Consider the following 56,502-nt stretch of genomic DNA (forward strand, 5'->3'; position numbering starts at 1 on the left):
AATGGCTTCGAGTATCTTCTGCTGGAAGGTCCGTCGTTCGTCCTCGCCATAGGGCACGGCCGTTCCATGGCCCCAGACGGGCCCCGGCCAGTTGGCATCGCCCTCCTTGCGGGCGATGACATGGACATGCAATTGGCGGACGATGTTGCCGATCGCGGCGACATTGATCTTGGTCGCTCCGGTCGCGGACTTGAGCGCGGCAGCCGCCGTGTTCTGCTCGAAGGTGAGGACGGCCTGGTCGAGCGGGGTCAGATCGAAGACCTCCGAGACGCCGGGGCGCTTCGGCACCAGCACCAGCCAAGGCCATCGGCTGTCATTGATCAGCCGCAGTTCGCAAAGGCCCAGATGGACCAGCAAATCGCTGTCGCGCGCAAGCCGCTCGTCGAGTAGGAATTTGTCCAAGGCGTCCCTCCTGGCATTTTTCTCCCTCATAGCAGTTTTTTACCGGCTTGGCTTGCATTTGATCGCGTAATTGCCGATATGTGGCTCGGGAGGTTGGTGGTGGACGAGCCACTCGCCAACCGGGTCAGGTCCGGAAGGAAGCAGCCCTAACGAGCGCGGCACGGGTCATCGTGCCAGCCTCCCACCTTCCGTTTTATTTGGCCGGCCACGACGCTGGCCAGTGCGTGCCCGGGCATCGGGTCTTCGAGAGACGCTGGCAGGGCGATGAGCGATTTCGAGCCGAAAGCATCGAATTCCGAGGGTAGCGCCACCGGCTACCGGGTTCTGGCCCGCAAATATCGCCCCAAGGATTTCACCGACCTGATGGTCGGCCAGGAGCCGATGGTGAGAACACTCACCAACGCCTTCGAGACCGGACGCATCGCCCAGGCCTATATGCTGACCGGGGTTCGCGGCGTGGGCAAGACCACCACTGCTCGCATTCTGGCGCGCGGCCTGAACTACAAGACCGCCGAGATCGACAAGCCGACGATCGACCTGAAGATCCCCGGCGAGCACTGCCAGGCAATCATGGAAGGCCGCCATGTCGACGTGATCGAGATGGACGCCGCCTCGCATACCGGCATCGACGACATTCGCGAGATCATCGAGCAGGTGCGTTATCGCCCGGTATCGGCGCGCTACAAGGTCTACATCATCGACGAAGTGCACATGCTGTCGACCCCAGCCTTCAACGGCCTGTTGAAGACGCTCGAGGAGCCGCCCGAGCATGTGAAATTCATCTTCGCCACCACCGAAATCCGCAAGGTTCCGATCACGGTCCTGTCGCGTTGCCAGCGCTTCGACCTGCGCCGCATCAGCGCTGCGGACCTCGTCGGGCTGTTCTCGACCATTTCCGCGAAGGAAGGCATCACCGCCGAGGAAGAGGCGCTGGCGATGATCGCCCGTGCCGCCGAAGGCTCGGCGCGCGACGGTTTGTCCTTGCTCGACCAGGCCATCGCCCACGGCGGCGGCATCGTGCGGGCGGACGCCGTCCGCGGCATGCTCGGTCTCGCCGACCGTGCGCGGATCGTCGACCTGTTCGACCACATCGTGCGCGGCGATGCCGCCGCTGCCCTTTCCGAATTCGGCAGCCAGTATGAGGCCGGCGCCAATCCGACCGTGGTCCTGACCGATCTCGCCGACTTCACGCATCTGGTGACGCGGCTCAAGTATATCCCTTCCGCCGCGCAGGATCCGTCGCTCAGCGAAGTGGAGCGGGTGCGCGGTGCGGAGCTGGCCGACAGCGTGTCGGTCACGACGCTGTCGCGGATGTGGCAGATGCTGCTCAAGGGCATTCCGGAAGCCGAGAATTCCTCGCGGCCCGCCGGCGCGGCCGAGATGGTCATCATTCGCCTTGCCCATGCCGCCCACCTGCCCTCGCCGGAGGATGCCGCGCGCCGGCTGCTGGCGCTATCCGAAGGTGGCGACGGGGCCCAGCCCGGGGCCGCGCCGCGCGGTGGCAATGGCGGCGGTGCATCCGCCGCCTATCGCACGGCGGTCGTGGCCCAACAGTCCGTCGACGTCTCCGCCCGGATCACGCCGGCGCAACCGGTTGCGCACCTGCACAGCGTTCCGCAGCCGGACAATGCGCCAATGACGCTCGCCCGCACGGAAACGAAGCCGGCCGAGCCCCGGCCCCAACCCAAGGTGCACATCAACTCGCTCGAAGATGTGGCCGAACTTTGCACCCGCCACCGCGACCCGAAGCTGAGGGCGCTGTTGCGCAATTTTGTCCGGCTGGTGGGTATCGAGCCCGGTCGACTGGAAATCAACCTGCCGGCGGAAGCGCCGAAGACACTGGTCAGCGATCTGCAGAAGCGGCTGGAGGAATGGACCGAAATCCGCTGGATGGTGATCCTCAGCCGCGAAGAGGGACAGCCGACCCTTGTCGAAGCGGACGCTTCGACCCGTGAGGCCCGCTTCGTCGATGCCCGCCAGGATCCCGATGTGGCGGCAATCCTCTCCCGCTTTCCCGGGGCCAAGATTACCGATGTGAGGATCCGCGCACCGGTGGTCGAAGAGGAAATGCCGAGCCTGCCGGCGGCGGCGGAATCGGCCGAGGGCGACATTCTGCCCGGCGACGACATCGAGTTCTGACGCAATCCAGTTCGATTTACACAGCCAAGGAGACAGCACATGCGCGACATCATGGGCATGATGGGCAAGGTCAAGGAAATGCAGGCCAAGATGGAGAAGATGCAGGCGGAGATCGCCTCGCTCGAAGTCGAAGGCAAGTCGGGCGGCGGACTGGTGACCGTCACCATGACCGGCAAGGGCGATCTCAAGGGCGTGAAGATCGATCCTTCGCTGTTCAAGGAAGACGAGGTCGAGATCCTCGAGGACCTGATCGTCGCCGCCCACAAGGACGCCAAGGACAAGGCCGAGGCCGTGATGGCGGAAAAGACCAAGGAAATGACCGCCGGCCTGCCGATCCCGCCCGGCATGAAGCTGCCGTTCTGATCCTCAGTTCAAGCCTGCCTTTGACAACGGCCGCTTTTCCGGCGGCCGCTTTCGTCAGTCGTTGAGGAAAGCCCTGAGTTCGGCATGCAGCGGCACGGCGAGGTAGCGGTCACGCTCGGCGCCTTTAAGTTTCTTGCCGTAGCTCGCCATGAGCTCCGGCATGGTGATGCGCTCGCCGGCGAAGGGTTGGTAGTCGACCGTCTGACCGGCCTCGAGAATGCCGCCGGAGAGCACCCGCGCATAGGCGCCGGCGCGGCCGGCCTTCATGTAGCGCTTGGGGAATTTCGGGTCGTTCATCTTTGCGGCGAAGGTCGCGCAGGGGATGCGGGTGGAGGTCACCTCCAGTACCACATCGCCGGCGCTGAAGCGGTCGCCGACCGCGATGTCTCGATTGTCGATCCCCTCGATCACCAGGTTTTCACCGAAAGTTCCGGGCTCCAGAGGATGGCCGAGTTCACCGGCCCACCAGTCGAGCGTCTCTGCGCCCTCGATATAGACCGCCTGTTCCTCGCCGCCATGCAGTTCGCCGTTGCAGATCGCATCGCCGACAATGCCATGGGCGTCGACCATGACCGGGCCGTTCACGGCCATCTTGTTGATGCCGGTCTTGTATTTCTTGCCGGGCAGGATTTCGGCACTGCCACGGCAGACGGCGAGGATTTTCATGCGGCGGCACTCCCTTCGGCGATTCCGTTTAGCGAGGATATGGAGTAGAAGCGGCCAATGGCAAAGCGAGTCACCGGTCCGGAAATCGAAAAACTCATCCAGTTGCTGGCGAAGGTGCCGGGACTCGGACCCCGCTCGGCCCGCCGCGCCGCGCTGCACCTGATCAAGAAGAAGGACCAGTTGATGGGTCCCCTGGCGCACGCCATGGGCGACGCCTTCGACAAGGTGAAGGTGTGCTCGCATTGCGGCAATGTCGACACCGTCGATCCCTGCACCGTGTGCACCGACGACAGGCGCGACCAGTCGATGATCATCGTCGTGGAGGATGTGTCCGACCTCTGGGCGCTGGAGCGAGCCGGCGCGATGAACGCCGCCTATCACGTGCTCGGCGGCACGCTCTCGCCGCTCGACGGCGTTGGGCCGGACGATCTCAACATCAAGGGGCTGATCGACCGCGTCGCCAAGGGCGGCATCCGCGAGGTCATCATCGCCGTCAACGCCACCGTCGAGGGGCAGACCACCGCACACTATATCACCGACCACCTGGCCGGGCTGGACGTGAAGATCACGCGGCTGGCGCATGGCGTGCCGGTCGGCGGCGAGCTGGATTATCTCGACGAAGGCACACTTTCGGCCGCTTTGCGCGCCAGGACAGTCATCTGATTCTCTGCACGACGACGGGAGACCTGTCATGACCGGCCCTAGCCCACTCCGCCCTGTCGGGCAGCCCACCTCCAAGGCGAGCGTTCGACGCAGCCTTGCGCTGGCGCTGTCTGTCTGCCTGCTTTGGAGCGTCCCTGCCGCCATCGCCGCCCCGTCCAAGGCGGCCGTCGAACAGCAGTTCCAGGCCTGGCTCGCCAACGACCTCTGGCCAGAGGCGAAGACGGCCGGAATTTCCCGTCAGGCCTTCGACAAGGCGGTCGCCGGCCTGACACTCAACTGGGACCTGCCGGACCTCGTGCCCCCGGGGACCGCACCACCCAAAGATCGGAAGCAGAGTCAGGCGGAGTTCTCCTCGCCCGGCGCCTATTTCTCGGAAAAGCGCTTGCAGGGACTGGCCGCCACCGGCCGCAGCCTTGCCGATCGCCACGCCTCGACGCTGCGCAAGGTCGAGGCGGCCTATGGCGTTCCGGGCTCGATCATCGTCGCCATCTGGGGCCGGGAATCCGGCTTCGGCGGCGCAAAGCTTCCCTATTCCGCCGTCGAGGTTCTGGCCACCAAGGCCTTCATGTCGACCCGCAAGGACCTGTTCCGCCGCGAACTGATCTCGGCGCTGCACATGATCGAGGGCGGCGATATCGGCGCCGGCCAGATGAAGGGCTCCTGGGCCGGCGCGCTCGGCCAACCGCAATTCATGCCGACCAGCTATCTCAAATATGCCGTCGACTTCGACGGCGACGGGCATCGCGACATCTGGAACTCGGTGCCCGACAGCCTGGCATCGATCGCCAACTACCTGAAGAAGAGCGGCTGGCAGACGGGACGCGGCTGGGGCTTCGAGGTCAAGATACCAGATGGCGTATCTTGCGCCCAGGAAGGCCCGGACCGGGCCAAGCCGCTGTCAGAATGGTCGGCACAGGGGATCACCCGGATCTCCGGCAAGGCCTTCCCGGGAAGTGAGCTCTCCGCCTCGACGATGATGCTGGTGCCGGCCGGAACGCACGGCCCGGAGTTCCTGGTCAGCCCGAACTTCTACGTGCTCAAGGAGTACAACAACTCCGACCTCTATGCCCTTTTCATCGGCAATCTCGCGGACCGCATCGCCTATGGCAGCGGCGCATTCAAGGCTCCGTTCGGTGACGTCGGCAAGATGCTGCGCTCGGATGTGCTTGCCATGCAGAAGGCGCTCGTCGCCAAGGGCTATGATGTCGGCAATGTCGACGGCCTGCCGGGCTTCAAGACGCGGCGCTCGCTCGGCGACTGGCAGGACAAGAACGGCATGCGGCCCACCTGCTATCCCGATGCCTCGCTGAAGGGCAAGCTGCGCTGAGGCCGCAAGAGCCGCTCAATGCGGTTCGATATGCGGCTTGTGGAAGACGTCGTCGGTGGGCGGGATCGCCTGGCGCTCGATCATGCGGTGAACACGGGGCTTCTCCTTGCCGCGGTGGAGCGCCAGCAGTCGGTCGGTCGTCTCGGCATCAGCCATGGTGCGGCGCTGGTTGTGGCGCACATACTCCACCCAGGTCGGCGTATGATAGGTCTCCGTCCAGATGTCCGGATTCTCCAGATCGCGCATCAGCGCCCAGTTTCGCGCGCCGTCCCGGATACGGATGCGCCGCCGCTCGACCATGACCGCCAGGAATTCCGGCAGGTCCTCGTCGGCGATTTCATAGTCGATATTGATGACGATCGGACCACTGCGCGGCCGGATATCCAATCTCAGAGGCGGCTCGGCGAAACGATTGAGCGGGTCGAGATCCAACGAGGCAAAGGGCGGCATCGGAAGGAAGAGGCCGATGCCGACGCCGAGGATCATCAACAGGGCGGAGGAGAAAAAGGCGGCGGTGACGCCATGGCTCTCCGCCACCAGACCCCAGATCCAGCTGCCGCCCGCCATGCCGCCGAAGGTGGCGGTCTGATAGAGAGACAAGGCCCGGCCGACGACCCAGCGCGGCGTGGACAATTGCACGACCGTGTTGAACAGCGACAGCGCCAGAACCCAGCAGGTGCCGGCAACGACGAGCGAGAGACCGGTCACGACCGCATAGGGGCTGATGCCGATCATGGTCGAGCTCAGGGCGAAGCCGGCAAAGGCGCAACGCACGATGTCTTCGCTGGTCAGCAGTTCGCGAAGCCGCGAATTGGCAAGCGCGCCGGCGATCGCGCCAGCGCCGAACGCACCGAGCATGACACCGTAGGTCAGCGCCCCGCCACCGATCAGGTCGCGCGTCACAATGGGAAGCAGCGCCATCACGGCGCTCGCCGTCAGGCCAAAGACGAAGCCGCGAAACAGCACCTTGGTGATATTCGGCGACATGGCGACGTAACGCAGACCGGCCGCGATCGCCCGGCCGAGCGCCTCGCGCGGCAAGGTGCGCTTCGGCAGATCCGGTTTCCAGCGATAAAGGGCGAAGACGAGAGCGAAATAGCTGAGCGAATTGGCGGCAAAAGCCGCTGCCGCGCCGGCCGCAGCAACGATCATCCCGCCGATGGCCGGGCCGACGCTGCGGGTGATATTGAAACCGACGCTGTTGAGCGAAACCGCGCCGGGCAGATCTTCGCGCGGCACCAGATCGCCGACGGAAGCCTGCCAGGACGGATTGTTGAGCGCCGCACCACTGCCGATCAGGAAGGTGAAGAGCAGGAGCAGCCAGGGGGTGATCAGGCCGAGATAGGCAAACAGCGCCAGCAGTGCGGAGACGCAGAACATGAAGATCTGGGCCGTCAGCATGACGCGGCGCCGATCGTAATTGTCGGCGATTGCGCCCGAAAGCAACGAGAACAGCATCAGCGGCAACGTGGTCGATGCCTGCACCAGCGCCACCATGTTCTCCGACTGGGAAATCGAGGCCATCATCCAGGCGGCGCCGACGCCCTGGATCAGTCCACCGAGGTTGGAGGCGATGCTGGCGCCCCAGATCCTTCGGTAGACCGGATGCTTCAGCGGGGACAGGAAGGATCTGCGCTCGGGCACTTGGACTTACCTTTTCGAAGGTCTCGATCGCGGCGGAACCGGCACTCCGGTGACAAGGGGGATCTTGCCGATGGTCTACCATCCCGCAGCCTGGAGGCATAGATAGGCTGTGCCTCGCGAAAAGCTTGCAATCGGGCCGAAACCGGCGTATACGAACCGTAAATTCTTGATCGACAGATGAAGGGTGGGGCCGCGAGGACCCGCTCTTTTTTGTTGGCGATCGGACCTATCCAGGAGTATGACGATTGACTGACAGCATGCCGACGCCGGAAGCCGGCGAAGCACGTATCATCATCGAGACGGGTCTCGACCGGCGCATTGCCGAGATCATCGAGCCGGTTCTGGTTGCCTTGGGATACAAGCTGGTTCGGGCGCGGCTGATGAACCAGAACGGCCTGACGCTGCAGGTCATGGCCGAGAAGAACGACGGAACGATGACCGTGACCGATTGCGAGGAGGTCTCCATGGCCATCTCTCCGGTTCTCGATGTCGAAGACCCCGTCGAAAAGGCCTATCACCTCGAGGTGTCGTCGCCGGGCATCGATCGCCCGATGGTGCGCAAGTCGGATTTCACGCGCTGGCAGGGTCATATCGTCAAGTGCGAGACCTCCATCCTGGTCGACAACCGCAAGCGGTTTCGCGGCAAGATCACCGATGTCGATGCCGACGGCTTCACGCTCGAGCGCGACCAGGTGGCCTATGGCGAGGAGCCGCGGGTGAAGATCCCGTTCAATACGCTCAGCGAAGCGAAGCTGATCCTGACGGACGATCTCATTCGCGATGCGCTTCGCGCCGACAAGCAGGCCAAGGCGCAAGCGGCCAACCAGAACGACGAAGACAGCGACGCATAAAGTTTGACTAACCGCCTCGAGGGCAGCGGCCCCGGCAGGAAGACGGAGACTTAAGACAATGGCAGTCAGTGCTAACCGGCTCGAGCTCTTGCAGATCGCAGATGCGGTCGCCCGTGAGAAAGTCATCGACCGCGAAATCGTCCTTGCCGCGATGGCCGACGCCATCCAGAAGGCCGCCCGCTCGCGCTATGGCTCGGAAACCAACATCCGCGCCGACATCAATTCGAAGACCGGCGAAATCCGCCTGCAGCGTCTTCTCGAAGTCGTCGACACCGTCGAGGATTATTCGACCCAGATCGCTCTGGAACTTGCCCGCGACCGCAACATCGAAGCCAAGATCGGCGACTTCATCGCCGATCCGCTGCCGCCGATGGATTTCGGCCGCATCGCCGCCCAGTCGGCCAAGCAGGTCATCGTGCAGAAGGTGCGCGAAGCCGAGCGTGACCGCCAGTTCGACGAGTTCAAGGACCGCGTCGGCGAGATCGTCAACGGCACCGTCAAGCGCGTCGAATACGGCAATGTCATCGTCGACCTCGGCCGCGGCGAAGGCATCATCCGTCGCGACGAGATGATCCCGCGCGAAGCCTTCCGTTACGGCGACCGCGTTCGCGCCTATGTCTACGACGTGCGCCGCGAACAGCGCGGCCCGCAGATCTTCCTGTCGCGCACCCATCCGCAGTTCATGGTCAAGCTGTTCACCATGGAAGTGCCGGAAATCTACGACGGCATCATCCAGATCAAGTCGGTTGCCCGTGACCCGGGTTCGCGCGCCAAGATCGCCGTCATCTCGAACGACAGCTCGATCGATCCGGTCGGCGCCTGCGTCGGTATGCGCGGTTCCCGCGTCCAGGCCGTCGTCGGCGAGCTTCAGGGCGAAAAGATCGACATCATCCCGTGGTCCAACGATCCGGCTGCCTTCATCGTCAACGCGCTGCAGCCGGCGGAGGTCGCCAAGGTCGTTCTCGACGAAGATGCCGAGCGCATCGAAGTCGTCGTTCCGGACGAGCAGTTGTCGCTCGCCATCGGCCGCCGGGGCCAGAACGTGCGCCTCGCATCGCAGCTGACCGGCTGGGACATCGACATCATGACGGAAGCCGAGGAATCAGAGCGCCGCCAGAAGGAATTCAACGAGCGCACCAACCTGTTCATGGATGCGCTGGACGTCGACGAAATGGTCGGACAGGTGCTCGCCTCCGAGGGCTTCGCCCAGGTCGAGGAAGTCGCCTATGTCGACCTCGAGGAAATCGCCTCGATCGACGGCTTCGACGAGGACACCGCCCAGGAAATCCAGACCCGCGCCCGCGAGTACCTGGAGAAGATCGAGGCGGAAATGGACGCCAAGCGCAAGGAACTCGGCGTGTCCGACGAGTTGCGCTCGATCGACGGCATGACGTCGCAGATGATGGTCGCTCTCGGCGAAGACGGTATCAAGACGGTCGAGGACTTTGCCGGTTGCGCGGCCGACGACCTGGTCGGCTGGAGCGAACGCAAGGACGGCGAGACGAAGAAGTTCGAGGGCCTGTTCTCGAAGTTCGACATTTCGCGGGCCGAGGCCGAGAACATGATCGTCCAGGCACGCTTGGCTGCTGGCTGGATCACCGAGGAAGACCTCGCGACCGAGGCCGTGGCTGAAGAAGAAGCCGAAGGCGAGCAGGAAGCGTGATGATAGACGGGGCGCCGGACACCGCCGACGACGAGGAAGACCTCGATGTGGGCGAAGTGAACGGGCGCATGTGCATCGCCACGCGGGAAGGCGGCTCGCCTGAGACGCTGATCCGGTTCGTGGCGGCACCCGACGGTACCATTGTCCCCGACCTGAAGCGCGCGCTTCCCGGTCGGGGCTGCTGGGTTTCGCCCAGCCGGGCGGCCGTCGACAAGGCCGTGGCGAAGAAACTTTTCGCCCGTGCCTTGAAGCGGGACGTGAAGGTGGACGCCAATCTCGGCGAGACGGTCGACCGGCTGCTGGCCCAGCAACTGGCCGGCATGATGAACCTGGCGCGCAAGGCCGGTCAGTTCGTATCCGGTTCGGCAAAGGTCGAGGCTGCGGTGCGCAGTGGCGAGGCGCTTGCCGTCTTCCATTCGACCGATGCAGCGGCCGATGGCGTGCGAAAGATAGACCAGGCGCGAAAGGCCTGGCACCTCGGCATGGGGACTGACGCGGAAATACCGTCCTACCATCTGCTCTCAGGGGCGGAAATGGACGAACTGATGGGCCAGAATGCGTTTATCCATGCTTGCGCGCTTGCAGGGCAGGCGGGTGAAGGTGTAGTGAAGCGCGCAAACGTGCTTGAACAGTACCGCACTGGCGGACTGTCCCAGAAAAAGGATGTCTCTGACATGCCGAAGCAATGACGTGGCTACCGGTATCAGCCGGACGCTTTATCGGAATGACGAATTGAACGACGAGGTCTGATGCGCCGCATCCGTCCTTGTCCAAGGAACGGAACGGAATGACCGACAACAACGACGACAAGACACTCAGCGCGCCCAAGAAGACCCTCACACTGAAACCGTCAGGCGTGACCCAGGGGACCGTGCGCCAGGATATGGGTCGCGGTCGAACCAAGGCCGTCGTGGTGGAGACGCGCAAGCGCCGCCCGATCCGCCCCGAAGACGAAAAGATCGTAACGCCGGCCGCACCGGTCGCGCGCGCTGCAGAACCCGTGGCAGCACCGGTCGTTCCTTCACGTCCCGCAGCGCCTGCTCAGCAGACCCGCACGCATCAGCCCACCCCACAGCCGCAGCGCCCCACGCCGCAGCCGCCCGTCCGCCAGGAACGCCCGCGCGGCGCCGTCCTGCACGACCTGTCGGCCGGCGAGATGGAAGCGCGCCGTCGCGCCTTGGTCGAAGCCCAGGCTCGCGAAGTCGAGGAAGCCAAGCAGCGCGTCATCGATGAAGCCCGCCGCGTGGCGGAGGCCGAGGAACGCGCGCGCCTGGCTGCCGAAGAGGCTGCCCGCCGTGCTGCCGAACCCCAGCCGGAAGAACCGGCACCTGTCGCCGAAACCCAGGCCGTAGCGCCGGTAGCGGAAACGCGTCCGGGTGCAAAGCCGGCCGCTGCTCCGTCCGCTCCCGCGGCACCGGGCTTTGTGCGTGGCCGCAAGGCCGGCGACGAGGAAGAGGAAGAACGCACCGTCAGCCGCGGCGCGCCGGTTCGTGGCAAGGTCGTTGCTCCGACCCCCGCCAAGGTCCCGCCGCGTCCGAAGGCCGAGGAAGAGCGTCGTCGCGGAAAGCTGACCGTCACCACGGCCAATGTCGACGATGACGGCAACGCCCGCGGTCGCTCAATGGCAGCCCAGCGCCGCCGCCAGGAGAAGTTCCGCCGGTCGCAGATGCAGGAAACGCGTGAAAAGGTCATGCGCGAAGTCATCCTGCCCGAGACCATCACCATTCAGGAACTGTCGCAGCGCATGTCCGAACGCGCCGTCGACGTCATCAAGTACCTGATGAAGGAAGGCCAGATGATGAAGCCGGGCGACGTCATCGACGCCGACCTTGCCGAGCTCATCGCCACCGAATTCGGCCATACGGTCAAGCGTGTTTCGGAATCCGACGTTGAAGAAGGCATCTTCAATGTTGCCGACGACGCAGGTGAACTGGTGTCCCGTCCGCCGGTCGTGACCATCATGGGCCACGTCGACCACGGCAAGACCTCGCTGCTCGACGCCATCCGCAAGACCTCGGTCGTATCGGGCGAAGCCGGCGGCATCACGCAGCATATCGGCGCCTATCAGGTCGAGCAGAACGGCCAGAAGATCACCTTCATCGACACGCCCGGTCACGCCGCCTTTACCGCCATGCGTGCCCGCGGTGCTCAGGCAACCGACATCGCCATTCTGGTGGTTGCCGCCGATGACAGCGTCATGCCGCAGACGATCGAATCGATCAACCACGCCAAGGCGGCCAACGTGCCGATCATCGTGGCGATCAACAAGATCGACAAGCATGAGGCAAATCCGGACAAGGTTCGCCAGCAGCTTCTGCAGCATGAAGTCTTCGTGGAATCCATGGGCGGCGAAGTGCTCGACGTCGAGGTCTCGGCGAAGAACAAGATCAACCTCGACAAGCTTCTCGAAGCCGTCCTGCTGCAGGCCGAAATTCTCGACCTCAAGGCCGATCCGAAGCGCACCGCCGAAGGCACCGTCATCGAAGCCCAGCTCGACCGTGGCCGCGGTGCGGTTGCCACCGTCCTGGTGCAGAAGGGTACGCTGAAGCCCGGTCAGATCATCGTCGCCGGCGACCAGTGGGGCCGCGTGCGCGCACTCGTCAACGACAAGGGCGAACACGTCAAGGAAGCCGGTCCGGCCATGCCGGTCGAAATCCTCGGTCTGTCGGGTACGCCCGCTGCCGGTGACCGCTTCGCCGTGGTCGAGAACGAGGCCCGCGCCCGCGAGATTTCCGAGTATCGCCAGCGTCTGGCCCGCGACAAGGCCGCTGCCCGTCAGTCCGGCCAGCGCGGTTCGCTGGAACAGATGATGACCCAGCTGCAGAATACCGGCTTCAAGGAATTCCCGCTGGTGATCAAGGGCGACGTGCAGGGCTCGGTCGAAGCGATCATCGCGGCTCTCGACAAGCTCGGTACCGACGAGGTTCGGGCCCGCATCGTCCATTCGGGTGCAGGCGCGATCACGGAATCGGATGTCTCGCTTGCCGAGGCATCCAATGCCGCCATCATCGGCTTCAACGTCCGCGCCAACGCCCAGGCCCGCACGGCCTCGGAGCGTGCCGGCATCGAGATCCGCTACTACAACATCATCTACGATCTGGTGGATGACGTGAAGGCTGCGATGTCGGGCCTGCTGTCGCCGGAACGGCGCGAAACCTTCCTCGGCAACGCCGAGATCCTCGAGGTGTTCAACATCACGAAGGTCGGCAAGGTCGCGGGTTGCCGTGTCATCGAAGGCAAGGTCGAACGTGGAGCAGGTGTCCGTCTGGTGCGCGACAACGTCGTCATCCACGAAGGCAAGCTCAAGACACTCAAGCGCTTCAAGGACGAAGTGGCCGAAGTGCCGATGGGCCAGGAATGTGGCATGGCCTTCGAGAACTACGAAGACATCCGCGCCGGCGACACGATCGAGTGCTTCCGCGTGGAACATATCACGCGCACGCTTTAAGGCGACCATCCGCACGGAATAACAGGACGGGCGCCGGACGATCCGGCGCTCGCTTCGTTTAAGGCGAAAAGATATGACCAAACCAACGACTTCCGCGCCCAACCAGCGCATGCTGCGTGTCGGCGAACAGGTGCGCGCGGCGATCTCGCAGGTGTTGCAGCGTGGCGAAGTGCGCGATCCGCTGATCGAAAAGACGGTGATCTCGATCTCCGAAGTCCGCATGTCGCCGGACCTTCGGGTCGCAAACGCCTATGTGACACCGCTCGGCGTTGCCGACCACCAGGCGGTGATCGACGCGCTGAACCACCACGCCAAATATATCCGCGGACGTCTCGGGCCCCAGCTCCGGCAGCTGAAATACATGCCCGAGGTGCGGTTCCGCGACGATACCAGCTTCGACAATTACCAGAAGATCGACGCGCTCTTGCGCTCGCCCGAGGTCCAGCGCGACCTGGGGCACACCGACAGCGACGACGAACAAGAATAGAGGCGCATGTCCAAACCCCGCAAACCCAAGGGCCGGCCGGTTTCCGGCTGGCTGATCCTCGACAAGCCGGTCGATTTCGGCTCGACCGAGGCCGTCTCCAAGATCAAGTGGCTGTTCGACGCGCAGAAGGCCGGTCATGCCGGCACGCTCGATCCGCTCGCCTCCGGCATGCTGCCGATCGCGCTCGGCGACGCCACCAAGACCGTGCCTTACGTCATGGATGGGCGCAAGATCTACGAATTCACCGTAACCTGGGGTGAAGAGCGGACGACCGACGACCTCGAGGGCGAGGCGACGGAAACTTCGGTCAATCGTCCGAGCGAAGAAGCGATCCGCGCCCTGCTGCCAAACTACACCGGTGTGATTTCCCAGATCCCGCCGCAGTTCTCCGCGATCAAGATCGCCGGCGAGCGGGCCTACGACCTGGCGCGCGAAGGCGAAACCGTCGACATCCCCTCGCGTGAGGTGGAGATCTTCCGCCTGACACTGATCGGCTGTCCGGATGTAAACAGCGCACGCTTCGAAGTCGAATGCGGCAAGGGCACGTATGTGCGCTCGCTCGCCCGCGATTTTGGCCGCGACCTGGGCTGCTACGGCCACATTTCGTCGCTCCGGCGGACCTTCGTCGCTCCCTTTGCCGAAGATATGATGGTTCCGCTTGCAGAGCTGACGGCGCTGGAGGCGATCGAAGACAAGCAGGAGCGGCTGGCCGCGCTCGATGCGTTCCTGATCGATACCGGTGAAGCCCTGTCCAGCCTGCCGCACATCGCCATTACCGAAGACCAGGCGCATCGCCTGCGGATGGGCAATCCGATCCTGCTCAGGGGCCGCAATGCGCCGGTCGCAGAGGCTGACGCCTTTGCCACCTGCTTCGGCAAGCTGGTGGCGATCGGTGAGATCGGCGAAGGTGAGTTCCGCCCGCGGCGGGTTTTCACCTGAACCGCGCCCGGACAATCAACACTTTCATTTCGCCACGGGATGCGTTATAGGCACGCCAGCACGGCGGCTTTCCGCCTGCTTTCACGGCCTTTGCTGGACGACATCCCGGCATATGGCGACTTTTTCTCCTGATATTCAGAAAGGATTTCCGATGTCGATCACTGCAGAGCGCAAGGCTGCCCTCATCAAGGAATACGCAACCGTCGAAGGCGACACCGGTTCTCCGGAAGTCCAGGTTGCGATCCTGACCGAGCGGATCAACAACCTGACCGGACACTTCAAGGACCACAAGAAGGATAACCATTCCCGCCGTGGCCTCCTGACGATGGTGTCGAGCCGCCGCTCGCTTCTTGACTACCTCAAGAAGAAGGACGAAGGCCGCTACACGAAGCTCATCACGAGCCTGGGCATTCGCCGCTAAAAAATCTTCCGGCGGACCGTCCTTGCGATGGTCCGCCGGTTCCTTTCGGGGCACCGTCCCGGCGGATCGCAATGGGCAGACTTGCCTGGGGATCCCACGAAAAGGGCAGGCCGGATGGGCCGGTGCTGCCAAAACCAACCGATGACCTGTCATGGGGCAGGATTGCCGGATGCTTTCGCCGAAGACCTTCGGCATCTGTCAGAGAAGATGTCCCAGACCGCTAGGATATCTTTCAGGAGAGCCTCCCGCTGTCTTGCCCGTGATGCGTCAGCATTCCCATGGATGCGAACGGCTCAATTCGAGCCAGGCCTTGAAGGCCCGCAACCGCGGAAGAAGGACAAGACACATGTTTGATATCCATAGCGTGGAAATTGAGTGGGCAGGCCGCCCGCTCAAGCTCGAAACCGGCAAGATCGCCCGTCAGGCCGACGGCGCCGTCATGGCCACCTACGGCGAGACCGTCGTTCTCGCCACCGTCGTTTCGGCCAAGTCGCCGAAGCCGGGCCAGGACTTCTTCCCGCTCACCGTCAACTACCAGGAAAAGACCTATGCCGCCGGCAAGATCCCGGGTGGCTATTTCAAGCGCGAAGGTCGCCCGTCGGAAAAGGAAACGCTGGTTTCCCGCCTGATCGACCGCCCGATCCGCCCGCTCTTCCCGGACGGCTACAAGAACGACACCCAGGTCGTCGTCACCGTCATCCAGCACGACCTTGAAAATGATCCGGACGTCCTGTCCATGGTCGCCGCATCGGCAGCACTGACGCTTTCCGGCGTCCCCTTCATGGGCCCGGTCGGCGGCGCACGCGTCGGCTTCATCAACGGCGAATATGTCCTGAACCCGCATCTCGATGAGATGGACGAGTCGGTTCTCGACCTGGTCGTGGCGGGCACGCAGGACGCCGTCCTGATGGTCGAGTCGGAAGCCAAGGAACTCAACGAAGAGATCATGCTCGGCGCCGTCATGTTCGGCCACAAGGGCTTCCAGCCGGTCATCGACGCGATCATCAAGCTCGCCGAGGTTGCCGCCAAGGAACCGCGCGATTTCGATCCGGAAGACTATTCCGCGCTCGAAGCCGAAATGCTGGCAATGGCCGAAACCGAACTGCGCGACGCCTACAAGATCACCGAGAAGGCCGCCCGTTACGCTGCCGTCGACGCCGTGAAGGCCAAGGTCAAGGCGCATTTCCTGCCGGAGGGCGGCGAAGCCAAGTACACGGCTGAAGTCATCGGCTCGGTGTTCAAGACCCTGCAGGCGAAGATCGTTCGTTGGAACATCCTCGACACCAAGAGCCGCATCGACGGCCGCGACCTGGAAACCGTTCGTCCGATCGTATCGGAAGTCGGCATCCTGCCGCGCACGCATGGCTCGGCCCTGTTCACCCGCGGCGAAACCCAGGCGATCGTGGTTGCCACGCTCGGCACCGGCGAAGACGAGCAGTATGTCGACTCGCTGACCGGCATGTACAAGGAACGCTTCCTGCTGCACTACAACTTCCCGCCCTACTCGGTCGGCGAAACGGGCCGCATGGGCTCCCCGGGCCGCCGCGAAATCGGTCACGGCAAGCTCGCCTGGCGCGCTATCCGCCCGATGCTGCCGTCCGCTGAGCAGTTCCCCTACACGCTGCGTGTCGTCTCCGAGATCACCGAGTCGAACGGATCGTCCTCGATGGCAACCGTTTGCGGCACCTCGCTGGCGCTGATGGATGCAGGTGTTCCGCTGGCCAAGCCGGTCGCCGGTATCGCCATGGGCCTGATCCTCGAAGGAGACCGTTTTGCCGTTCTCTCCGACATTCTCGGTGACGAAGACCATCTCGGCGACATGGACTTCAAGGTTGCCGGCACCTCGGATGGCATCACCTCGCTGCAGATGGACATCAAGATCGCCGGCATCACCGAAGAGATCATGAAGGTGGCTCTGGCCCAGGCGCAGGGCGGCCGCAAGCATATCCTCGGCGAAATGGCGAACGCCATCACCGAAGGCCGCAGCCAACTCGGCGAATTCGCTCCGCGCATCGAAGTGATGAACATCCCGGTCGACAAGATCCGTGAAGTCATCGGTTCGGGCGGCAAGGTCATCCGCGAAATCGTCGAAAAGACCGGCGCCAAGATCAACATCGAAGACGATGGCACGATCAAGATCGCCTCGTCCTCCGGCAAGGAGATCGAAGCGGCCCGCAAGTGGATCCACTCGATCGTGGCCGAGCCGGAAGTCGGCGTGATCTACGAAGGTACCGTTGTGAAGACCGCCGATTTCGGCGCCTTCGTCAACTTCTTCGGTTCGCGTGACGGCCTCGTGCACATTTCGCAGCTGGCATCCGACCGCGTTGCCAAGACTTCCGACGTCGTCAAGGAAGGCGACAAGGTCTGGGTCAAGCTGATGGGCTTCGACGAGCGCGGCAAGGTCCGCCTGTCGATGAAGGCCGTCGACCAGACGACCGGCAAGGAAATCGTCGCCGAGAAGAAGAAGGACGAGGGCGAAGCCGCCGAATAAGCGGCCCCTCACCTTTGAACCAAGGCGCGGAAACCCTTCCGCGCCTTTTTTATTCGCCCGGAGAATCTGCCATGAGCCGCGAAACGCTGAAAACCCTCTTCCATCCCTTTGCCAGCGGCACGGTTGCCGCACCCGGCGATGGTGAACGCTTCCTTTTCCTCGGAGCGGAGGCCGGCTTTGCCACGCCTGCGGAATTTCCGGCGAAGATCGTGCCGGTACAGGGCCATCGCGGCGAGTTCCTGAGGCTGCAGGCCGCACAGCTCGAGCCGATTTCCCGGGTCGAGGGCGAGAATTTCGACGGGGCGCTGGTGCTGCTCGGCAAGCATCGGGGCGAAAACGACAATCGCATTGCGGAAGCCCTCAAGCGGGTGAAGGCGGGTGGATTGATCGTGGTTGCCGGCGGCAAGGAAGATGGGGTGCAGCCGATGCGCAAGCGTCTTGGCGGCCTCGGTATCGAGGCTGAGCACATGCCGAAATACCACGGCGTCGCTCTGTGGTTCAACGCACCGGGCGATGCCAGCGCAGCTGTCGCCAAGCTTGGCGCACGCGATACGCTGGTGGACGGACGCTTCCATACACGCGCCGGCATGTTTTCCCATGATCGTATCGACGACGGCTCCGAGCTGCTGGCAAGCCGCTTGCCTGAGAACTTCGACGGTAATGCCGCGGACTTCGGCGCCGGCTGGGGTTATCTGTCGATCATGCTGGCCGAACGCGCACCGCGCACCGCGCGCATCGATCTGTTCGAGGCCGATTTTGAGGCCCTGGAATGCGCAAAGGCAAATCTTGCGGCCAACTGCCCCAAGCTCTCGGCGCGCTTCTTCTGGCAGGACCTCACCCGCGAACCCGCCAAGGAGAAATACGATCTCGTCATCATGAACCCGCCTTTCCACCAGGGACATGCTGCGGAACCGGGCCTCGGCCAGACGATGATCAAGGCGGCAGCCCAAGCCCTGCGCGGCGGCGGGCAATTGCTGCTGGTTGCCAATCGCGGCCTGCCCTATGAGGGCATCCTCGCCGAAGATTTTCGTGAACACGGCGAGACGTGTCGAAATGCCCGTTTCAAGGTTCTCTGGGCCAAGAAGTAGGCTCTGCGCGGCCTTTATCGGACACTAGCTATTACCGAACGGCATCCGGCTCTTCCGGATGCCTCGTCTCTCGACAAACTGGCGAATGGGACTTAACCTGCGGCGTCATTGGCTTATCATTGGACGCCAGATATTCAATGGCTAATAAATCGATCGCTGACGAACTTACGGCCGTTGCAGGCGTCGCGTCTGCGATTCAGGCGCATGCGCAGTCCTACGGTATCGATATCGGGCCAATCTGCAGCGCCCTGAAGATCGATCCGGATATGTTCCAGAGCCTGACGGCACGCATCAGCCTCGACCGGATATGCCGGCTGCTGGAGGCCTGCGCATTGCTGGCCGATGACGAGGCATTCGGATTGAAATGTGTCGACCGCTTCGTCGCAGGGTCCACCGGGCCGTTCGGCTACGGGTTGATGACGGCGCCGACCGTGCGCGACTTCGTGCGGTTTCTCGCCCTGCACATGCAATATGCGACCTATGCCAGCAATCTGCGCCTGACCATCGACGACCGCGGCGCGTCCTTCTCCTGGTCGTTTGCTCCGGCCATCGTGAAGCGCGACCAATATGTCGACATGGGAATAGCCCTTGCGATGCGGCGGCTGCGCGATATTGCGGGGAGCCGCACCGATCTTGTCGAGGTCGACCTGGAACGGCCTCGGCCGAAATCGCCGCAGGTGTTTCGCGACTATCTCACCAGGAAGCTCCGTTTCGGCTGCCGGGAGAACGCCTTGCGCATTCCCGCGAGCCTGCTTGACATGCACAATCCCAAGGCCGACGCCAGGCTGTTCTCGCTCATGGACATTCAGTGCCGATCCATGTGGCCGAACGCAGATCATCAGGAGGGAAGCTTCATTGATCAGGTGCGCAAGTTCCTGATCTTGCGCATGGCGGAGTCCAATCCATCCTTGAGCGAGATCTCCCCGCATTTCGGCATATCGGAGCGCACCTTCCAGCGCCGGCTCGCCGAAGAGCACACCAGCCTGGCGGAGATCCGTGACGATCTCCGGCGGGAATTGAGTCTCAATCTGCTCACCGAGAGCGAACTGCCGATTGCGGAGATCTGTTATCGGCTGGGCTATTCGGCGCCGAGTGCGTTCACGCGGTCGGTCGCGCGATGGTTCGGTCGTACGCCCAGCGAATTGCGCGGACGCAAGAGTGCCTGATCGCAGCCTCCGGGCTGGTCGCGAAGAGCGCTTTGGCTATTGACAATTGCCACGCGACAGGCAGAATTGCTGACGTTAAGCTGACATCACAGGGCAAACGGTGGCGAAGACCATCGCGTGCGATGGTAAGTATTTGGCGTCCGACGCGAATTGCGCTCGTTGAATTTTACCCTATATAACCGAGAGTAGGCATGTCGCAGTGAGACTTCCGCGACATAGCACCCTTTCAATCTTGGCGATCTCAGAACATCATGGCGAATAGCGATACATCCGCCGGACAGCCGTCCGGTTCGAGAACCGCATTGACCGATGCGGAAGTGAAGTGCCTGACGATGCTCGCGGAAGGCAAGCGTCCGCTGGACATCTGCAATCTGCTGGTGCTGCCCGAGACCGAGGTCGAGGGGATGTTGTCATCCGCCGAACGGAAGCTCGGCGCGCGCAATCGGCTGCATGCGGTCAGCATGGCCATCCTGATGGGCTCGATTGAACTGGAGCACAATCCAAGACCGGAGTAAGCCGGGTTTTCCCGGCTGGCGGACCACTCCGTGTTCATGCCTGGCGCGATATGAGGTCGCGCCAGGCATTTTCGTTTCCCACCGAGCGACTATTCCGCGTCGGTGTTTCGCAGCGTCTCGAGCACAGGCATCGAGGTGATGTTGTAGCCGGCATCGACGTAGTGAATTTCGCCGGTCACGCCACGCGACAGGTCCGACAGCAAATAAAGCGCCGAGTTCCCGACGTCCTCGATCGTCACCGTGCGACGCAGCGGCGCGTTCTTCTGCTGCCACGAGAGCATGGCGCGTGCATCGGAGATTCCGGCCCCGGCGAGCGTACGGATCGGGCCGGCCGAGATGGCATTGACGCGGATGCCGCGCGGACCGTAGTCGCCCGCCAGGTAGCGCACAGAGGCCTCGAGAGCCGCCTTGGCAACGCCCATGACATTGTAGTTCGGCATCACACGCACCGAGCCGCCATAGGTCAGTGTCAGCATGGCGCCGCCTTCCGACATCAGATCGGCCGCGCGTTTGGCGATCTCGGTGAAGGAGAAGCACGAGATCACCATGGTGCGGGTGAAATTGTCCCGGCTGGTATCGGCATACAACCCCTTGAGCTCGTTCTTGTCGGAGAAGCCGATGGCATGAACGATGAAATCGATCTTGCCCCATTTCTCCTTGAGCGCGCCGATCACGGCGTCGACGGACGCGATATCCTCCACATCGCAAGGCAGCAGGAAGTCCGAACCCAGTTCGGCTGCCAGCGGCTTCACCCGCTTGCCGAGCGCCTCGCCCTGATAGGTGAAGGCCAGTTCCGCGCCGGCGCGGCTCAGAGCCTGGGCGATGCCCCAGGCGATCGAGTGGCTGTTCGCGACGCCCATGATGAGGCCGCGTTTTCCCTGCATGGAAGCAATCATTCCGTTATCCATTCTGACGCTGGAAGACCAGGGTTGCGTTGGTGCCGCCGAAGCCGAAGGAGTTGGACAGAACGGTGTCGATCTTGGCATTGTCGATGCGCTGGCGAACGATCGGCACGCCGTCGAATTCCGGGTCGAGCTCGGTGATGTGAGCGCTCTCGCCGATGAAACGCTCCTGCATCATCAGCAGGCCATAGATCGATTCCTGCACGCCGGCAGCACCCAGCGAATGGCCGGTGAGCGACTTGGTCGACTGGATGTGCGGGATCTTGGCGCCGAACACTTCGCGGATCGCGCCGATTTCCTTGCTGTCGCCGACCGGCGTCGAAGTCCCGTGGGTGTTGATGTAGTCGACCTCACCCTTCACGGTGGAGAGCGCCTGGCGCATGCAGCGGATCGCCCCCTCGCCCGACGGCGCGACCATGTCGTAGCCGTCCGAAGTCGCGCCATAGCCGACGATTTCGGCGTATATCTTGGCACCGCGCGCCTTGGCGTGTTCCAGTTCCTCGAGCACCAGCACGCCGGCACCGCCCGCGATGACGAAACCGTCGCGCGATGCATCATAGGCCCGCGATGCCGTCGAAGGGGTATCGTTGAACTTGGAGGACATGGCGCCCATGGCGTCGAACAGATCGGACATGGTCCAATCGAGATCCTCGTGGCCGCCGGCGAACATCATGTCCTGCTTGCCCCACTGGATCATCTCATAGGCGTTGCCGATGCAATGAGCCGAGGTCGAGCAAGCCGACGAGATCGAGTAGTTGACACCGTGGAGCTTGAACCAGGTGGCGAGTGTCGCGGACGCCGTCGAGGACATGGCCTTCGGCACGGCAAAAGGACCGATCCGCTTGGGGCTGTTGTTCTGGCGTACGATGTCGGCGGCCTCGACGATGGTGCGGGTGGAGGGGCCGCCCGAACCCATGATGATGCCGACGCGTTCGTTCTGCGCGTAGTCGGCTTCTTCCAGACCGGCATCGGCGATCGCCTGCTTCATGGCGACATGGTTCCAGGCACCGCCCTGGGAGAGGAAACGCATGGCGCGGCGGTCGACGTGCTCGGTCGGATCCAGCGCGGGCTTGCCCCAGACCTGGCACTTGAAGCCGTGCTCGGCGAAATCGGGAGAAAAGCTGATACCCGACTTTGCCTCGCGCAGGGATGTGGTCACCTCCGCGGCGTCGGCACCGATGGAGGACACGATCCCAAGTCCCGTTACAACTACCCGTCTCATCTCTCAGACCTTCTCAATCTCGCAATTGGACAGAGCCCTTTCAGGCCGTCTTTTCCTTCGACAGGCCGACGCGAAGGTCGGTCGCCTGGTAGATGGTCTCGCCATCCGCCTTCAGCCAACCATCGGCGGTGCCCAGCACGAGCCGACCGCGCATGACGCGCTTGAAATCGATCCCGTATTCGAGCAGCTTGGTGGTGGGCCGCACCATGCCCTTGAACTTGACCTCACCGGTGGACAGCGCCATGCCGCGGCCGGGCTCGCCCAGCCAGCCGAGGAAGAAGCCGGTCAACTGCCACATGCCGTCGAGGCCCAGACAGCCCGGCATGATGGGATTGCCCTGGAAATGGCAGGGAAAATACCAGTCGTCCGGACGGACGTCATATTCGGCGCGGATATAGCCCTTGTCGAATTCGCCACCCGTTTCGGAAATGTCGGTGATCCGGTGGACCATCAGCATCGGCGGCAGCGGAAGCTGGGCGTTGCCGGGGCCAAAAAGTTCGCCGCGACCGCAGGCGAGGATTTCCTCGTAATTATAGCTGGATTGTCTTGGTGCCATTTTCTTCTTCTTCCCCCCTCAGGCTTCGCGTTCACGGACCCTTAGAGCAAGATAGGGACAAATTGAAGTCTCACAATAGCCGACATGAAGTCGCGGATGGCTTACCCGATCCGCCGCCATTGGATGACTTTAGCCGTCGCATACAGGAACCACCCTTTCAGGACCAGATCAAAAACAACCAGATCGCGGCTTTTTCGGCACTTTGTAAACCCCTTGCCCGGTAGAAACTATTGAAAGGGCGGCGCGTAAAAGTTATATCCTCGGATGAAGTCCGTCGAAGGACCAACAGGCAATGCGGAGCGTCTTGATGACGACGGAAGACCGTAGACATACGGAATTGAAATTGCGCGAGTGCGGCCTGCGGCCCACACGGCAACGCATTGCACTCGCGAGCCTGCTGTTCGCCAAGGGCGACCGTCACCTGACCGTCGAAGAACTGCATGAGGAAGCGCTTGCCGCCCGCGTGCCGGTTTCGCTCGCCACGGTCTACAACACGCTTCACCAGTTCACCGAGGCGGGCCTCATCCGTGTGCTCACGGTGGAAAGCACCCGAACCTATTTCGACACCAACGTGTCCGACCATCACCATTTCTTCGTCGAGGGCGAGAACGAGGTTCTCGATATCCCGCTCAACAACATCTCGATCGAGAATTTGCCGGAGCCGCCGGAAGGCATGGAAATCGCCCATGTCGACGTGTTGATCCGCCTGCGGCCGAAGAATCGCTGAACGCCCGGCGCTCACGCCTTTCCCTTTCCTGCTCTACAATACGTCCTCCGGTGACCGGCCGGGCCGTGAGTTGTAGCGCGGAATGCTCCAACCGAAGCGCAGTGCGCCACCTCGGATAGCAAACGCAGTGGCCGCACCCAGAACCGAGGCGGCGAGAAGCGGCAGACCGAAGGCCGTGGCTGCGGTGAAGACACAGGCTCCCGCCAGGGCCGCGGTAACATAGATTTCCGGACGCAGCAGCACCGAGGGCTCCCCGGCGATGATATCCCGGAGAATGCCGCCGAAGGTGGCGGTCAGCGTGCCGGTGACGATTGCCACCGTGGGCGATCCTGTCGCGGCAAGCCCCTTGGCAGCCCCCATCACGCAATAGGCCGAAAGCCCGATGGCATCGAGCCAGATCAAAAGCCGGTAACGCGATTCGAACAGATGGGCGGTGAAGAAGACCAGGACGCCGACGAAGGCGCAGACGAGGACATAACCCGGATCGCGCACCCAGAAGACCGGAACGGTGCCAAGCACGAGGTCGCGCAGCGTTCCCCCGCCAATCCCAGTCACGGCCGCCAAAAACAGAAATCCGATCACGTCCAGATCCTTGCGCGAGGCGGAAAGCGCCCCGGTCGCGGCGAACACGGCGACACCGGCATAGTCGAGAAATCCAAGCAGCGTCATTTCAGCCCTTTCCGGCGAAAGCGTTTGGAAACCGTAACGGCGTCAGGGCCGCACAAGCACCGCGACATAGGGTAGAAGAATGAGACTTCATCTTCCCGGGACGTTTGCCGTGAAATACCTGCTTCTTGCCTTTCTGCAAATCGCGTTTTTGCTGACCGCGAATTCCGCATCATACGGCCAGCAGCAACTCATCAGTGATCCCGAGATCTATGAAAAGCAACATTTCCAGAAGCGTTGTGCCGAGGCGAAGTTCGGTCCGGCCTTCATCACACGGCTGGACATCAACAATGACGGGATCAAGGATGTCGTGGTCAATGATGGCGAACTCGTCTGCGACGGCGTGCGCGGCCCGGACTGTACCGATGACGGCTGCCCCTATAACTTCTATCTGCAGGTGAAGGAGGGCGGTTACTTCATGATCGCCACAGCCAAGATGTATGGCTATGACTTCATCAAGCGCTTCGGCAACATGGTCTTCGTGATGCAGATGCATCCGCGCTTCTGCGAGCGCACCGACGAGGCACCGTGTGCAATCACGGTGCGCGTGAAGGGCACCAAGTTCCTGACCATTTCGAAGAAATGATGCCAAGGGGTGCTCAAGGGCCCGGATACAACACTCTGATCCGGCCGGTGAGGTAATAGGCGGCAAGGCCGATGGCCTCGCGCATGGCGGTCGCGGTCTGCTGCGCATTGAGCGTGGGCTGGGTGAAATCCACGCCAAGCCTGACCGTGCCGCTGGTGCGGTAATCCGTCGGCCAGGGCGTGACCGGCACGCCCGCCGCGCGAAACAGGCCGATGGCGCGCGGCATGTGGAAGGCCGAGGTAATCAGCAGGCAGTTGTCCAACCGTCTATCCGAAAGCAGCGAACGGCTATTGGTGACATTTTCCGCGGTGGTGCGCGATGCCGTCTCGCGCACAAGCCGGTCCGAAGCGATGCCGAAGGTCGAGAAGAAGCGCGCGGAGGCGACGGCATCGCCCTCATACTCACCGCTCAGGGACCCATCACCGCCCGATACGAGAATGACCGCCTCGGGGAAGCGGCGGGCAAGGCGCAGGGCCTCGACAAAGCGGTCGGCCGCCTGGTTCATCTCGATCCCGCCGCGGGTCGTCGTCACCTCTGTCTCAAAGGCACCGCCGAGCACGATCATGCAACTGAGCGCTTGCGGATCACCTTCAGGCTTTGGAAAGCGTGCCTCCAGCCCCTGCAGAACGAAGGAACCGGTCGTCGTATAGAGCGTCAGGAACAGGACGAGAAGCGCCAAGGCTGACAGCGCCAGGCCGCCACGGCGAAGACCACTCAGGATCGCGACGACGGCGAGCAGGATTGCCAGGAAAGCCAGCGACAGCGGTTGGGCGAAGACCCAGAACAGCTTGGAAACGATGAACATTCTTTCCACCCTTGGTGTCCGGGGCACCACATGCCGCAGCGCGCGGCATTTCGCCCAGGGCCTGGCCCCAAGAGGCATTCCTGCGGCGACAGCCTCGCTCAAGGCAGGTCACTTAAGCCTCCAACACTCGAAAATAAAGACTTTTACGCGATTGAATTTTGGGGGGCCCATGCGCTTCGCAATCGATACACTCGACGAGGCGGGCAATAGCCGGATCTTTATCGGCGTGCCTCTTGGAAGATCAGGCGACAAGCTTCGCGTTCAACTCCGCAACGGCGAAGCGGAGCTGGACATCGACCGCATCACCGACTGGTTCCAGATCGACCAGGCGACGAGAGAGGATCGGGGCGAACTGTTCTATTGAGCCGCCGACGGAGCGGCGTTCGGCCGGCCGGCCGCACGTCGACGAAGCCAGACCACGGCGAAGGCAATGAGCCCGCCGGCCAACAACAATCCAATCGACAAGAGCGGCCGATAGGCGAACCAGCCGATGGCGATGACCAGCGGCCCGACCAGCACGGTCAGCACGAAGGCGACCATCCCCGTGCCGAAGCGCACCAGCGAGCCGGCGACCGGAACGACGTCGGCGATGACGCCGAGGATCGAGAAGAACAGGCTGAATCCGACCATAAGGCCGATCATTCCACCGACGCGGATCAGCCACATGATCATCGTGTTTTCGGCCTGGGCGGTATCGAACATTTCCGCAGCACTCGCCTTTCCGGCTGCACTCAGGAAGATTTCCCGACCATTCGAGGCGGTGAACGGTTCTAGCCAGCCCTCGCTCTGCGCCGCCACGAAACTCGCCTCGGGAAGGTCCGACCGGCTGTATCGAATGCGCAGATCGCCGACCCGCGACTGGGCAGGGTTCATGCCGACATAGAATCCGGCACGGTCGAGATGCACTTGTCCGGACAGAACCTGTTCGGCGCGCGCAACGTCCGCTTCCGTCAGCCTAAGGTCGGTCTGCGTGCCGAGGGCCGCGACACTCTCGCCGGACACGGCAAAGGCGCCGACCCTGGCGCTATCGACGGCAAAGGACTGGTCCTCGACCGCCAGCTCCGGATTCTCGTGTCCCTCCGGCTGGCGGAAGTCGCCCGAATTCTCGCGTCCGGACTTCCATTCCTTTGTGTAGGTATAGGTCGTGACGGTTTCCTGGCTGCCACCCAGCTTGGTTTCGGAGCGCGATTCGCTCTTCTCCACCCACTGGTACATCTCTACCTCGCGGAGGACCGCCACGGCGCCGTGGGCGGAAATGCCGAATTCGGGATCGGCCGGGACACCGTCCGGCGTCACCTTGCCCGAGACATGGATGAGCTTTCCCTCGTTCGACGGCGCTATCTCATCGGCACTGACCGAGACAACGATGCCGGCGCCTTCGGTCAGCGCCCGATAGGCCTTGATCGACCGGCCTTCGTTCCAGAACAGGGCCCAGATGGCCACCACAACCAGGATGATGCCGATGACCGCACCGATCAATGCGTTCTTCAATCGCGCCAACCACGATGTCCGTGTCGTTTCCGTGAAGCTCATGTCACCCTCGCCCTGCGGCAACACGATATCGCGTGCCCGATGCCTGTAGGCGATTTCCTAGGCGAATCTCCGGACTGCAGCAAGCGACGCGCGGGCCTGATGCCTGACTTGTTTTGGCAAAGGGGTCGACGGCAGAAACAAACCGCGCATCTCGCGACACCTAAGGCAAGGCCGTCCAAACGGATAGGTTTTATTCAGGGAAGATTTGGTGGAGCTAAGCGGGATCGAACCGCTGACCTCTTGCATGCCATGCAAGCGCTCTCCCAGCTGAGCTATAGCCCCATACCATGGGTCCGGCAGTGCCGGTTCCGGGACCCTGTCGAACAAACTGTCCGGCGGGGTGGCGGCTTATTACTTCCGGTGTTCGGAGATGGCAAGCCGAAAATTGCAGGCTCGGAAATTTTTTCGTTTTCCGAGCCTGGCAGCGGTCGATCAGACTTCGTCGTCGTCGCCGGTGACGCCGATGATGCCGGTCATGTCGTCGTCGTCATCGTCTTCGTCGGCTTCGAGGAAGGTGTCGTCATCATCATCGTCGAGTTCGACGTCGTCGTCGCCGATATCCGGAATGTCGTCATTGCCGCCGTTGTCGTCCGCGTCCTCGAGCGAGACGAGCTCGACTTCGGTGTTTTCGGCGTCGACTTCAGCCACCTCTTCCTCTTCCGCCTTCTCCATGATCGTGGCGACCGAGGTCTCCTCGAAATAGGAAAGCGGCCAGGATTTGCCGGTGTAAGGCGATACGACCGGATCCTTGTTCAGATCGTAAAATTTCTTCCCCGTGTCCGGGCAGGTGCGTTTGGTGCCAAGTTCTGCTTTCGCCACTGTCAAAGCCTCTTGAAGTCCTGAAGAATATACCGGCGCGTGCGGTCAATCCGGTCTTACCCGGTGAAACTGTTAGCGGGTCCCCATAGTCGTTGCAATCTCTTCTGTCAAAGGCAAACTTCGCAAGCCGTCGGCGAGCTTTTTGGCCATCCGGGGATGACCGTGTCACCGCCATGTGTTAACCAGCGCGAAAACAGCGTCGGCGTTCGCCTCCGGTGTTTCGCACGAAGGCCGGCCGGAGGAAAACCTGCATGGCGCTTGGAGCTTACCGCCCACCGGTGGCGCCCCTTCCTCCGCGACAGTATGAGGGCAGCCGGGGCCAGGGTGTCCGGGTGGACCACGACATTCGAAATCGGGCAAGGCAGAGTTTACAATGACGTCTTTCACCATCGCCATTGACGGGCCGGCTGCGGCGGGCAAGGGAACGCTTTCGCGGCTGGTCGCGGAGCATTATGGCTTCCACCATCTCGATACCGGCCTGACCTACCGCGCCGTCGCCAAGGCGCTGCTCGATGCCGGCCTGCCGCTGGACGACGAGGCCATCGCGGAAAAGACGGCGCTGGAGATCGAGCTTGCCGGGCTCGACCGATCCGTTCTCGCACAACACGCTATTGGCGAGGCCGCATCCAGGATCGCCGTCATGCCCGCCGTGCGCCGCGCCCTTGTCGCCGCCCAGCGCCGGTTCGCCGCCAGAGAGCCCGGCACCGTGCTCGACGGCCGCGACATCGGCACGGTCGTCTGCCCCGACGCGCCGGTGAAGCTCTACGTCACTGCCTCGCCCGACGTGCGCGCCCGGCGTCGTTACGACGAGATCATCGCCGCGGGCGGTTCGGCTGAGTTTGACACGGTCTTCGCCGATGTGAAGAAGCGCGACGCGCGCGACATGGAGCGCGCCGACAGCCCTTTGAAACCTGCGGACGATGCGCACTTGCTAGACACGTCGGAAATGAGTATAGACGCGGCATTCCGGGCGGCCCGAGACATCATCGACGCTGCCTTGAAGACAGATTGAACTGCGGAACCCGGCTTGCCGGGAACCTTGATCGAACCAGCCGATATGATCGTCCCCGCGCCGGACAGCCCTTTGAAGGGCGGACGATCTGTCAGGCTTCGTTAAACTCGAACCCCCCGGCGCATACCGCGTCCTTGATTGGATGCGTTTAGGAGATTTCATGTCTGTTTCTACTCCCTCGCGCGATGATTTCGCGGCAATGCTCGAAGAGTCCTTTGCCAAGACCGATCTGGCAGAAGGCTATGTCACCAAGGGCATCATCACGGCCATCGAGAAGGACGTCGCCATCGTCGACGTCGGCCTCAAGGTCGAAGGCCGGATCGCGCTCAAGGAATTCGGCGCCCGTGCCAAGGACGGCACGCTGAAGGTCGGCGACGAAGTCGAAGTCTATGTCGAGCGCATCGAAAACGCTCTCGGCGAAGCTGTTCTGTCGCGCGAGAAGGCTCGTCGCGAAGAAAGCTGGATCAAGCTGGAAGCCAAGTTTGAAGCCGGCGAGCGCGTTGAAGGCGTCATCTTCAACCAGGTCAAGGGCGGCTTCACGGTTGACCTCGACGGCGCCGTTGCCTTCCTTCCGCGTAGCCAAGTCGACATCCGTCCGATCCGCGACGTCACCCCGCTGATGCACAACCCGCAGCCCTTCGAAATCCTCAAGATGGACAAGCGTCGCGGCAACATCGTTGTTTCGCGCCGTACGGTTCTCGAAGAGTCGCGTGCCGAGCAGCGTTCTGAAATCGTTCAGAACCTCGAAGAAGGCCAGGTTGTTGACGGCGTCGTCAAGAACATCACCGATTACGGTGCGTTCGTTGACCTCGGCGGCATCGACGGCCTGCTGCACGTCACCGACATGGCATGGCGCCGCGTCAACCATCCGTCGGAAATCCTGTCCATCGGCCAGTCGGTCAAGGTACAGATCATCCGCATCAACCAGGAAACCCACCGCATCTCGCTCGGCATGAAGCAGCTCGAGTCGGATCCGTGGGATGGCATTGCCGCCAAGTACCCGGTCGGCAAGAAGATCTCCGGTACCGTCACGAACATCACCGACTACGGTGCGTTCGTCGAGCTGGAGCCGGGCATCGAAGGCCTGATCCACATCTCGGAAATGTCCTGGACGAAGAAGAACGTTCATCCCGGCAAGATCCTTTCGACCACGCAGGACGTCGACGTCGTCGTTCTCGAAGTCGATCCGTCGAAGCGCCGCATCTCGCTCGGTCTCAAGCAGACCCTCGAGAACCCGTGGCAGGCATTTGCCTACAGCCACCCGGCCGGCACTGAAGTTGAAGGCGAAGTCAAGAACAAGACCGAATTCGGCCTGTTCATCGGCCTCGAAGGCGACGTCGACGGCATGGTTCACCTCTCCGACCTCGACTGGAACCGTCCGGGCGAACAGGTCATCGAGGAGTTCAACAAGGGTGACGTGGTCAAGGCCGTCGTTCTCGACGTCGACGTCGAGAAGGAACGCATCTCGCTCGGCATCAAGCAGCTCGGCAAGGACTCGGTCGGCGACGCCGCCGCTTCCGGCGACCTGCGCAAGAACGCCGTCGTTTCGTGCGAAGTCATCGGCATCAACGATGGCGGTATCGAAGTGAAGCTCGTCAACCACGAAGACATCACCTCGTTCATCCGTCGCGCCGATCTCTCCCGCGACCGCGACGAGCAGCGTCCGGAACGCTTCTCGGTCGGCCAGATCGTCGATGCCCGCGTGACCAACTTCTCCAAGAAGGATCGCAAGGTCATGCTGTCGATCAAGGCCCTGGAAATCGCTGAAGAGAAGGAAGCCGTCGCACAGTTCGGTTCGTCCGACTCGGGCGCTTCGCTCGGCGACATTCTCGGCGCGGCTCTGAAGAACCGCGGCGGCGAATAAGCCTCGACACTGCTGAAATGAAAGAGCCCGCCGGTCATCGACCGGCGGGCTTTTCGTTGGGATGAATGAGGCGCGGCAGGCGTATCCCGGGCTGCCGCCAGCCTCAGGACCAGCCGGCCATCCGCCAATACAGATCGTTCGGCGTTTCGCCCTCGACACCAGCCGCGATCTGGCCCGCGCCTCCGTCGTCGCTCAGCTCTTGCCGGGCGCCGGTGTCCTCCTGCGCCTCGCCCTCCGTTTCGTCATCGCCTGGCTCTTCGGCAAAATCATCGGCACCATCGTCCTTTGCTTCCTCGCCCTGCTCGTCGCTGAAGCGGTGCTTCAATTCCATCTTCTCGGCGATTTCGTCGGCAGCGAAGAGATAATTGATCACCGGCAGCGGTACGCCTTCACGTCCGGCAACGGTCTGACGTTGCAGGGCGATCTCGGAATCGGGGAGTTCGCTTGCGGTGCTCTCCTGGGGCGATGGTTCACCTTCGACGCTTTCAGCATTGGCGGCGGCACTTTCCAGCTCTTCCGGCGTGTCATCGACAGGGTGCCCCGCATGGCCGGCCTCCCCGGCATCGAAGTCGTCCTGGCCGGCGGTGAGGCCGATGTCCTGCGGCGCTTTATCATCCTCGGCGCTGCCTGCTTCCCCAAAGCCGAACACGCGCGCCGGATCGGGGCCGCCGTCACCATCTGCCGGCAGAGGCGAAGGCAGAAGCGCTTCGGCGCCGCTCAAATCCTCCTCCGTCCAACCCTTGAGGACGAAAAGCGTCTCTGTCTTGGCTTGCGCCTTCGGCTGTTCCCGGGTGTCCGGCAGCTCCTCGCCAAACTCTGCCGACGGCAGAGGTGCAATCGGATCAGCCTTCTCGGCGTGTGAAGCGGTTTTGGAAGGAACCGGTCCGGCTTCGGCCTCTATCATTTCGGCAGGAATCACGCGCCCGACGGTCCCGGCGGCCTTGCCGGGCTCCTCGGCACCCCTCTGGCTCTGCGCCATGAGCACATCGGCCTCACTGACACGCTTGCCGTCCAGGCGCGTCGTGAGGTCCTTTGAAGGATCGATGCCATCGCTGCCCCGGCGCAGCTCGGGGGTCGCGAGTTCTGCCGGCAGACGTGGCTCTATACGCTCTCCGCCATGGGCCATGGCGGTCTGCAGCGCGCGGGCCGCCGCGAGCTTCAGTACCTTGCTGGATCGCTCGTCCGGCATGCTGAAAAGCCGGCCGCGCGCGACCGGCGCCATCGGGTCGTCGGGCCCCTCGCCATCGAACCGCATATCTTCACTTCGCGTGGCCTGCTGCTGTGGCACTTGCTGCGGCCGTGCAGGCGGGCCGCTCGGCTGCGCCGTGGTAGGGGCGGGGCTCATGGGGGTCGCAACGATCGGGGCCGCAAGCGGCATTGTCGCCGGGCGGCTCTCTCCGGCATTCTGCCGATAGGACGTGATCACCGTGCGGGCGGCGAGATCCTTGTCCTTGATACGGTGAAGCTCCAGATAGATTGCAAGCGTGGCCGCCTCCGGCCCGGCCGGATTGCGGAAGGCGTCCATCAACGTGCGCAATTGCAAGCCGCCAAACATCTGCGACAACTGTCGCTGGACCGATTGCCGAGCCTGCGGCGCCAACTCGCCCAGCGCCTGGACGAGACGCCCGATATAGGCCCTAGGGGCCTCGCCCTCCAGCCGCTCCATGCCGAGCCGAGCGCCCAGCAGGTTGACCAGCAGGACCAGGTTTTCGGACACCTGCTCCCGGCCGGACAGCATGAGAAGGTTGAGGCGGCCGGCGATCGCCGCGCTCTGCTCCAGCGCGTTTGCAGCATGCGGCACCAAGGGCCGCGGACGGACTGCCTCCTCGGCCGCACCGTCTTGCGCGGCACGCGGGTCCTGGAAGGCCATGGATGAATTGGTAACGGCATTGACCGGAGGCAGCATGGCAGCTCCCCATCCTGCAATTGGCTGACGTTTCACTGGCAATAACGGTTCGCTCATGCGACCGGATTGGACCCGTCGACGACGACGGCGCTTTCAAGGAGGGGCCTGCCCTGTCCTTGATCCCGTACCCTGCGGCACAAGTGTTAATAAAGCATTAACCATAATTGCGACGTCTTGCCTTGCCGCCCAAGGGGGTGTCGCGTACAGCTTTTGGCCAATGCCAATCCCGCACGAGCAGGTTTACTGCCCGACAACAGATCGCCGGATGCTGCCCGATGAACAACCAGAATCCCATTCTGAATACCGACAGCTACAAGCTGGGGCATTACCTGCAATATCCCGAGGGCACGCGGGCGATCTCCAGCTACGTCACGACGCGCGGCCACTCCTACAAGCCGGAGGTGATGTTCTTCGGCCTGCAGATGTTCCTGAAGGACTACCTGTCGCAGGCCGTTACGATGGCCGACATCGATGAGGCCGAGGAGTTCGCCACGCTGCATGGCCAGCCTTTCGATCGAGCGGGCTGGCTGCACGTGCTGAACGCCCATGGCGGGCACCTGCCGCTGAGGATCGAAGCCTTGCCGGAAGGGGTTGCAATCCGGCGCGGCGTTCCGGTGATGCAGGTGGTCAATACCGATCCTAAGCTTGCCTGGCTGACCTCCTATATGGAAACGGCGCTTTTGCGTGCGGTCTGGTATCCCTCGACGGTCGTGACGCTCTCCTGGCGCCTGCGCCAGAAAATCCGGCCATTCCTCGAGCGGACTTCCGATCATGCCGACCAGCTGATGGCGGCCATGGTCAGCGATTTCGGTGCCCGGAGCACGACCAGCCTGGAACAGGCCGCTCTTGGCGGGGTCGCGCATCTGGTGCATTTCCACATGTCCGATTCGCTGCCGGCGATCCGCCAGGCGCGCCGCTGTTACGGGGCCCTGATGGCCGGCCGCTCGGTGCCCGCCTCGGAACACACGACGATGACCGCCTGGGGACAGAGCCGGGAGACGGACGCCTACTCCAACATGATCGACCGTTTCGGCCGTTTCGGCGCCTATTCGGTCGTCTCGGACAGCTACGACCTGCACAATGCCGTTTCGGAGATCTGGGGCAAGACGCTGCAGACCAAGGTGAGGGCCGCCGGAGCCACCTTGATCGTCCGCCCCGATAGCGGCGATCCGATCGACACACCGGTCCAGGTCGTGGCCCAACTGGCCTATGCCTATGGCACCCGCCTCAACGGCAAGGGTTTCAAGGTGCTCGATGACGCCGTGCGCGTCATCCAGTCGGACGGCGTGACGCTGCAGGACATACAGATGATCCTGGGACGCCTGGAGGGCATGGGCTTTGCTGCCGAAAACATCACCTTCGGCGTCGGCTCGACGCTTCTGCAAAAACTCAGCCGCGACACCCTGTCGTTCACCATGCTCGCCAGCGCCCTGCAGGATGAGGCCGGCTCCTGGCACGACATCGGTCGCCGACCCGCCAATCCGCGCGAACGACCGCTGACGGCCGGCCGTCAGGCCGTCGTGCGCGACGGATCCGACATTCTCGCCATTCCGCTGTCCGAGCTCGGACAGCGGGAAAACCTGCTCAAGCCCGTCTGGCAGGAGGGACGGATTCTGAAGGATTGGGGCTTCGAAGAGGTTCGCCAAAACGCCGCTGCCGCCATGCAGCCTTAAGCGTCAGGGCGAAACGGTCCTGAACATGCGGTAAAGGCCGTTATCGTCGGAATTGACCGCGGAAATCTGGTCCGAACGGTCCGGTCGCGGCTCGGAATGGCCCTCACCAAGCGCATCAAGCCAGGTGGCCGGAACATAGGCCTTCTGCGCCGCGGCCGGGGCCTGCGGTTCCTCCTCATCATCCCACTGGACGCCCATGGTGGCACTCGTGGCGGAACTGCCGGCCTGTTCGAGCCAATGACTGAAGATCTCGCCAACGGCGGCATTTTCGCCAGGCGACTGTGGTTCGACCGGGCTCGCTGCGCCCGTCCGGGCGACTTCCGCAGGTTTTGTCGATGCTTCCATCATGGTCGCATTCATGTCTTTGGTCTTGTTTCCGTGGCCCGGAAGAATGCGCCGGATTCGTTAACAAATGCTGCGCAGGCTTGACGCCATTGCCAGTGACGACCGGACGCTCCATCTTTTCGTCAGGACAAAATCGTGACCGGATGACATGAGCTTTCGCCCGCCCTCCTCCTTCAGCACCTCCAATGGCACGGGCCTGCTGGCGCTGGACTACGAGCTTGCCGCCGAGAAAGCCGATGCGCTTGGCCGCGCCGGCCGGAAAGTGGAAGCTGCCCTCGCGCTCCTGGCGCAGGCAAGGGCGGAGGATATCGACCCGCAACGCACCCAGGTTCTCACCGACCAGGCCGCCGAGCTGGTATGGGCTTTCTTCATTCAGCGGGAGATCTGCGGCTTTTGCAGCCAGTCGGACGCCGTCGAGCGCTATCGGATCCCGCCCGAGGTACTGGCTCGGGTCGGCGCAGGGCCAAGACGCGGATAGAGCTCCTGACCCTCGGCCTTACCTGAGCGAACAATAATCAGCTATGGGCGAAGATGTCGGTTTCTTCCCAGCCGAGCAGATCGAGCTTGGCGCGTGTGGGCAGGAATTCGAAGCAGGCCTTGGCGTGCTCGATGCGTCCGTCACGAACCAGCCGCGCGATCTGCTTGTCGCGCAGGGCATGCAGGTAAAGAACGTCCGAGGCGGCATATTCGAGTTGCGCCGGCGACAGCATTTCGGCCGCCCAATCCGACGACTGCTGCGCCTTGGAAATATCCACTTCCAGCATTTCCTTGAGATTGTCCTTGAGGCCGTGGCGGTCCGTGTAGGTGCGGCTCAGGCGCGAGGCAATCTTGGTGCAGAAGACCGGGGTGGTGGTGACGCCGAAGGTGTGGAAGAGCACGGCAATGTCGAAGCGGCCGAAATGAAAGATCTTCTCGCGGCTCTGATCGGCGAGCATGGCGACCAGGTTCGGCGCCTCCTTCTGTCCGGCGGCGATGCGGATGACGTCGGCGGTGCCGTCGCCCGGCGACAATTGCACCACACACAAGCGGTCGCGGCGCGGCACGAGGCCCAGTGTTTCCGTATCGATGGCGATCGCGCCGGTATAACGGGCCGCATCGGCCGAGGAAATGTCACCTTCGTGATAGCGAATCGTCGCTGCCATCATTGTCTCCAGCTCATCAATGTCGTTGCCGCCGGCTATAGCCGAAAGCAGCGCAAAGCACTACCGCTTTCGCCGAAGCAAACGATCGCCGGCGACGCCACGCGGATTACACCGTCGGCCGGCTCACCGGACCCTCGGCCGTCAGTTCGGTGAAGGCCAGGGTCTGGTCGAGATGGGCCGCTCGAAGCGCCAGCAGTTTTTCCGCATAGCGCAGGCGAACCGCGAGGAAGGCCGGGTCTTCCGCGACATTGCGCAGTTCCATCGGGTCTGCCTTCAGGTCGAACAACAGCGGCGGCATCCCTGTAAAATGCACGTATTTGAATGCCTCGTCGCGTAGCACCGACAGGTTGCACTCATTGGAACGCAGGCCGAACTGCGCCTCCCGCGTAGCATTCACCACGTCGCGGAAATCGAATTCGAAGAAGGCCGCGTCCCGCCAGCGTTCCGGTTCTTGACCGGTGACGAATGGCAGGAGGGAGCGACCGTCCTGATGATTGCGTGGGATGAGACCAAGCCGTTCGCAGAGCGTCGGCATGATGTCGGCCGCGCTGGTGAACGCATCGACCTGCCTGCCAGCGGCTGCGATGGCCGCAGGATCGCGGATGACGAGCGGGATGTGGTAGCTGCCGTCGTGATAGCCACCCTTGCCGAGGCTCCAATGGTCGCCCATCATTTCGGCATGGTCGGAGGTGAAGACGATGATGGTCTTGTCCCACTCGCCACTGTCGCGAAGCGCGGCAACGATCCGGCCGAATTGGGCGTCGACCTCGGCAATCATGCCGTAATAGGTGGCGCGGATGCGATCGATATCCGCAGCCGTCCAGTCGCTGACCGGCCCTTCGGCGCCAAGAACGAAGCTCGATTTCTGCTGGATGGCCATGGCGAAACGCAGGAACGGATGCACATCCGCCTCATCCTGCCGATCGGCGGCGCGGGCATAGACCGGCCCGTCGCCGGGCGCGAACATGCTGGCATAGGGTTCCGGCACGCAGAAGGGCGGATGGGGCCTCAGGAAGGAGACATGGGCAAACCACGGACGATCCTGGATCTCGCACCAGGCGAGGAAGGCGTCGGTCAGAAACGCCGTCTGCGTCTCGTCGCTCGAATAGGCGGGGGGAGCGCCCAGATGTTCTGTCCTGTGGACATCACGGGTGAGAGCCCCCGTCCGGCCCTTCGAGCGCAGCCAGGAAAGCCATTGCTTCTCGTGCTCGAGCAGGATCTGGCCGACGGTGAAGCCGGGCAGCACGCCTTCGTAGCTGGTCAGCACCGGGTCCTGGGGATCGACCGCGCGCGGATCGGGCGAGACGTCGGTGTAACCGAACAGGGTCGGATCATAGCCGGCACGGCGCGCGGCAAGCGCCAGATTGTCGAAGCGGGCATCGAGCGGCGAGCCGTTCTGGCAGACGCGGTGATTCGCCTGGTAAAGGCCGGTATAGAGCGTCGCACGGGCTGGCGAACAGGGCGCCGTGCCGGCATAGTGGCGGCGGAACAACACGCCCTCTCTGGCCAGCGCATCGATATTCGGCGTCCGGACCGTCGGATGGCCGATCGCGGACAGGCAGTCGCCTCGCCATTGGTCGGCGGTGATGAGGAGGATGTTCGGCTTCATGCGATGCGGCTCCGGCGGGAAATTGTCTGTGCTTCGGTCGCGGTTTCGACCGGCGGGCGCAGTTTCCCCGCTCCGCGGCAGTAAGCAAATGAAAAATCCGACATTGCCGACAAGCTGGGCTGGATGCAAAGTTTCCGCGGCTTGATCGATAGCTTGCCGACACAGAACCTCGTACACGCATCGGCCGTCCCTCTCTGCGTTACGGCGACGAGCGGCACGCAAACCCGCCCAAGAAATGACCTGTTTCGGAAGGCGCCAGCCCCTTTCGCCCCTCGTTTCAGCGGATTTTAGCCATGGCGAAGACCTGGCCCTCTTCAAGCCATGCGGAAAACGCACTGCTGCATTGCAGCAATGAAGCTGGCATTCTCTGCGGATGCGAATATATTACAACCATCGAAGCGGCGCACTCCTCCTCCCAGTGCCGCTAGATAGGATCGGCAATACTCCTCCTCCCAATTGCCGATCAAGTTTAAGAGCCTGGCGCACCTCCTCCCGCGCCAGGCTCTTTTCGTTTTTGCTCCCCAGCTTTTCCCATTCCTGAAATCTATGGGCGGCATTCGACCGCTCTATTGGATCATTGCCGACAATGACGGATAAATGTCCGCATGGCGCGAACCGGATTCGGCTCTTACCGGCCTGCCAAGCTTTCGAGGGAGTTCCTGTGAACGGCAAAGTGACTGTGACGATCCGCGAGGCCCGGGCCGACGACGCCCGCCTGCTGCACGAGGCGCTGCTGTCGCTTGCGCGCCATACCGGCGACGAACACAAGATCGAAAGCACACCGGAAGACCTACTCCAATACGGTTTTGGCCCAAATCCCGCCTTCGAAGCACTGATCGCCGAAGTCGACGGGCGCTTTGCCGGCATGTGCCTGAGTTTTTCAAGCTTTTCCACCTGGCGCGGGAAACCTGGCATCTATGTTCAGGATCTTTATGTCGATGACGCCTTTCGCGGGAGGCGAATCGGTGAGCGCCTGCTGCAGGCCGCAGCCAGCCGCGGATATGCGAGGGGTGCCCGCCATCTCCGGCTTTCGGTCGACCGGGCGAACATCTCCGCCCAGGCCTTCTACGAACGCGTCGGGATCCAGCATTGCCGCGATGAACAGATCCATATGATGCGCGGCGAACAGTTTGAAGCCTTTGCGCAAAGAGCAACCGGCGGCGAATAAGGTCATTCCTGTTCGATTCACCGTTCTGGACGGGTCGTTGCATTGGCCCCTGCAGAGAGCCGACATTGCCTCATCCACACGATCGCCCTACCTATGAAGACGACAGAATGCGTGGCAGGTAGAGGAGAAGGCGGCATGGCAGCGAAATTCGGGACAAGCGGCTTGCGGGGACTTTCGACGGAACTGGTCGGCAGCGTCTCCGCTCTCTACGCCACCGCGTTTGCCCGCTTCCTGCTCGATGAGAAACTGGCCCTCGCCGGCAGCCCGGTCGTCGTCGCCCAGGATTTTCGCCCCTCAAGCCCAGAAATCGTCGCTACCGTCATGGCCGCGCTCAAGCGCGCCGGCCTGACGCCGATCGATTGCGGTCCGATCCCGACGCCGACGCTGGCGCTTTATGGGGGCAAGATCGGTGCGGCGGGGATCATGGTGACCGGCTCGCATATTCCGGCCGACCGCAACGGCATCAAGTTCTATCGTGCCGGCGAAGAGATTACCAAAGCGGATGAAACGGCGATCACCGCGCTCGCCGAGGCCCTTTCCCGCGATCCCGTCGCCAATCTGGTCGAGGCGGGCGCGGGCGAGAACCACGAACAGGCGGCGACGGAGCTCTTTCTCGCGCGCAACATGGCCGTTCTGCCCGACGGGGCGCTCGAAGGTCTGAGGATCGGCATCTACCAGCACAGCACGGTTGCCCGCGACATGATGGTGAAGGTGTTCGAGCACTATGGCGCGACCGTCTTTCCCCTCGGCCGGTCCGAGCAATTCATCCCGGTCGACACCGAGGCCGTCTCCGACGAGACGATCCGCCTGATGGCCGAGTGGACGGACGAGGTTTCCCTCGATGCGATCGTTTCGACCGATGGCGACGGCGATCGGCCGCTGGTGGCCGACGAGCACGGCCGGCCGTTGCGCGGCGACTTTCTCGGCCTGATCGCCACGCGCTTTCTCGGGGCAAAGCTGGTGGCGACGCCGGTGACCTCCAATTCCGGCCTGGAAGCCGCCGGCGGCTTCGATGTGGTGCGCACGCGGGTCGGGTCGCCCTTCGTGATTGCGGCGATGGAGGAAGCGCTGGTCGCCGGCAAGGAGGGTGTGATCGGCTTCGAGGCCAATGGCGGCCTGATGCTGGGATCGGATTTTTCCGTCGGGAACGGCGTGCTGAAGGCGCTGCCGACGCGCGACAGTTTTCTGCCGGCGCTCGCCGTGCTCGGCACGGCGGCCAAGGCCGGGCAGTCACTCTCGGCGCTGGCGGCGGCCTACAGCCTGCCGATCGCGCTCAGCGACCGGCTGGAGAATTTTGCCGTCGAGCGCAGCGCTGCGCTGATGGCGCACCTGAGGGCATCGGCTGACAATCTTGCGGGATTCGTCGCGCCGCTGGGCCAGGTCAAGTCGGTGAGCGACATCGACGGGCTGCGGGTCACCCTTGCCGACGACAGCGTCGTCCACTTCCGCCCTTCGGGCAATGCGCCGGAAATGCGCTGCTATGTCGAGGCCACGGACCAGGCGGCAGCCGAAGCGCTGCTGGCCAAGGGACTTGCCACTCTGGCCGCGTGGACGCCGACTGCCTAGTCGTCGGTCACCAGCATCGCGCGGAAATCATTGACATTGGTGCCGGTCGGCCCCGGCACGAACAGGCTGTCGGCGAGTGAGAAGGCCGACCAGGCGTCATGGCCGCCAAGAAACGCCCGCGGATCGCCGCCGGCGGCGCGGATCCGTGCCGCCGTCGTGCCGTCGGCGAAGGCCCCGGCATTGTTTTCCGAGCCATCGATGCCATCCGTATCGGCCGCCAGCGCATGGATGCCGGCGGTCCCCTCGATATCGAGGACCAGCGATAGCAGAAGCTCGCTGTTTCTGCCGCCCTTGCCATAGCGGTCATTGGAAATCGTCACCGTCGTCTCGCCACCGGAGAGGATCACCACCGGCCGGGCGAAGGGCCGGTTTCGTTCTCTCACCTCCCGCGCAATCGCGGCATGCATGCGGCCGATGTCGCGCGCCTCGCCCTCGATGGCATCCGACAGGATGACTGCGGGCACGCCAAGCTCATCCGCCTTGCGCGCGGCCGCCTCCAGCGAGACGCGAGCCGAGGCGATCACGTGGACCTCGTTGCGGGCAAAGACCGGGTCGGCCGGATCCGGCGCGTCGGCGGCATCGGTTTTCAAATGGGCGAGGACGGCGGCGGGGAGTTGCATCCCATATTCGGCGATGATCGCCAGCGCCTCCGCGGGGGAGGATTTCGACGGCACGGTCGACCCTGAAGCGACGAAAGCCGGATTGTCGCCCGGCACGTCGGAAACGATCAGGCTGACGACGCGGGCCGGCGCACAGGCTGCAGCCAGGCGTCCGCCCTTGATGCGCGAGACGTGTTTTCTCACCACGTTCATCGCCGAAATCGGTGCGCCGGAGGCAAGCAAGGCCTTGTTCACGGCGATCTCATCGGCAAGCGTCAGCCCTTTCGGCGGGGCGGGCAGCAGCGCCGAACCGCCGCCGGAGATCAGTGCCACGACGAGATCGTCCTCGGTCAGACCTTCGACCCTCTTCAACAGGGCATCCGACGCCCGCAATCCGGCCTCGTCGGGAACCGGATGGGCCGATTGCAGGACCGCGATGCGCTGGCAAGGTTCGATAGGGCCGTGGCGCGCGACCACGAGCCCATTGAGCGGGCCATCCCACAACCTCTCGAAGGCAGCCGCCATCTGGCTCGCCGCCTTGCCGGCGCCGATGACGATGGTGCGGCCCTTGGGTGTCTCAGGAAGATACGCCCTGATCGCCGCATAGGGGTCGGCGGCATGGACTGCCGCCTCGAAAAGCGATGTCAGGAAGCCGCGTGGGTCGCTCAGGGTCACGAATTTTGGTCCGCTATCTCGATGTCATAGACCAGAATGCCGTCGAGGCCGCCGACGGCGTTGTCGACGATCCTGGCGCCGGTCTTCTGGTGCTCCGGATCGGCAAGATAGGCGTCCCGCGCCGCCGGTCCATCGAAATCGACGATGAAGCCCTCACCATAGCCCTTGTCCATGCCGGCCTCCGGGCTGACATTGTCGCCGATATGGGCTGCCAGAAATCCGGGCAGCCGCGTTTTCAGCGCGGCGATCTCGGCATAGATTGCCGCCTTGGTTTCGTTCGGCGTTTCGGGCTTGAAGCGGATGAAGACGCAGTGCCGGATCATGGAAGGCCCTATCGGATGTTCGCCCGCGCCCGGGGGCGCTGGTCGTTGCGTTCATGGGTGAAGACCGCCGGCGGCAGGGGTGCCCGATCGCGGATGATGTCGGCACCCTTTTCGCCCACCATGATGGTCGGGGCATTGGTGTTGCAGGAGGGAACCCGCGGCATGACCGAGCTGTCGCAGACACGAAGGCCCTCAAGTCCGCGTACCTTGAGGTCCAGCCCGACCACGGCCATGGCATCGCTGCCCATCTTGCACGTGCCTACCGGATGGTGATCGGTCTTGGCATTGGCGCAGCCGTAGTTGAAAAGCTCTTCGTCGGTCATGACCTTGGGGCCGGGCAGCCGCTCGGCCATGATGTAAGGCTTCAGCGCCGCCTGCTGGAAGATTTCCCGGGCAATCTTCAGCCCCTCGATCGACATCTTGCGGTCATGCGGATCCTCCCAGTAGTTCGGGTCGATCAGCGGAGCGGCCGCCGGGTCGGACGAGGAGAGGCGCACCGTGCCGCGCGAGCGCGGATGGAGATAGGCGGAGTTGAGCGTCACGCCGGCGTTCTTCAGCTTCTCGACGCCGGCCTCGATGCCGGAGCCGAGACCCAGATGGAACTGGATGTCCGGCGAGCGCGCCTGCGGATCCGCATACCAGAATCCGCCCGTCTCGAAGAGCGAGGAGGCGACCGGCCCGGTGCGGAACAGCACATATTCGATGCCGGCCCATAGCGTGCGATGCAGTTTCGCCACGCCATCATAGGTATGGTCGCCCGTGCATTCGGAGATGACGAACAGGTCGAGGTGGTCCTGCATGTTGGAACCGACGCCCGGCAGGTCATGCCGAACCGGAACGCCCACGGACTTCAGGTGGTCGGCCGGGCCGATGCCCGATTGCTGCAGCAGCTTCGGCGAGCCGATCGCGCCGGAGGAAACCAGCACCTCCCGCTCGGAGCGGATCGTCTCGACACCCCGGCCGGTGACCACCTCGACGCCGACGGCGCGCGTGCCTTCCAGCACGATGCGGGCGACGCGGGCGCCGGTGCGGATCGTCAGGTTCCTGCGATCCTTGATCGGCGACAGATAGGCCAGCGAGGCGGAGGAGCGGCGGCGATTGCGCTGGGTCAGCTGGTAGAAGCCGACGCCGGCCTGCTGCTTTCCATTGAAGTCGTGGTTGTAGGGGATGCCGAGTTCCTGACCGGCGCGGATATAGGCGTCGCAGATCGGCAGGGCCGAAACCGGCATGGAGACGCCGAGCGGACCGCCATAGGAATGGTAGTCGTCGGCAAAACGCTGGTTGTCCTCGGCCCGCTTGAAATAGGGCAGGACAGAACGATAGTCCCAGCCTTCGCAGCCGTCCTCGGAGGCCCAGAGATCGTAGTCGGCAGCATTGCCGCGGGTATAGAGCTGGGCATTGATCGAGGAGCCGCCGCCGATGACCTTGGCCTGGGTATAGCGCAGCACGCGGCCCTTCATGTGCTTCTGCGGCACGGTTTCCCAGCCCCAGCTGGCGACGCCCTTGGTCATCTTGGCAAAGCCGGCCGGCATGTGGAACAACGGATTCCAGTCGCCGCCGCCGGCCTCCAGCAGCAGAACCTTGACGTCCGGATCCTCGGACAGCCGGTTGGCGAGCACGCAACCGGCCGGGCCGGCGCCGGTGATGATGTAGTCGTAGGTCATAACGTCTTCCTCAAGTCATTCCTTCGTGACGTGCCCCTCATCCGCCTGCCGGCACCTTCTCCCCGTAAACGGGGAGAAGGAAACTCGCCGCAGCGTCTCCATCCCCTCGCCCCGCTTGCGGGGAGAGGGTCAGGGTGAGGGGCAATCAAGTTCACAGCCTTCCGATCGACAGCCCGCCATCGAGATCGATGACCGAGCCCGTGGCGAAGGCGAAGCGGCCGGAGGCAAGCGCCGAGACCACGCCGCCGATATCGTCCGGTTCGCCCCAGCGCTTCATCGGCACCAGCCCGTCCGCGATCAGCGCGTCATACTTGCCGGCCACGCCCGCGGTCATGTCGGTGCGGATGATGCCGGGGCGGATCTCGAACACGCCGATGCCTTTTTCAGCCAGATAGAGGGCAAGCCCCTTGCTGAAGGCCGAAAGACCGGCCTTGCTCATGCAGTAGTCGAGGCGTTCCGGTGAACTGAGCTCTGCCGAGACGGAGGTGATGTTGACGATCGCGCGCGCCGCGGCGGGCGCTGCCTGCGCCAGCATGGCCTTCAGCACCGCCTGGGTGAAGAATACGGTGCCGCGCAGGTTGGTGGCGATGATGCGGTCGAAATTCTCCGGCGTCAGCCCGAGGAAATCGCCGCGCACGACCGAGCCCATGCCGGCATTGTTGACGAGGCAGTCGATCCGGCCGAAACGCGCCATGATCTTCTCGACCGTCGCCGCATGGCCGGCGGCCTCGGCGAGATCGGCTTCGAAATAGGCGGCCTCGACGCCCCTTGTTTCGAGATCGGCCAGAACGCCATCTTCGGCGGCCAGCGGCCCAAGTCCGGTGACGGCAAGGTCGAAGCCATCGGCGGCCAGCGCCCGGGCGATGCCTTGGCCGATGCCGCGACGGCCGCCGGTGACGATGGCGAGAGGACGGGAACGGGTCATGCGGCAAGGTCCTCCCTGCGGATATGGGCCGCGACACGCAGCGCCTGGGCGGCAATCGTCAGGGCCGGATTGACGGCGGCGGACGTCGGCAGGCAGGCGGCATCGACGACGAAGAGGTTGGGATGATCAAATGACCGGCACCAGATGTCGAGCGGTGCGGTCGCCGGATCATCGCCGATCCGCACCGTGCCGCATTGGTGCGAGGGCGTGCGCTTGTCGAAGGGTCGCGACAGCACGATCGGGAAGCCGGCCGCCTTGAGGGTGCGTTTCAGGTGGGCGACGAGATCGAGATGGGCGTCCCAGTTGGTGCGGTGCCATTTGAGGATGATCCGCTCGCCATCGATCATGACGCGGCTCTCCGGATGGGGAATGTCCTCGCTCATGGCGTAGAAATCGATCGCGTGGCGGGAGATGCGTTCCAGCAGCCATTCCGGCACTTTGGGCATGTTGGCCTTGAGGATCTGGCCGGAGACGCGACCGAGGAGCTGGACATTGCCGAGCGGCGCCCCTCCCTTTCCGTCCGAGAGATAGAAATTGTTGAAGCCGAAGGTCTTCTGGTAGATCGACGTGTTGCGGTAGAAGGGCGAGATCGCCAGCACGGCGCTCGAATTGTGGTTCATGAAATTGCGGCCGACCTGGTCGGAAGAGTTCGCCAGACCGCGTGGGTTGCGATCATCCGCCGAGCGCAGCAGGAGGGCCGCCGACTGCACGGCGCCGGCCGAGAGAATGACGAGGCGCGGCGCGATCCGTTCCGCAACGCCGTTGCGCAGCACATGCACGGCAACGATCCGGCGACCGTCCTCGGAGGTTTCGAGCCGCGTGACGCGCGAGCGGACCTGCAACGTGACATTCGGATGCTCAAGCGCCAGCGCCAGCGCCGTCGTCTCGGCGTCCATCTTGCCGTCGTGGCAATTGGGATGCGCGTCCCACGGGGTCTTTGCCTTGGCAAGCCAGCGGTCGAGATCAAGGCCGAGCGGCAGGGAATAGGGGTGCAAGCCGTTCTCTTTCAGCTTCCGGCGCACCGCGGCGATATCCGGTTCGTCGGGCACCGGCGGGAAGGCATAGGGCGCCGAATGAGGGGGCTCGGTCGGATCCTCTCCGAGCGCGCCATGCACCCGATAGAGCCGCTCCGCCTCGGTGTACCATGGCTCCAGTTCCTCGTAGGGGAAGGGCCAGGCCGGCGAGACGCCCTCTCGATGCTTCATCTCGGCGAAGTCCTCGGCGCGGTAGCGCACCAGAACTGCACCGTAGAATTTCGAATTGCCACCGACATTGTAATAATTGCCGGGATTGAAGGCCGTGCCGTCGGCCTCGTACCACATCTCCTTCGGACGGAAATGGCCGCGCTGGAAGATCGCCCGCTGGTCGCGGTTTTCCGGCCGGTCGGTGATATGGTCGCCGGCCTCGAGGATCAGGATATTGGCACCGGACGGCGCAAGCCCGGCGGCAACCGTCGAGCCGCCGATCCCAGAGCCGATGATGACGATGTCGGGCGTCTCTGTCATGGCCGTGCTCAGGCGATCCGGCTCTGTGTCTTCGGATCGAAGAAGACCGCCTTGTCGAGATTGAAGGCGAGCTTGGCCGTCTGGCCTGCGGCGATGCGGGCATCGGCCCTCAGACGCGCCACGACTTCCTTGCCGCCGAGCTTGGTGACGGCGAAAGTATCCGAGCCGGCTGGTTCCACCACCTCGATCAGGCATTCGCCCTCGACCAGGGTCCGGGCATTGCGGTCGGAACCGTCCGGATCCGTCAGCGCCTCGGGACGGATGCCGAACACCACGTCGCGGCCGGCATGGGCGGAGAGCGCCGCCTTGTCGGCGGCAAGCGGCAGGGAGAGCGGCGTGCTGCCCGGACGATCGAGCGTGATCGCCAGACCCCCTGCCCCGTTCTCGACCCTGGCGGTCAGGAGGTTCATCGCCGGAGACCCCATGAAATCGGCGACGAACATGTTGGCGGGGTTGTTGTAGATTTCCGCCGGCGAACCGAACTGCTGCAGCACGCCATCCTTCAGCACGGCGATCTTGGTCGCCAGCGTCATCGCCTCGATCTGGTCGTGGGTGACGTAGACGATGGTGGTTTTCATGCGGGCATGCAGGCGCTTGATCTCGGTGCGCATGTCGACACGCAGCTTGGCATCGAGGTTGGACAACGGCTCGTCGAACAGGAAGACCTGCGGATTGCGCACCAGGGCGCGGCCCATGGCGACGCGCTGGCGCTGGCCACCCGAGAGCTGGCTCGGCTTGCGGTCGAGGAGGTGGCCGATCTGCAGCATCTCGGCCACGCCGGCAATCGCCTTTTCGCGCTCTTCCTTCGGAACCTTGCGGATCTCCATGCCGAAGGCGATGTTTCCCGCCACCGTCATGTTCGGATAGAGCGCGTAGGACTGGAACACCATGGCGATGTCGCGCTTAGACGGCGGCAGGCCGGCGACGTTGCGGCCATTGATGGAGATTTCGCCGGACGTGATCGGCTCCAGCCCGGCAATCGTGTTGAGCAGGGTCGACTTACCGCAGCCGGACGGGCCGACAAGCACGAGGAAGCCGCCCTCCTCGATCTCGAGATTGATGTCTTTCAGGATCTCGAGCGCGCCGTAGGACTTGCGGAGGTGAGAAATCTTGAGAAACGACATGATGGTTATCCTTTCACGGCGCCGGACATCAGGCCGCGCACGAAGTATCGTCCCGAAACGATATAGACGATAAGGGTGGGCAGGGCGGCGAGGATCGCGCCCGCGAAGTGGACATTGTATTCCTTGACCCCGGTCGAGGACGAAACGAGGTTGTTGAGCGCAACCGTCATCGGCGTCGAGGAGGCGCCGGAGAACGAGGCGCCGAACAGGAAGTCGTTCCAGATATTGGTGAACTGCCAAATGACCGAAACGACGATGATCGGGCCGGAGGACGGCAGGAGAATGCGGCGGAAGATCTGGAAGAAGCTCGCGCCGTCGATCTGCGCCGCCCGCACCAGTTCGGTCGGGAAGGCCTCGTAGTAGTTGCGGAAATAGAGCGTGGTGAAGCCGAGGCCGTAGATCACATGCACCATGATCAGGCCCCAGATCGATCCGGCGAGGCCCAGGATGCCGAGGATGCGGGCCATCGGGATCAGCACGATCTGGAACGGGATGAAGCAGGACAAGAGCAGCAGCCCGAAGAAGACGTTGGAGCCGGGGAAACGCCACTTGGTCAGCACATAGCCGTTGAGCGCGCCGATGATGGTCGAGATCGCCACGGCCGGAACGACCATCAGGATCGAGTTGATGAAGAAGGGCTTGAGGCCCGTCGGCTGGACGCCGATCTGCGCGGTCGACCAGGCCGACAGCCAGGGCTCGATGGTCCAGACCTTCGGCAGGTTGAGCATGCCGCCCTGGCGGATCTCCTCCAGGGGCTTCAGCGAATTCACCACCATCACGTAGAGCGGCAGCATGTAGTAGACGGCGAACAGGATCAGCGCCGCGTAGATCAGCGCCCGCGTCAGGCGGCCGTGCGAGATGACATTGTCGGGGCTCGACGCGCTCATCAGCGTTTTCCTCCGCGGATTTCGGAATAGAGGTAAGGCACGATGATCGAGAAGATCATGATCAGCATGATGATCGCCGAGGACGCGCCGATGCCCATCTGGTTGCGGGTAAACGTGTAGGAATACATGAAGGTCGCCGGCACTTCGGTCGCCTGTCCCGGCCCGCCGCCGGTCAGCGCCACGACGAGGTCGTAGGCCTTGATGGCGAGATGGGCGAGCACGACGAAGGCGGAAAGGAAGACCGGGCGCATCAGCGGAATGATGATGCGGCGATAGACGGTGGCGGTGGAGGCGCCGTCGATCTGGGCGGCCTTGATGATCTCGTTGTCGACGCCGCGCAGTCCCGCCAGGAACATCGCCATGACGAAGCCGGAGGACTGCCAGACGGCGGCCAATACCACGCAGTAGATGGCGTAGTTGCGGTCCTTGATCCAGTCGAAGGCGAAGCTTTCCCAGCCCCAGAGGTGCATGGTGTTCTCAAGGCCGATGCCGGGATCGAGGAACCATTTCCACGCCGTGCCGGTGACGATGAAGGACAGCGCCATCGGATAGAGATAGATCGGCCGCAAAAGGCCCTCGGCGCGGATCTTCTGGTCGAGCAGGATGGCAAGCCCGAGGCCCAGCACCGAGCAGATGACGATGTAGAGCGAGGCGAAGATGCCGAGATTGGTCAGCGCCCGCCACCAGTGCGGCAGCGCCCAGAGCTTGGTGTAGTTCGCGAGGCCGACGAAATTATGGGACGGCAGCATCTTGCTGTCCGTCATCGACAGGAAGCCCGTATAGGCGATGAAGCCGTAGACGAAGACGAGCACGATAAGGAAACTGGGTGCCAGCACGAGCTTTGGCAAAAGCTCCTGCAGCCGGCTGCGGCTGTCCATGGTCGTTACCACCGTTGACTTTTAGGTTGTGAACTGCGGGGGCTTGCCCCTCACCCTAACCCTCTCCCCGCAAGCGGGGAGAGGGGACGGAGACGCTGCGGCATCTGTCCTTCTCCCCGTTTACGGGGAGAAGGTGCCGGCAGGCGGATGAGGGGCAATGCCCCTACAACCCTGGCTCTACTTTGCGCCTTCGACCGCGGCCGCCAGTTCCTCGGCGGCTTCGTCGGCGTTGAGTTCGCCGTTGAACGCGCGGGTGACGACGTCGTAGATGGCGTTCTTCACCGAAGCCGGGTTGGCGTGGCCATGGGCCATGGAGCCGAACAGCGAGCCGTTGGTGTTGGCTTCGGCCAGGTCCTTGATCGCCTTCTTGCCGCAATCGTCGAAGGCTTCGTCCGACACGTCGGTTCGGGCCGGGGCCGAACCCTTGACCACGTTGAAGGCCGACTGGAAGGCCGGGCTCTCGATGGCCGATGCCATGGCGAGCTGTGCCGGCACCTTGTCGTCGGCGACCTTGAACATGGCGAACTGGTCGGAGTTGAAGGTGACGGAGCCTTGCGTTCCGGGGAAGCGCATGCAGACGAAATCGGTGCCCGGCTTCTTGCCGGCCTTGATGAATTCGCCCTTGGCCCAGTCGCCCATGAACTGAACGCCCGCCTTGCCCTCGATGACCATGGCGGAGGCGAGGTTCCAGTCACGGCCGGAGAAGTTGTCGTCGACGTAGGAGCGGAGCTTCGCCAGGCGCTCGAAGGCTTCCTTCATCTTGTCGCCGGAGAGTGCAGCCGGGTCGAGGTCGATGAAGGCCTGCTTGTAGAAGTCGTTGCCGAGCGAAAGCACGACGGCGTCGAAGATCGTCGCGTCCTGCCAGGGCTGACCGCCATGGGCGACCGGGGTGATGCCCTGTTCCTTGAACTTGTCGAGCAATGCCACCAGCTCTTCCCAGTTCGCCGGCTCCTTGCCACCGGCCTTGTCAAGCGCCGCCTTGTTGATCCAGACCCAATTGGTCGAGTGGACGTTGACCGGGGCGGCGATCCAGTGGCCGTCATACTTGGAGAATTGCTGCAAGGCGGTCGGGATGACCTTGTCCCAGCCTTCCTTGGCCGCGACTTCGTCGAGATTGCCGAGTGCGCCTTCCTTGGCCCAGTCGAGAATGTCGAAGCCGAGCATCTGCACGGCGGTCGGCGCGTTGCCGGCCGTGACGCGGGCACGCAGCACCGTCATCGCTTCCGTACCGCCGCCACCGGCGACCGGCATGTCGGTCCAGGAAATGCCCTTGCCTTCGAGGTCCTTCTTCAGGACGTCGAGAGCCGCGGCTTCGCCGCCCGAAGTCCACCAATGCAGGACTTCGACATTGTCGGCGGCGCGGGCGATGCCGGCGGCCATTGTGGCGATCAGGGCTGCTGCAGTCGTGGTAGTCAAGAACTTGCGCATTGTGTTCCTCCCATTTTGCAAGTCAATTCGGCGGAACTCCTCCCCGCCGTTTGGATGGGCCGGACGCCTTCGCGCCAGGCCCGATATTTCATGCGGTCTCCCACCGCGAAGGCATTAAAGAAGTCAAAATTGACGAAGGTCAAGAACGCTTAAACACATTTTTAAATCGATTAAACACTATGTATTCCGGGCCTTTTTCGGCGCGGCATCCACCAGCCGGTGCGCGCGCCGATATGCATGTTGAGCGTCTTGGTCTCGGTGTAGTCCTCGACCGCGTGGCGGCCGAGTTCCCGTCCGAGCCCCGATTGGCGATAGCCGCCGAAAGGCAGTTCCGACGCCCCGTCCATAAAGGTGTTCATCCAGACCGTGCCGGCGCGGACCTTGCGGCCGACCGTCAGGCAGGTGTCGAAGTCGCGGCTCCAGACCCCGGCCGACAGGCCGTAGTCGATGGCGTTGGCAATGCGGATCGCCTCGTCGGTTGTCTCGAAGGTGAGGACCGACAGGACGGGACCGAAGACCTCCTCGCGGGCGACCGCCATGTCCGGGGTCACCTTGTCGAGGATGGTGGGGGTCATGAACTGGCCCATGCCGAAATCGATCGTCGAGCCACCATAGGCGACGTTGGCGCCGCCGGCCGCAGCCCCCGATACATAGCCGGAGATCTTTTCCAGATGCTGCGGGGTGATGATCGCGCCGACCTGGGTGGTCGGGTCGAGCGGATCGCCGACCTTGACGGCATTGGAAATCTCGGCGATGCGGGCGACCACGTCGTCGGCGATGCTCCTGTGCAGGATCAGGCGCGAGCCGGCATTGCAGCATTCGCCGGCATTGAACCAGGCACCGAACACGGCCGCGTCGATGAAGGCCTCCAGATCGGCGTCGGGAAAGACGATCTGCGGGTTCTTGCCGCCGAGTTCGAGCGAGACCTTCTTCAGCGTCTGGGCGGCATTGGCCATGGTCAGTCGGCCGACGCCGGTCGAGCCGGTGAACGAGATCATGTCGACCGCCGGATGGGTGGTCATCGGCGCACCGACCTCCGGGCCGGTGCCGACCACGATGTTGACGACGCCGGCGGGCACGCCGGCCTCGATCAGGATTTCGCCGAGCACCAGGGTCGAACCCGAGGTGAGTTCGGACGGCTTGACGACGCAGGTGCAGCCGGCGGCAAGCGCAAAGGGCAGCTTCTGGCCGACGATCAGGAAGGGGAAGTTCCACGGCGTGATGATCGAGACGACGCCGATCGCCTCGCGCAGCACGACACCGAGCGTGCCGTCACCGAGCGTGTTGTAGCTTTCGCCGTGCAGGTCGCGGGCAAGGGCCGCGGCATAGCGCCAGATGTCGACGGCACCGGCGATCTCGCCCTTGACCTGCGTGATCGGCTTGCCGGCCTCGACGGCATCGAGATAGGCGATCTCGTCCAGCCGTTCCTCGATCAGCGTGGCTGCCTTCAGCAGAATCCCTGACCGCTCGGAGGCCGTCATGCGCGGCCAGGGACCGTCGTCGAAGGCCTTGCGGGCGGCAAGGATGGCACGCTCCGCGTCGGCCTCACTGGCCTGCTGGTAGCGGCTGACGACCACGCCGTGGCCGGGGGCCACCCGCTCCAGCGTACGACCGTCGGCACCGCTACCCCATTTGCCGTCGATCAGCATGGAGAATTCGCGAACCGTGGCGTCTTCGATCTTCCTGGGCGTGACGAGTACCGGCATTACCATTCTCCCTTGAATTCGGCGGCGCGTTTTTCCCTGAAGGCGGACACGCCTTCCTTCAGGTCGCCGGTCTTGGCCACCAGGATGGACCCCAGTGCCTCGACGGCCGCGCCATTGTCCTCGCCGCCGGCGATGGACAGCATGAGTTTCGAGATCTCGACGGCCGCAGGGCCGCGTACTGCGATCCGGGCGGCATAGTCTTTGGCGGCGTTCAGCGCTTCGCCGGTATCGACCACGAGATCGACCAGACCGTTTGCGCGTGCCTCTTCGGCCACGAACATTTCGCCGCCCAGCACCATGCGCCGCACGATCTGCGCGCCGAAGCGGCGCACCAGCCGCTGCGTGCCCGACCAGCCGGGCACCATGCCGAGAGACGTCTCCGGCAGGCCGATCTTCGCTTGGCGCTCGGCGATGCGGATGTCGGCGGCGCCGGCGAGCTCCAGGCCGCCGCCCAGCGCATGGCCGTTCATCGCGGCGATCACCGGCATCCGCAGCGTCGCCAGCCGATCGAAGATGCGGTGGCCATGGCGCACCCAATGGTGACCGAATTCCTGCGCTTGCATGGCTCCCCAGGCGGCGATGTCGCCCCCGGCGGAGAAGGCCTTGCCCTCGCCGGTCAGGATGACAACGCGAACGGTACTGTCGGCCTCGACCCGGTCGAGAACATTCGAAAGCTCGGCGAGCATGTCGAGGTCGAGCGCGTTGAGCTTGTCGGCGCGCGCCAAGGTGATGATGGCGATGGAACCGTCAACGGCAAGCCGGATGCGGAGTTCAGTCATGGGACACCTCCAGCACCCGCCTCGGCTTTTGCGGAAGCGTCAGGCCGATCGGCGCATCGCGGAACAGCTCGTGATCCATGCCCTTCAGATCCGGCGAGATGATCAGCGGGAACTCCGACTGGGCGAGAATCTGGCTTTCGAGGTCGATGCCCGGCGCGATTTCGGTGAGCATGATGCCGTCCGGCGTCAGCTTCATCACGCAGCGCTCGGTGACATAGGTGATGTCCTGGCCCTGGCTCACGGCACGATGGCCGGAGAAGGTCACGTGTTCGACCTCGTTGACCAGTTTCTTCAGCTTGCCTTCCTTTTCGACGACCAGGCGACCGTCCTCGAGCGAGAGCTTGGCGCCGGCATTGAACATGCCGGAGAAGACGATCTTTTTGGCCCGTGCCGTGATGTCGACGAAGCCGCCGGCGCCGGCCGTCACATGCGGGCGGAAGGCGAGCTTGGAGACGTTGACGGAGCCGTCGCGGCCGATCTCGAGGAAGGAGAGCAGCGAGGCGTCGAAGCCGCCGCCCTGAAAGTAGGTGAACTGGTAGGGCGACGGCATGTAGCCGTCGGCGTTCGAGGCGCAGCCGAAGGCGAAATCCAAAAGCGGAACGCCGCCGACGGCGCCCTGCTCGATCACCCAGGTGACGGCGCCGTGAAGCCCCTCTTCCAGCAGGATGCGCGGCACGTTGGCGGAAATGCCGAAGCCGAGATTGACGCAGCTTCCGGCTTCCAGCTCCTGCGCCACGCGGCGGGCGATGACCTTCTGGATGCCGAATTCCGGCACATGGAAACTGTCGAGCGGGCGGAAGATCTCGCCAGAGATCGCCGGATCGTAGAGCGTCTGGGTCGTCTGCTTCTGGTCCGGATCGACGATGACATAGTCGACCAGCATGCCGGGCACGCGCACGTCGTGCGGCCTCAGAGAACCGTCCTTGGTCATGCGCTTGACCTGGGCAATGACGATGCCGCCATTGTTGCGGGCGGCGAGCGCCTGGTCGAGGCCGCCGAGATAGGCGCCCTCGTGCTCATAGGTGAGATTGCCGCGCTCGTCGGCCGTGGTGGCGCGGATGATGGCGACCTGCGGAACGATCACCGGGAAATAGAGCCATTCTTCGCCTTCGAACTCGATCTTCCTGACGACCGGCTGTTCGGCCGCGGCCGCATTCATGGCGCAGCCCTGGCGGTCCGGATCGACGAAGGTTTCGAGACCGATCTTGGTGATCACGCCCGGTCGCTTGGCGGCCGCCTCGCGGTGCATGTCGAAGAGGATGCCGGAGGGAATGTTGTAGGCCGGGATCTCGTTTCCGGTGACCATCTGCCAGATGAGCGGCGGCTCGGAGGTCGAGGGGCCGGACGGATAGGAGCCGCCGATGATGCGGGCCAGGAGGCCCTTGCGGGCGATATGGTCGATGCCCTTGATGCCGCTCATGTCGCCGGCGGCGATCGGATGAAGCGTCGTCAGGTTCCGCGGATGACCGGTTCTCTCGAAGCGCTCGCCGATGGCCTTCAGCATCAGGTCCGGGCAGCCGAGGCCGCTCGAGGACGAGACGGAGACGATGGCGCCATCGGGGATCAGGGCGGCGGCTTCGGCCGGGGAGATCTGCTTGCTCATGGTTATGCTCAAAGTCCGGTTTCAATCATGGCGGTCGCGCCACTGGCCGCCGACTTCACCACCGCGAGACCGGTCGCCAGCGACCAGAGGCCGTCTTCGCCCGTGGCCGATGGACTGCCCTTGCCGGCGATCGCGGCATGGAAATTGGCGATCGCGCGGCTGTAGAGATCCTGCTGGTCGAGCGGCAGTTCGCGTTCGCCCTCGGCATTGCGCAGCACGACGCTGCCGACGGGGCGCTGGGTCATGACATTGCGGGCGATCAGCGATCCTTCCGTGCCATGGACCTCGAAACCGGTTTCGGCGAATTTCGCCGTGAAGGCATCGTGGAACTGGGCGATCAGGCCCGACTTGAAGCGCATCACGCCCATGACCCCGTCTTCCAGACCGGACTGGCCCATGCCGGCCGACTGGCTGAAGGCGGTCACTTCCACCGGATCGTCGTTGAGGACGAAACGCAGGGTATCGGCGTCGTGCACGGTGATGTCGAGGATCACGCCGCCGCCGGCATCGGGCCGTTCGAGGCGCCAGCCCTGCAGATGCGGTGGCAGATAGACCGCATGGAAGACGCGGGCGGCCAGCGGCCTGCCGATCCGGCCCTCGGCGATCGCAGTGCGCATTGCGCGGTGGCTCGCGGCATTGCGCAGGTGGTGATTGGTGGCAAGGACGACGCCGGCCTTTGCGGCTTCGGCGATCATCGACCGCGCATCGTCGAGGGAGAGCGCCAGCGGCTTTTCGCAGAGAACATGCTTGCCGGCACGGGCAGCGGCAATAGCCTGGTCGCGGTGCAGTTCGTTGGTGGTCGAAATGTAGACGGCGTCGATCGCGGGATCATTGACGATCTCGTCGAGCGTCGCCGCGACGCGGGCGATGCCGTTATCGGCGGCATAGGCGCTGCCGCGTTCGGCATTGCTGCTCAGTACGGATGCCAATTCGCCGCCATTGGCGCGGATTGCTCCGATGACCCATTCGCGTGCGATCGTGCTTGCGCCGACCAGGCCCCAGCGAACCATGCTTCCTCCTCCCGCGCTGCCCTCCCGGCCGCGCCGACTTCTCAATTTCCTCAAAGCGCGACGGTCGCCGCGCCCTGCATTGGCAATCCGCCGATATGCCCCTCTCCCAGGGCACCACTTGAGCCGCAGCTGCGGCGAACCACCAGATGCGCCGGGCTGATAACGGCCTCGGGCTCCACCTTTCCGGCATTGATCTGTTTCAGCAGCAGCTGCGCCGCGCGTCGGCCCATGCCCTGAGGGTCGATCGACACGGTCGTCAGGGCCGGCACGGCCGTCTTTGCCTCGATCACGTCGTCGAAGCCGACGACGGCGAAATCCGCACCCGGATCGAGCCGCACCTTGCGCAGGCCGTCGCATACTCCGAAGGCGACCGCGTCGTTGAAACACAGCGCCGCCGTGGGGCGATTGGCGAGAGCGAGGCAGCGCTCGATCGCCACCATGCCGCCGACCCGCGAAGGCGCGGACGCCATGACCAGATCGTCGCCGCAATCAAGACCGGCCGCACCCAGCGCCTCGCGATAGCCGCCGAGGCGCTCGGCGAAGACGGTCGTGTCCGGGAAACCACCCAGGAAAGCGATCCGCCGATGGCCAAGCGAAACCAGATGGTCGATCGCAGCCTTGGCGCCCGCGGCATTGTCCGACAGCAGCGAGGAGACCCGCGCGCCCGGCACGTTGCGCACCACAGCGACAACGGGAATGCCGGCCGCAGCCAAAGGTTTGAGGTCCGCGGCGGCCGTGCCGCGCGCCGGAGAGATGATCAGGCCGGATATGCCATGCTCGCGCATCGAGTTGACGACCTCGCGCTGGCGATCGGGATTTTCCGCCGAGTTGGCGAGGAACTGGACAAAGCCGGCGGACTGCACCGTCATGTCGATGCCGACGGCTAGCTCTGCGAAGAAGCTGTTGGTCAGGTCGTTGACGACCACGCCGATGATCTTCGACTTGGCGTTCGACTGGCGCAGATTGGCCGCGCCGCGATTATAAACGTAACCGAGCTCGCGGATCGCCGCGTTGACCCTGGC

At 63.6% G+C, this 56,502-nt stretch carries 52 protein-coding genes, 1 tRNA gene and 1 other RNA gene (2 of these 54 running past the window's edge); 25 read left to right on the top strand and 29 right to left on the bottom strand.

What is annotated here, in order from left to right:
* Window positions 1-432: the 5' portion of an HIT family protein gene (locus RHIZ70P_RS02995; RefSeq protein WP_181903925.1), read on the bottom strand. The gene continues 9 nt to the left of window position 1, outside the view; 432 of the gene's 441 nt are visible here — the first part of the coding sequence; it begins with the start codon at window positions 430-432; its stop codon lies beyond the left edge, outside the window.
* 58 nt (window positions 433-490) lie between these two features.
* Here RHIZ70P_RS02995 and ffs point away from each other — a divergent pair.
* The 3 genes from ffs (at window position 491) to RHIZ70P_RS03010 (ending at window position 2,904) form a co-directional block, all read left to right on the top strand.
* Window positions 491-587: signal recognition particle sRNA small type (ffs, locus tag RHIZ70P_RS03000), an RNA gene on the top strand.
* A 79-nt stretch (window positions 588-666) separates the two neighbouring features.
* On the top strand, window positions 667-2,541 hold the full coding sequence (locus RHIZ70P_RS03005; RefSeq protein ID WP_115668873.1) for a DNA polymerase III subunit gamma/tau: 1,875 nt from the start codon (window positions 667-669) through the stop codon (window positions 2,539-2,541).
* A gap of 39 nt (window positions 2,542-2,580) precedes the next feature.
* Entirely contained in the window at window positions 2,581-2,904 is a 324-nt protein-coding gene (locus RHIZ70P_RS03010) for a YbaB/EbfC family nucleoid-associated protein (protein WP_115668874.1), read from the top strand.
* A 54-nt stretch (window positions 2,905-2,958) separates the two neighbouring features.
* Here the strand turns inward: RHIZ70P_RS03010 and RHIZ70P_RS03015 are convergent, their stop codons facing one another.
* Window positions 2,959-3,570 carry an MOSC domain-containing protein gene (locus RHIZ70P_RS03015; protein WP_115668875.1) on the bottom strand — a complete coding sequence of 204 codons (612 nt, stop codon included), beginning with the start codon at window positions 3,568-3,570 and terminating at the stop codon, window positions 2,959-2,961.
* Window positions 3,571-3,627: 57 nt separating this feature from the next.
* Between RHIZ70P_RS03015 and recR the strand changes: the two genes are divergently transcribed.
* Both recR and RHIZ70P_RS03025 read left to right on the top strand, forming a co-directional pair.
* Window positions 3,628-4,233 carry a recombination mediator RecR gene (recR, locus tag RHIZ70P_RS03020; protein WP_115668876.1) on the top strand — a complete coding sequence of 202 codons (606 nt, stop codon included), beginning with the start codon at window positions 3,628-3,630 and terminating at the stop codon, window positions 4,231-4,233.
* Between the two features lie 28 nt (window positions 4,234-4,261).
* Window positions 4,262-5,560 carry a lytic murein transglycosylase gene (locus tag RHIZ70P_RS03025; RefSeq protein ID WP_115668877.1) on the top strand — a complete coding sequence of 433 codons (1,299 nt, stop codon included), beginning with the start codon at window positions 4,262-4,264 and terminating at the stop codon, window positions 5,558-5,560.
* Window positions 5,561-5,575: 15 nt separating this feature from the next.
* Here RHIZ70P_RS03025 and RHIZ70P_RS03030 read toward each other — a convergent pair whose 3' ends face one another.
* The gene (locus RHIZ70P_RS03030) at window positions 5,576-7,204 is read right to left on the bottom strand and encodes an MFS transporter (RefSeq protein WP_115668878.1); all 1,629 of its coding nucleotides are present in this window, start codon (window positions 7,202-7,204) and stop codon (window positions 5,576-5,578) included.
* 257 nt (window positions 7,205-7,461) lie between these two features.
* Between RHIZ70P_RS03030 and rimP the strand changes: the two genes are divergently transcribed.
* From rimP to RHIZ70P_RS03085, 11 genes are all read left to right on the top strand, one after another.
* Window positions 7,462-8,055: a ribosome maturation factor RimP gene (rimP, locus tag RHIZ70P_RS03035; RefSeq protein WP_115668879.1), complete on the top strand. Its 594-nt coding sequence runs from the start codon at window positions 7,462-7,464 to the stop codon at window positions 8,053-8,055.
* Window positions 8,056-8,113: 58 nt separating this feature from the next.
* Window positions 8,114-9,718, top strand: coding sequence for a transcription termination factor NusA (nusA, locus tag RHIZ70P_RS03040; protein ID WP_115668880.1), 1,605 nt, complete (start codon window positions 8,114-8,116; stop codon window positions 9,716-9,718).
* Window positions 9,718-10,407 (top strand): RNA-binding protein, encoded by a 690-nt coding sequence (locus tag RHIZ70P_RS03045; protein WP_115668881.1) that lies wholly within the window; start codon window positions 9,718-9,720, stop codon window positions 10,405-10,407. Before nusA ends, RHIZ70P_RS03045 begins: the two co-directional genes overlap by 1 nt.
* Window positions 10,408-10,505: 98 nt before the next feature.
* Window positions 10,506-13,166, top strand: coding sequence for a translation initiation factor IF-2 (infB, locus tag RHIZ70P_RS03050; RefSeq protein ID WP_115668882.1), 2,661 nt, complete (start codon window positions 10,506-10,508; stop codon window positions 13,164-13,166).
* 73 nt (window positions 13,167-13,239) lie between these two features.
* Window positions 13,240-13,653, top strand: a complete 414-nt coding sequence (gene rbfA / locus RHIZ70P_RS03055; RefSeq protein WP_028737448.1) for a 30S ribosome-binding factor RbfA — start codon at window positions 13,240-13,242, stop codon at window positions 13,651-13,653.
* A 6-nt stretch (window positions 13,654-13,659) separates the two neighbouring features.
* Window positions 13,660-14,592 (top strand): tRNA pseudouridine(55) synthase TruB, encoded by a 933-nt coding sequence (truB, locus tag RHIZ70P_RS03060; RefSeq protein WP_115668883.1) that lies wholly within the window; start codon window positions 13,660-13,662, stop codon window positions 14,590-14,592.
* A 151-nt stretch (window positions 14,593-14,743) separates the two neighbouring features.
* Entirely contained in the window at window positions 14,744-15,013 is a 270-nt protein-coding gene (gene rpsO / locus RHIZ70P_RS03065; RefSeq protein ID WP_034512717.1) for a 30S ribosomal protein S15, read from the top strand.
* Between the two features lie 346 nt (window positions 15,014-15,359).
* Window positions 15,360-17,504: a polyribonucleotide nucleotidyltransferase gene (gene pnp / locus RHIZ70P_RS03070; RefSeq protein ID WP_115668884.1), complete on the top strand. Its 2,145-nt coding sequence runs from the start codon at window positions 15,360-15,362 to the stop codon at window positions 17,502-17,504.
* Between the two features lie 71 nt (window positions 17,505-17,575).
* On the top strand, window positions 17,576-18,592 hold the full coding sequence (locus RHIZ70P_RS03075; protein WP_115668885.1) for a class I SAM-dependent methyltransferase: 1,017 nt from the start codon (window positions 17,576-17,578) through the stop codon (window positions 18,590-18,592).
* A gap of 137 nt (window positions 18,593-18,729) precedes the next feature.
* A complete protein-coding gene (locus tag RHIZ70P_RS03080; protein ID WP_115668886.1) occupies window positions 18,730-19,758 on the top strand; it encodes an AraC family transcriptional regulator in 1,029 nt (342 codons plus the stop codon).
* A 302-nt stretch (window positions 19,759-20,060) separates the two neighbouring features.
* Complete coding sequence (locus RHIZ70P_RS03085) at window positions 20,061-20,273, top strand: helix-turn-helix transcriptional regulator (RefSeq protein ID WP_235842120.1); 213 nt, start codon at window positions 20,061-20,063, stop codon at window positions 20,271-20,273.
* Window positions 20,274-20,362: 89 nt separating this feature from the next.
* On the opposite strand, the gene fabI is transcribed toward RHIZ70P_RS03085, so the two are convergent.
* The 3 genes from fabI to fabA are packed head-to-tail and all read right to left on the bottom strand — an operon-like array spanning window position 20,363 to window position 22,953.
* Window positions 20,363-21,169 (bottom strand): enoyl-ACP reductase FabI, encoded by an 807-nt coding sequence (gene fabI, locus RHIZ70P_RS03090; RefSeq protein ID WP_115668888.1) that lies wholly within the window; start codon window positions 21,167-21,169, stop codon window positions 20,363-20,365.
* Between the two features lie 4 nt (window positions 21,170-21,173).
* A complete protein-coding gene (fabB, locus tag RHIZ70P_RS03095) occupies window positions 21,174-22,397 on the bottom strand; it encodes a beta-ketoacyl-ACP synthase I (RefSeq protein WP_115668889.1) in 1,224 nt (407 codons plus the stop codon).
* Window positions 22,398-22,437: 40 nt separating this feature from the next.
* Entirely contained in the window at window positions 22,438-22,953 is a 516-nt protein-coding gene (gene fabA / locus RHIZ70P_RS03100; protein WP_115668890.1) for a 3-hydroxyacyl-[acyl-carrier-protein] dehydratase FabA, read from the bottom strand.
* Between the two features lie 307 nt (window positions 22,954-23,260).
* Between fabA and irrA the strand changes: the two genes are divergently transcribed.
* Complete coding sequence (gene irrA, locus RHIZ70P_RS03105) at window positions 23,261-23,680, top strand: iron response transcriptional regulator IrrA (protein WP_115669056.1); 420 nt, start codon at window positions 23,261-23,263, stop codon at window positions 23,678-23,680.
* Between the two features lie 33 nt (window positions 23,681-23,713).
* Here irrA and RHIZ70P_RS03110 read toward each other — a convergent pair whose 3' ends face one another.
* Window positions 23,714-24,349, bottom strand: coding sequence for a trimeric intracellular cation channel family protein (locus tag RHIZ70P_RS03110; protein WP_115668891.1), 636 nt, complete (start codon window positions 24,347-24,349; stop codon window positions 23,714-23,716).
* 109 nt (window positions 24,350-24,458) lie between these two features.
* Between RHIZ70P_RS03110 and RHIZ70P_RS03115 the strand changes: the two genes are divergently transcribed.
* Window positions 24,459-24,932, top strand: coding sequence for a hypothetical protein (locus RHIZ70P_RS03115; RefSeq protein WP_115668892.1), 474 nt, complete (start codon window positions 24,459-24,461; stop codon window positions 24,930-24,932).
* A gap of 13 nt (window positions 24,933-24,945) precedes the next feature.
* Here RHIZ70P_RS03115 and RHIZ70P_RS03120 read toward each other — a convergent pair whose 3' ends face one another.
* The gene (locus RHIZ70P_RS03120; protein ID WP_115668893.1) at window positions 24,946-25,737 is read right to left on the bottom strand and encodes a YdcF family protein; all 792 of its coding nucleotides are present in this window, start codon (window positions 25,735-25,737) and stop codon (window positions 24,946-24,948) included.
* A gap of 169 nt (window positions 25,738-25,906) precedes the next feature.
* On the opposite strand from RHIZ70P_RS03120, the gene RHIZ70P_RS03125 reads away from it, so the two are divergent.
* Complete coding sequence (locus tag RHIZ70P_RS03125) at window positions 25,907-26,101, top strand: hypothetical protein (RefSeq protein WP_115668894.1); 195 nt, start codon at window positions 25,907-25,909, stop codon at window positions 26,099-26,101.
* On the opposite strand, the gene RHIZ70P_RS03130 is transcribed toward RHIZ70P_RS03125, so the two are convergent.
* The 3 genes from RHIZ70P_RS03130 to RHIZ70P_RS03140 form a co-directional block, all read right to left on the bottom strand.
* Window positions 26,095-27,270 carry a TMEM43 family protein gene (locus tag RHIZ70P_RS03130; RefSeq protein ID WP_115668895.1) on the bottom strand — a complete coding sequence of 392 codons (1,176 nt, stop codon included), beginning with the start codon at window positions 27,268-27,270 and terminating at the stop codon, window positions 26,095-26,097. The genes RHIZ70P_RS03125 and RHIZ70P_RS03130 overlap by 7 nt on opposite strands.
* Window positions 27,271-27,476: 206 nt before the next feature.
* Window positions 27,477-27,552 (bottom strand) — tRNA-Ala (locus tag RHIZ70P_RS03135).
* A 150-nt stretch (window positions 27,553-27,702) separates the two neighbouring features.
* Window positions 27,703-28,089: a TIGR02300 family protein gene (locus RHIZ70P_RS03140; RefSeq protein WP_115668896.1), complete on the bottom strand. Its 387-nt coding sequence runs from the start codon at window positions 28,087-28,089 to the stop codon at window positions 27,703-27,705.
* A 373-nt stretch (window positions 28,090-28,462) separates the two neighbouring features.
* Between RHIZ70P_RS03140 and cmk the strand changes: the two genes are divergently transcribed.
* A complete protein-coding gene (cmk, locus tag RHIZ70P_RS03145; RefSeq protein ID WP_115668897.1) occupies window positions 28,463-29,101 on the top strand; it encodes a (d)CMP kinase in 639 nt (212 codons plus the stop codon).
* 160 nt (window positions 29,102-29,261) lie between these two features.
* Entirely contained in the window at window positions 29,262-30,965 is a 1,704-nt protein-coding gene (gene rpsA, locus RHIZ70P_RS03150) for a 30S ribosomal protein S1 (RefSeq protein WP_115668898.1), read from the top strand.
* A 103-nt stretch (window positions 30,966-31,068) separates the two neighbouring features.
* Here the strand turns inward: rpsA and RHIZ70P_RS03155 are convergent, their stop codons facing one another.
* Window positions 31,069-32,871 carry a hypothetical protein gene (locus RHIZ70P_RS03155; protein ID WP_115668899.1) on the bottom strand — a complete coding sequence of 601 codons (1,803 nt, stop codon included), beginning with the start codon at window positions 32,869-32,871 and terminating at the stop codon, window positions 31,069-31,071.
* Between the two features lie 275 nt (window positions 32,872-33,146).
* Here RHIZ70P_RS03155 and RHIZ70P_RS03160 point away from each other — a divergent pair, with 275 nt between their 5' ends.
* Entirely contained in the window at window positions 33,147-34,544 is a 1,398-nt protein-coding gene (locus RHIZ70P_RS03160; RefSeq protein ID WP_115668900.1) for a nicotinate phosphoribosyltransferase, read from the top strand.
* Window positions 34,545-34,547: 3 nt separating this feature from the next.
* On the opposite strand, the gene RHIZ70P_RS03165 is transcribed toward RHIZ70P_RS03160, so the two are convergent.
* A complete protein-coding gene (locus RHIZ70P_RS03165) occupies window positions 34,548-34,904 on the bottom strand; it encodes a hypothetical protein (RefSeq protein WP_115668901.1) in 357 nt (118 codons plus the stop codon).
* 133 nt (window positions 34,905-35,037) lie between these two features.
* On the opposite strand from RHIZ70P_RS03165, the gene RHIZ70P_RS03170 reads away from it, so the two are divergent.
* Window positions 35,038-35,367 carry a DUF6665 family protein gene (locus tag RHIZ70P_RS03170; RefSeq protein WP_115668902.1) on the top strand — a complete coding sequence of 110 codons (330 nt, stop codon included), beginning with the start codon at window positions 35,038-35,040 and terminating at the stop codon, window positions 35,365-35,367.
* A 37-nt stretch (window positions 35,368-35,404) separates the two neighbouring features.
* Here the strand turns inward: RHIZ70P_RS03170 and RHIZ70P_RS03175 are convergent, their stop codons facing one another.
* On the bottom strand, window positions 35,405-36,031 hold the full coding sequence (locus RHIZ70P_RS03175; protein ID WP_115669057.1) for a ribonuclease D: 627 nt from the start codon (window positions 36,029-36,031) through the stop codon (window positions 35,405-35,407).
* 106 nt (window positions 36,032-36,137) lie between these two features.
* A complete protein-coding gene (locus tag RHIZ70P_RS03180) occupies window positions 36,138-37,640 on the bottom strand; it encodes an alkaline phosphatase family protein (protein ID WP_115668903.1) in 1,503 nt (500 codons plus the stop codon).
* A gap of 661 nt (window positions 37,641-38,301) precedes the next feature.
* Between RHIZ70P_RS03180 and RHIZ70P_RS03185 the strand changes: the two genes are divergently transcribed.
* Entirely contained in the window at window positions 38,302-38,808 is a 507-nt protein-coding gene (locus tag RHIZ70P_RS03185) for a GNAT family N-acetyltransferase (RefSeq protein ID WP_235842121.1), read from the top strand.
* A 135-nt stretch (window positions 38,809-38,943) separates the two neighbouring features.
* The gene (locus tag RHIZ70P_RS03190) at window positions 38,944-40,374 is read left to right on the top strand and encodes a phosphomannomutase (protein WP_115668905.1); all 1,431 of its coding nucleotides are present in this window, start codon (window positions 38,944-38,946) and stop codon (window positions 40,372-40,374) included.
* Here the strand turns inward: RHIZ70P_RS03190 and RHIZ70P_RS03195 are convergent.
* The 14 genes from RHIZ70P_RS03195 to RHIZ70P_RS03260 form a co-directional block, all read right to left on the bottom strand.
* The gene (locus RHIZ70P_RS03195; protein WP_115668906.1) at window positions 40,371-41,648 is read right to left on the bottom strand and encodes a glycerate kinase type-2 family protein; all 1,278 of its coding nucleotides are present in this window, start codon (window positions 41,646-41,648) and stop codon (window positions 40,371-40,373) included. The genes RHIZ70P_RS03190 and RHIZ70P_RS03195 overlap by 4 nt on opposite strands.
* Complete coding sequence (locus RHIZ70P_RS23210) at window positions 41,645-41,971, bottom strand: Dabb family protein (protein ID WP_115668907.1); 327 nt, start codon at window positions 41,969-41,971, stop codon at window positions 41,645-41,647. Before RHIZ70P_RS23210 ends, RHIZ70P_RS03195 begins: the two co-directional genes overlap by 4 nt.
* Before the next feature lie 8 nt (window positions 41,972-41,979).
* A complete protein-coding gene (locus RHIZ70P_RS03205) occupies window positions 41,980-43,635 on the bottom strand; it encodes a GMC family oxidoreductase (RefSeq protein WP_115668908.1) in 1,656 nt (551 codons plus the stop codon).
* A gap of 151 nt (window positions 43,636-43,786) precedes the next feature.
* Window positions 43,787-44,560 (bottom strand): 3-ketoacyl-ACP reductase, encoded by a 774-nt coding sequence (locus tag RHIZ70P_RS03210; protein ID WP_115668909.1) that lies wholly within the window; start codon window positions 44,558-44,560, stop codon window positions 43,787-43,789.
* Complete coding sequence (locus tag RHIZ70P_RS03215; protein ID WP_181903926.1) at window positions 44,557-46,065, bottom strand: FAD-dependent oxidoreductase; 1,509 nt, start codon at window positions 46,063-46,065, stop codon at window positions 44,557-44,559. The genes RHIZ70P_RS03210 and RHIZ70P_RS03215 overlap by 4 nt, the downstream gene beginning before the upstream one ends.
* Window positions 46,066-46,073: 8 nt before the next feature.
* Window positions 46,074-47,189: an ABC transporter ATP-binding protein gene (locus RHIZ70P_RS03220; RefSeq protein ID WP_115668910.1), complete on the bottom strand. Its 1,116-nt coding sequence runs from the start codon at window positions 47,187-47,189 to the stop codon at window positions 46,074-46,076.
* A 5-nt stretch (window positions 47,190-47,194) separates the two neighbouring features.
* Window positions 47,195-48,076, bottom strand: coding sequence for a carbohydrate ABC transporter permease (locus tag RHIZ70P_RS03225; RefSeq protein WP_115668911.1), 882 nt, complete (start codon window positions 48,074-48,076; stop codon window positions 47,195-47,197).
* A complete protein-coding gene (locus tag RHIZ70P_RS03230) occupies window positions 48,076-48,954 on the bottom strand; it encodes a carbohydrate ABC transporter permease (RefSeq protein ID WP_115668912.1) in 879 nt (292 codons plus the stop codon). Before RHIZ70P_RS03230 ends, RHIZ70P_RS03225 begins: the two co-directional genes overlap by 1 nt.
* A 177-nt stretch (window positions 48,955-49,131) precedes the next feature.
* On the bottom strand, window positions 49,132-50,382 hold the full coding sequence (locus tag RHIZ70P_RS03235) for an ABC transporter substrate-binding protein (protein WP_115668913.1): 1,251 nt from the start codon (window positions 50,380-50,382) through the stop codon (window positions 49,132-49,134).
* Window positions 50,383-50,552: 170 nt separating this feature from the next.
* The gene (locus RHIZ70P_RS03240) at window positions 50,553-52,088 is read right to left on the bottom strand and encodes an aldehyde dehydrogenase family protein (RefSeq protein ID WP_115668914.1); all 1,536 of its coding nucleotides are present in this window, start codon (window positions 52,086-52,088) and stop codon (window positions 50,553-50,555) included.
* The gene (locus RHIZ70P_RS03245) at window positions 52,088-52,867 is read right to left on the bottom strand and encodes an enoyl-CoA hydratase/isomerase family protein (RefSeq protein ID WP_115668915.1); all 780 of its coding nucleotides are present in this window, start codon (window positions 52,865-52,867) and stop codon (window positions 52,088-52,090) included. The genes RHIZ70P_RS03240 and RHIZ70P_RS03245 overlap by 1 nt, the downstream gene beginning before the upstream one ends.
* Window positions 52,860-54,470: an acyl CoA:acetate/3-ketoacid CoA transferase gene (locus RHIZ70P_RS03250; RefSeq protein ID WP_115668916.1), complete on the bottom strand. Its 1,611-nt coding sequence runs from the start codon at window positions 54,468-54,470 to the stop codon at window positions 52,860-52,862. Before RHIZ70P_RS03250 ends, RHIZ70P_RS03245 begins: the two co-directional genes overlap by 8 nt.
* Before the next feature lie 8 nt (window positions 54,471-54,478).
* Window positions 54,479-55,480, bottom strand: coding sequence for a Gfo/Idh/MocA family protein (locus RHIZ70P_RS03255; protein ID WP_115668917.1), 1,002 nt, complete (start codon window positions 55,478-55,480; stop codon window positions 54,479-54,481).
* A 50-nt stretch (window positions 55,481-55,530) separates the two neighbouring features.
* On the bottom strand, window positions 55,531-56,502 hold the 3' portion of the coding sequence (locus RHIZ70P_RS03260) for a LacI family DNA-binding transcriptional regulator (protein ID WP_115668918.1). The gene runs 108 nt beyond the window's last position; 972 of the gene's 1,080 nt are visible here — the last part of the coding sequence; its start codon lies off the right edge, out of view — the gene reads right to left on this strand; its stop codon occupies window positions 55,531-55,533.

The sequence above is a fragment of the Paenirhizobium selenitireducens ATCC BAA-1503 genome, assembly GCF_900492185.1.
Lineage (GTDB): Bacteria > Pseudomonadota > Alphaproteobacteria > Rhizobiales > Rhizobiaceae > Allorhizobium > Allorhizobium selenitireducens_A.

Coding starts and splice junctions, on each gene's coding strand:
- RHIZ70P_RS03230 (WP_115668912.1), bottom strand. CDS start 48,954: ATGGACAGCCGCAGCCGGCTGCAGGAGCTTTTGCCAAAGCTCGTGCTG.
- RHIZ70P_RS03130 (WP_115668895.1), bottom strand. CDS start 27,270: ATGAGCTTCACGGAAACGACACGGACATCGTGGTTGGCGCGATTGAAG.
- RHIZ70P_RS03045 (WP_115668881.1), top strand. CDS start 9,718: ATGATAGACGGGGCGCCGGACACCGCCGACGACGAGGAAGACCTCGAT.
- RHIZ70P_RS03180 (WP_115668903.1), bottom strand. CDS start 37,640: ATGAAGCCGAACATCCTCCTCATCACCGCCGACCAATGGCGAGGCGAC.
- irrA (WP_115669056.1), top strand. CDS start 23,261: ATGACGACGGAAGACCGTAGACATACGGAATTGAAATTGCGCGAGTGC.
- RHIZ70P_RS03220 (WP_115668910.1), bottom strand. CDS start 47,189: ATGTCGTTTCTCAAGATTTCTCACCTCCGCAAGTCCTACGGCGCGCTC.
- RHIZ70P_RS03160 (WP_115668900.1), top strand. CDS start 33,147: ATGAACAACCAGAATCCCATTCTGAATACCGACAGCTACAAGCTGGGG.
- RHIZ70P_RS03175 (WP_115669057.1), bottom strand. CDS start 36,031: ATGGCAGCGACGATTCGCTATCACGAAGGTGACATTTCCTCGGCCGAT.
- RHIZ70P_RS03190 (WP_115668905.1), top strand. CDS start 38,944: ATGGCAGCGAAATTCGGGACAAGCGGCTTGCGGGGACTTTCGACGGAA.
- RHIZ70P_RS23210 (WP_115668907.1), bottom strand. CDS start 41,971: ATGATCCGGCACTGCGTCTTCATCCGCTTCAAGCCCGAAACGCCGAAC.
- RHIZ70P_RS03215 (WP_181903926.1), bottom strand. CDS start 46,065: ATGACAGAGACGCCCGACATCGTCATCATCGGCTCTGGGATCGGCGGC.
- fabI (WP_115668888.1), bottom strand. CDS start 21,169: ATGATTGCTTCCATGCAGGGAAAACGCGGCCTCATCATGGGCGTCGCG.
- nusA (WP_115668880.1), top strand. CDS start 8,114: ATGGCAGTCAGTGCTAACCGGCTCGAGCTCTTGCAGATCGCAGATGCG.
- RHIZ70P_RS03225 (WP_115668911.1), bottom strand. CDS start 48,076: ATGAGCGCGTCGAGCCCCGACAATGTCATCTCGCACGGCCGCCTGACG.
- RHIZ70P_RS03205 (WP_115668908.1), bottom strand. CDS start 43,635: ATGACCTACGACTACATCATCACCGGCGCCGGCCCGGCCGGTTGCGTG.
- RHIZ70P_RS03080 (WP_115668886.1), top strand. CDS start 18,730: ATGGCTAATAAATCGATCGCTGACGAACTTACGGCCGTTGCAGGCGTC.
- RHIZ70P_RS03165 (WP_115668901.1), bottom strand. CDS start 34,904: ATGAATGCGACCATGATGGAAGCATCGACAAAACCTGCGGAAGTCGCC.
- RHIZ70P_RS03110 (WP_115668891.1), bottom strand. CDS start 24,349: ATGACGCTGCTTGGATTTCTCGACTATGCCGGTGTCGCCGTGTTCGCC.
- rbfA (WP_028737448.1), top strand. CDS start 13,240: ATGACCAAACCAACGACTTCCGCGCCCAACCAGCGCATGCTGCGTGTC.
- RHIZ70P_RS03210 (WP_115668909.1), bottom strand. CDS start 44,560: ATGACCCGTTCCCGTCCTCTCGCCATCGTCACCGGCGGCCGTCGCGGC.
- RHIZ70P_RS03245 (WP_115668915.1), bottom strand. CDS start 52,867: ATGACTGAACTCCGCATCCGGCTTGCCGTTGACGGTTCCATCGCCATC.
- RHIZ70P_RS03005 (WP_115668873.1), top strand. CDS start 667: ATGAGCGATTTCGAGCCGAAAGCATCGAATTCCGAGGGTAGCGCCACC.
- RHIZ70P_RS03235 (WP_115668913.1), bottom strand. CDS start 50,382: ATGCGCAAGTTCTTGACTACCACGACTGCAGCAGCCCTGATCGCCACA.
- RHIZ70P_RS03075 (WP_115668885.1), top strand. CDS start 17,576: ATGAGCCGCGAAACGCTGAAAACCCTCTTCCATCCCTTTGCCAGCGGC.
- RHIZ70P_RS03255 (WP_115668917.1), bottom strand. CDS start 55,480: ATGGTTCGCTGGGGCCTGGTCGGCGCAAGCACGATCGCACGCGAATGG.
- RHIZ70P_RS03155 (WP_115668899.1), bottom strand. CDS start 32,871: ATGCTGCCTCCGGTCAATGCCGTTACCAATTCATCCATGGCCTTCCAG.
- rpsO (WP_034512717.1), top strand. CDS start 14,744: ATGTCGATCACTGCAGAGCGCAAGGCTGCCCTCATCAAGGAATACGCA.
- fabB (WP_115668889.1), bottom strand. CDS start 22,397: ATGAGACGGGTAGTTGTAACGGGACTTGGGATCGTGTCCTCCATCGGT.
- infB (WP_115668882.1), top strand. CDS start 10,506: ATGACCGACAACAACGACGACAAGACACTCAGCGCGCCCAAGAAGACC.
- RHIZ70P_RS03015 (WP_115668875.1), bottom strand. CDS start 3,570: ATGAAAATCCTCGCCGTCTGCCGTGGCAGTGCCGAAATCCTGCCCGGC.
- pnp (WP_115668884.1), top strand. CDS start 15,360: ATGTTTGATATCCATAGCGTGGAAATTGAGTGGGCAGGCCGCCCGCTC.
- RHIZ70P_RS03010 (WP_115668874.1), top strand. CDS start 2,581: ATGCGCGACATCATGGGCATGATGGGCAAGGTCAAGGAAATGCAGGCC.
- rimP (WP_115668879.1), top strand. CDS start 7,462: ATGCCGACGCCGGAAGCCGGCGAAGCACGTATCATCATCGAGACGGGT.
- RHIZ70P_RS03170 (WP_115668902.1), top strand. CDS start 35,038: ATGAGCTTTCGCCCGCCCTCCTCCTTCAGCACCTCCAATGGCACGGGC.
- cmk (WP_115668897.1), top strand. CDS start 28,463: ATGACGTCTTTCACCATCGCCATTGACGGGCCGGCTGCGGCGGGCAAG.
- RHIZ70P_RS03250 (WP_115668916.1), bottom strand. CDS start 54,470: ATGAGCAAGCAGATCTCCCCGGCCGAAGCCGCCGCCCTGATCCCCGAT.
- fabA (WP_115668890.1), bottom strand. CDS start 22,953: ATGGCACCAAGACAATCCAGCTATAATTACGAGGAAATCCTCGCCTGC.
- RHIZ70P_RS03240 (WP_115668914.1), bottom strand. CDS start 52,088: ATGCCGGTACTCGTCACGCCCAGGAAGATCGAAGACGCCACGGTTCGC.
- recR (WP_115668876.1), top strand. CDS start 3,628: ATGGCAAAGCGAGTCACCGGTCCGGAAATCGAAAAACTCATCCAGTTG.
- RHIZ70P_RS03120 (WP_115668893.1), bottom strand. CDS start 25,737: ATGTTCATCGTTTCCAAGCTGTTCTGGGTCTTCGCCCAACCGCTGTCG.
- RHIZ70P_RS03125 (WP_115668894.1), top strand. CDS start 25,907: ATGCGCTTCGCAATCGATACACTCGACGAGGCGGGCAATAGCCGGATC.
- truB (WP_115668883.1), top strand. CDS start 13,660: ATGTCCAAACCCCGCAAACCCAAGGGCCGGCCGGTTTCCGGCTGGCTG.
- rpsA (WP_115668898.1), top strand. CDS start 29,262: ATGTCTGTTTCTACTCCCTCGCGCGATGATTTCGCGGCAATGCTCGAA.
- RHIZ70P_RS03025 (WP_115668877.1), top strand. CDS start 4,262: ATGACCGGCCCTAGCCCACTCCGCCCTGTCGGGCAGCCCACCTCCAAG.